This is a genomic window from Serratia sp. CY81684, assembly GCF_052166595.1.
Taxonomy (GTDB): Bacteria; Pseudomonadota; Gammaproteobacteria; order Enterobacterales; family Enterobacteriaceae; genus Serratia; species Serratia nematodiphila.
In genome coordinates this window covers 458893-513817 of sequence record NZ_JBJNOO010000005.1, presented here as the reverse complement: position 1 = coordinate 513817, position 54925 = coordinate 458893, and the positions used below count along the sequence as shown (strand labels likewise).

57 protein-coding genes and 2 tRNA genes (2 of these 59 running past the window's edge) are annotated in these 54925 nt (G+C 59.0%); 40 read left to right on the top strand and 19 right to left on the bottom strand.

All coding sequences use genetic code 11. The features are described 5' to 3' along the window. The 8 genes from hflC to ACJ8QF_RS20425 all read left to right on the top strand — a co-directional run. On the top strand, window positions 1-835 hold the 3' portion of the coding sequence (hflC, locus tag ACJ8QF_RS20460; protein ID WP_004933669.1) for a protease modulator HflC. 170 nt of this gene lie to the left of the window's left edge; the window shows 835 of its 1005 coding nt (coding positions 171-1005); its start codon lies beyond the left edge, outside the window; the stop codon is at window positions 833-835. 63 nt (window positions 836-898) lie between these two features. Continuing rightward, window positions 899-1099 carry a DUF2065 domain-containing protein gene (locus tag ACJ8QF_RS20455; protein ID WP_004933666.1) on the top strand — a complete coding sequence of 67 codons (201 nt, stop codon included), beginning with the start codon at window positions 899-901 and terminating at the stop codon, window positions 1097-1099. A gap of 98 nt (window positions 1100-1197) precedes the next feature. Further along, a complete protein-coding gene (locus tag ACJ8QF_RS20450; protein ID WP_004933663.1) occupies window positions 1198-2496 on the top strand; it encodes an adenylosuccinate synthase in 1299 nt (432 codons plus the stop codon). Between the two features lie 233 nt (window positions 2497-2729). Further along, complete coding sequence (gene nsrR, locus ACJ8QF_RS20445) at window positions 2730-3155, top strand: nitric oxide-sensing transcriptional repressor NsrR (RefSeq protein ID WP_004933660.1); 426 nt, start codon at window positions 2730-2732, stop codon at window positions 3153-3155. A 59-nt stretch (window positions 3156-3214) separates the two neighbouring features. Continuing rightward, window positions 3215-5689 (top strand): ribonuclease R, encoded by a 2475-nt coding sequence (gene rnr, locus ACJ8QF_RS20440; RefSeq protein WP_265261472.1) that lies wholly within the window; start codon window positions 3215-3217, stop codon window positions 5687-5689. A 61-nt stretch (window positions 5690-5750) separates the two neighbouring features. Then, window positions 5751-6482, top strand: coding sequence for a 23S rRNA (guanosine(2251)-2'-O)-methyltransferase RlmB (gene rlmB / locus ACJ8QF_RS20435; protein WP_004933653.1), 732 nt, complete (start codon window positions 5751-5753; stop codon window positions 6480-6482). 116 nt (window positions 6483-6598) lie between these two features. Further along, window positions 6599-8227, top strand: a complete 1629-nt coding sequence (locus ACJ8QF_RS20430; protein ID WP_021504938.1) for an isovaleryl-CoA dehydrogenase — start codon at window positions 6599-6601, stop codon at window positions 8225-8227. Window positions 8228-8293: 66 nt separating this feature from the next. Next, window positions 8294-8692: a DUF350 domain-containing protein gene (locus ACJ8QF_RS20425; RefSeq protein WP_016929354.1), complete on the top strand. Its 399-nt coding sequence runs from the start codon at window positions 8294-8296 to the stop codon at window positions 8690-8692. Here ACJ8QF_RS20425 and ACJ8QF_RS20420 read toward each other — a convergent pair. Beyond that, window positions 8689-8964, bottom strand: coding sequence for a DUF1471 domain-containing protein (locus ACJ8QF_RS20420; RefSeq protein WP_033633541.1), 276 nt, complete (start codon window positions 8962-8964; stop codon window positions 8689-8691). The two genes, ACJ8QF_RS20425 and ACJ8QF_RS20420, sit on opposite strands and share 4 nt — an antisense overlap. Before the next feature lie 122 nt (window positions 8965-9086). After that, a complete protein-coding gene (gene bsmA, locus ACJ8QF_RS20415; protein ID WP_004933642.1) occupies window positions 9087-9395 on the bottom strand; it encodes a biofilm peroxide resistance protein BsmA in 309 nt (102 codons plus the stop codon). A gap of 127 nt (window positions 9396-9522) precedes the next feature. Here bsmA and yjfP point away from each other — a divergent pair, with 127 nt between their 5' ends. Beyond that, window positions 9523-10275 carry an esterase gene (gene yjfP / locus ACJ8QF_RS20410; RefSeq protein WP_412089097.1) on the top strand — a complete coding sequence of 251 codons (753 nt, stop codon included), beginning with the start codon at window positions 9523-9525 and terminating at the stop codon, window positions 10273-10275. A 122-nt stretch (window positions 10276-10397) separates the two neighbouring features. Then, a complete protein-coding gene (locus ACJ8QF_RS20405) occupies window positions 10398-10757 on the top strand; it encodes a hypothetical protein (RefSeq protein WP_166730519.1) in 360 nt (119 codons plus the stop codon). Between the two features lie 99 nt (window positions 10758-10856). Here ACJ8QF_RS20405 and ACJ8QF_RS20400 read toward each other — a convergent pair whose 3' ends face one another. After that, window positions 10857-11123, bottom strand: a complete 267-nt coding sequence (locus tag ACJ8QF_RS20400; RefSeq protein ID WP_004933636.1) for a DUF1471 domain-containing protein — start codon at window positions 11121-11123, stop codon at window positions 10857-10859. Between the two features lie 453 nt (window positions 11124-11576). Between ACJ8QF_RS20400 and rpsF the strand changes: the two genes are divergently transcribed. From rpsF to ACJ8QF_RS20375, 5 genes are all read left to right on the top strand, one after another. Next, window positions 11577-11975: a 30S ribosomal protein S6 gene (rpsF, locus tag ACJ8QF_RS20395; RefSeq protein ID WP_004933634.1), complete on the top strand. Its 399-nt coding sequence runs from the start codon at window positions 11577-11579 to the stop codon at window positions 11973-11975. Between the two features lie 8 nt (window positions 11976-11983). Next, the gene (gene priB, locus ACJ8QF_RS20390; protein ID WP_004933632.1) at window positions 11984-12301 is read left to right on the top strand and encodes a primosomal replication protein N; all 318 of its coding nucleotides are present in this window, start codon (window positions 11984-11986) and stop codon (window positions 12299-12301) included. Window positions 12302-12305: 4 nt separating this feature from the next. Then, the gene (gene rpsR / locus ACJ8QF_RS20385) at window positions 12306-12533 is read left to right on the top strand and encodes a 30S ribosomal protein S18 (protein ID WP_000135199.1); all 228 of its coding nucleotides are present in this window, start codon (window positions 12306-12308) and stop codon (window positions 12531-12533) included. Between the two features lie 39 nt (window positions 12534-12572). Next, the gene (rplI, locus tag ACJ8QF_RS20380) at window positions 12573-13025 is read left to right on the top strand and encodes a 50S ribosomal protein L9 (protein ID WP_004933629.1); all 453 of its coding nucleotides are present in this window, start codon (window positions 12573-12575) and stop codon (window positions 13023-13025) included. A gap of 110 nt (window positions 13026-13135) precedes the next feature. Then, the gene (locus tag ACJ8QF_RS20375; protein ID WP_015376398.1) at window positions 13136-13489 is read left to right on the top strand and encodes a DUF488 domain-containing protein; all 354 of its coding nucleotides are present in this window, start codon (window positions 13136-13138) and stop codon (window positions 13487-13489) included. A 3-nt stretch (window positions 13490-13492) separates the two neighbouring features. Here the strand turns inward: ACJ8QF_RS20375 and ACJ8QF_RS20370 are convergent, their stop codons facing one another. Continuing rightward, window positions 13493-14167 (bottom strand): OapA family protein, encoded by a 675-nt coding sequence (locus ACJ8QF_RS20370; RefSeq protein WP_016929348.1) that lies wholly within the window; start codon window positions 14165-14167, stop codon window positions 13493-13495. Between the two features lie 267 nt (window positions 14168-14434). Here ACJ8QF_RS20370 and fklB point away from each other — a divergent pair, with 267 nt between their 5' ends. Further along, the gene (gene fklB, locus ACJ8QF_RS20365) at window positions 14435-15055 is read left to right on the top strand and encodes an FKBP-type peptidyl-prolyl cis-trans isomerase (protein ID WP_004933618.1); all 621 of its coding nucleotides are present in this window, start codon (window positions 14435-14437) and stop codon (window positions 15053-15055) included. Between the two features lie 98 nt (window positions 15056-15153). Here fklB and ACJ8QF_RS20360 read toward each other — a convergent pair whose 3' ends face one another. Then, window positions 15154-17106, bottom strand: coding sequence for a bifunctional 2',3'-cyclic-nucleotide 2'-phosphodiesterase/3'-nucleotidase (locus tag ACJ8QF_RS20360; RefSeq protein WP_442537802.1), 1953 nt, complete (start codon window positions 17104-17106; stop codon window positions 15154-15156). A gap of 255 nt (window positions 17107-17361) precedes the next feature. Here ACJ8QF_RS20360 and cysQ point away from each other — a divergent pair, with 255 nt between their 5' ends. Next, a complete protein-coding gene (gene cysQ, locus ACJ8QF_RS20355; RefSeq protein WP_004933611.1) occupies window positions 17362-18102 on the top strand; it encodes a 3'(2'),5'-bisphosphate nucleotidase CysQ in 741 nt (246 codons plus the stop codon). Between the two features lies 1 nt (window position 18103). Here cysQ and ACJ8QF_RS20350 read toward each other — a convergent pair whose 3' ends face one another. Further along, window positions 18104-18661, bottom strand: a complete 558-nt coding sequence (locus ACJ8QF_RS20350) for a YtfJ family protein (protein ID WP_025159587.1) — start codon at window positions 18659-18661, stop codon at window positions 18104-18106. Between the two features lie 330 nt (window positions 18662-18991). Between ACJ8QF_RS20350 and ACJ8QF_RS20345 the strand changes: the two genes are divergently transcribed. Beyond that, on the top strand, window positions 18992-19198 hold the full coding sequence (locus ACJ8QF_RS20345; RefSeq protein ID WP_004933604.1) for a DUF1107 domain-containing protein: 207 nt from the start codon (window positions 18992-18994) through the stop codon (window positions 19196-19198). A 69-nt stretch (window positions 19199-19267) separates the two neighbouring features. Here the strand turns inward: ACJ8QF_RS20345 and ACJ8QF_RS20340 are convergent, their stop codons facing one another. Further along, a complete protein-coding gene (locus tag ACJ8QF_RS20340; RefSeq protein ID WP_004933603.1) occupies window positions 19268-20599 on the bottom strand; it encodes a hemolysin family protein in 1332 nt (443 codons plus the stop codon). A 180-nt stretch (window positions 20600-20779) separates the two neighbouring features. Then, window positions 20780-21421 carry a peptide-methionine (S)-S-oxide reductase MsrA gene (gene msrA / locus ACJ8QF_RS20335; protein WP_165491264.1) on the bottom strand — a complete coding sequence of 214 codons (642 nt, stop codon included), beginning with the start codon at window positions 21419-21421 and terminating at the stop codon, window positions 20780-20782. A gap of 304 nt (window positions 21422-21725) precedes the next feature. Here msrA and tamA point away from each other — a divergent pair, with 304 nt between their 5' ends. From tamA to ACJ8QF_RS20320, 3 genes are read left to right on the top strand one after another with little or no spacing between them, the layout of a single operon-like run. Beyond that, on the top strand, window positions 21726-23444 hold the full coding sequence (gene tamA, locus ACJ8QF_RS20330) for an autotransporter assembly complex protein TamA (RefSeq protein ID WP_249339672.1): 1719 nt from the start codon (window positions 21726-21728) through the stop codon (window positions 23442-23444). Beyond that, the gene (tamB, locus tag ACJ8QF_RS20325; RefSeq protein ID WP_131164164.1) at window positions 23441-27259 is read left to right on the top strand and encodes an autotransporter assembly complex protein TamB; all 3819 of its coding nucleotides are present in this window, start codon (window positions 23441-23443) and stop codon (window positions 27257-27259) included. The genes tamA and tamB overlap by 4 nt, the downstream gene beginning before the upstream one ends. 2 nt (window positions 27260-27261) lie before the next feature. Next, complete coding sequence (locus tag ACJ8QF_RS20320) at window positions 27262-27609, top strand: gamma-glutamylcyclotransferase family protein (protein WP_004933596.1); 348 nt, start codon at window positions 27262-27264, stop codon at window positions 27607-27609. A 52-nt stretch (window positions 27610-27661) separates the two neighbouring features. Here ACJ8QF_RS20320 and ppa read toward each other — a convergent pair whose 3' ends face one another. Beyond that, complete coding sequence (ppa, locus tag ACJ8QF_RS20315) at window positions 27662-28192, bottom strand: inorganic diphosphatase (RefSeq protein WP_004933594.1); 531 nt, start codon at window positions 28190-28192, stop codon at window positions 27662-27664. 260 nt (window positions 28193-28452) lie between these two features. Here ppa and ACJ8QF_RS20310 point away from each other — a divergent pair, with 260 nt between their 5' ends. Continuing rightward, on the top strand, window positions 28453-30006 hold the full coding sequence (locus tag ACJ8QF_RS20310) for a methyl-accepting chemotaxis protein (protein WP_131164163.1): 1554 nt from the start codon (window positions 28453-28455) through the stop codon (window positions 30004-30006). A 45-nt stretch (window positions 30007-30051) separates the two neighbouring features. Here the strand turns inward: ACJ8QF_RS20310 and fbp are convergent, their stop codons facing one another. After that, window positions 30052-31056 (bottom strand): class 1 fructose-bisphosphatase, encoded by a 1005-nt coding sequence (gene fbp / locus ACJ8QF_RS20305; RefSeq protein WP_004933587.1) that lies wholly within the window; start codon window positions 31054-31056, stop codon window positions 30052-30054. Between the two features lie 169 nt (window positions 31057-31225). Here fbp and mpl point away from each other — a divergent pair, with 169 nt between their 5' ends. Beyond that, a complete protein-coding gene (mpl, locus tag ACJ8QF_RS20300) occupies window positions 31226-32605 on the top strand; it encodes a UDP-N-acetylmuramate:L-alanyl-gamma-D-glutamyl-meso-diaminopimelate ligase (protein ID WP_044029874.1) in 1380 nt (459 codons plus the stop codon). A gap of 196 nt (window positions 32606-32801) precedes the next feature. Here mpl and yhcN (ACJ8QF_RS20295) read toward each other — a convergent pair whose 3' ends face one another. The 3 genes from yhcN (ACJ8QF_RS20295) to argR all read right to left on the bottom strand — a co-directional run bounded on the left by yhcN (ACJ8QF_RS20295) (window position 32802) and on the right by argR (window position 34323). Continuing rightward, a complete protein-coding gene (yhcN, locus tag ACJ8QF_RS20295) occupies window positions 32802-33065 on the bottom strand; it encodes a peroxide/acid stress response protein YhcN (RefSeq protein ID WP_004933578.1) in 264 nt (87 codons plus the stop codon). A gap of 120 nt (window positions 33066-33185) precedes the next feature. Continuing rightward, window positions 33186-33449, bottom strand: a complete 264-nt coding sequence (gene yhcN / locus ACJ8QF_RS20290; RefSeq protein WP_004933574.1) for a peroxide/acid stress response protein YhcN — start codon at window positions 33447-33449, stop codon at window positions 33186-33188. A gap of 403 nt (window positions 33450-33852) precedes the next feature. Then, complete coding sequence (gene argR / locus ACJ8QF_RS20285) at window positions 33853-34323, bottom strand: transcriptional regulator ArgR (protein ID WP_004933572.1); 471 nt, start codon at window positions 34321-34323, stop codon at window positions 33853-33855. Window positions 34324-34787: 464 nt separating this feature from the next. Between argR and mdh the strand changes: the two genes are divergently transcribed. Beyond that, on the top strand, window positions 34788-35726 hold the full coding sequence (gene mdh, locus ACJ8QF_RS20280) for a malate dehydrogenase (RefSeq protein WP_004933569.1): 939 nt from the start codon (window positions 34788-34790) through the stop codon (window positions 35724-35726). 66 nt (window positions 35727-35792) lie between these two features. Here the strand turns inward: mdh and ACJ8QF_RS20275 are convergent, their stop codons facing one another. Beyond that, window positions 35793-36053: a helix-turn-helix domain-containing protein gene (locus ACJ8QF_RS20275; RefSeq protein WP_004933567.1), complete on the bottom strand. Its 261-nt coding sequence runs from the start codon at window positions 36051-36053 to the stop codon at window positions 35793-35795. 181 nt (window positions 36054-36234) lie between these two features. Here ACJ8QF_RS20275 and ACJ8QF_RS20270 point away from each other — a divergent pair, with 181 nt between their 5' ends. Next, window positions 36235-36591 (top strand): DNA-binding protein, encoded by a 357-nt coding sequence (locus ACJ8QF_RS20270; protein WP_015376406.1) that lies wholly within the window; start codon window positions 36235-36237, stop codon window positions 36589-36591. 50 nt (window positions 36592-36641) lie between these two features. Here the strand turns inward: ACJ8QF_RS20270 and ispB are convergent, their stop codons facing one another. Beyond that, window positions 36642-37613 carry an octaprenyl diphosphate synthase gene (gene ispB, locus ACJ8QF_RS20265; protein WP_016929331.1) on the bottom strand — a complete coding sequence of 324 codons (972 nt, stop codon included), beginning with the start codon at window positions 37611-37613 and terminating at the stop codon, window positions 36642-36644. A gap of 270 nt (window positions 37614-37883) precedes the next feature. Here ispB and rplU point away from each other — a divergent pair, with 270 nt between their 5' ends. The 4 genes from rplU to cgtA all read left to right on the top strand — a co-directional run bounded on the left by rplU (window position 37884) and on the right by cgtA (window position 40736). After that, window positions 37884-38195, top strand: a complete 312-nt coding sequence (gene rplU / locus ACJ8QF_RS20260; RefSeq protein WP_004933561.1) for a 50S ribosomal protein L21 — start codon at window positions 37884-37886, stop codon at window positions 38193-38195. Window positions 38196-38212: 17 nt separating this feature from the next. Continuing rightward, window positions 38213-38470 (top strand): 50S ribosomal protein L27, encoded by a 258-nt coding sequence (gene rpmA / locus ACJ8QF_RS20255; protein ID WP_004933559.1) that lies wholly within the window; start codon window positions 38213-38215, stop codon window positions 38468-38470. A 105-nt stretch (window positions 38471-38575) separates the two neighbouring features. Beyond that, a complete protein-coding gene (locus ACJ8QF_RS20250; RefSeq protein WP_021504260.1) occupies window positions 38576-39547 on the top strand; it encodes a DMT family transporter in 972 nt (323 codons plus the stop codon). Between the two features lie 16 nt (window positions 39548-39563). Further along, window positions 39564-40736: an Obg family GTPase CgtA gene (gene cgtA, locus ACJ8QF_RS20245; RefSeq protein ID WP_004933553.1), complete on the top strand. Its 1173-nt coding sequence runs from the start codon at window positions 39564-39566 to the stop codon at window positions 40734-40736. A 36-nt stretch (window positions 40737-40772) separates the two neighbouring features. On the opposite strand, the gene pmrB is transcribed toward cgtA, so the two are convergent. From pmrB to dacB, 3 genes are read right to left on the bottom strand one after another with little or no spacing between them, the layout of a single operon-like run. Further along, window positions 40773-41834: a two-component system sensor histidine kinase PmrB gene (gene pmrB, locus ACJ8QF_RS20240; protein WP_131164162.1), complete on the bottom strand. Its 1062-nt coding sequence runs from the start codon at window positions 41832-41834 to the stop codon at window positions 40773-40775. After that, window positions 41831-42493, bottom strand: a complete 663-nt coding sequence (gene pmrA, locus ACJ8QF_RS20235) for a two-component system response regulator PmrA (RefSeq protein WP_004933545.1) — start codon at window positions 42491-42493, stop codon at window positions 41831-41833. The genes pmrB and pmrA overlap by 4 nt, the downstream gene beginning before the upstream one ends. 8 nt (window positions 42494-42501) lie before the next feature. After that, window positions 42502-43935 (bottom strand): serine-type D-Ala-D-Ala carboxypeptidase, encoded by a 1434-nt coding sequence (gene dacB, locus ACJ8QF_RS20230; RefSeq protein WP_015376410.1) that lies wholly within the window; start codon window positions 43933-43935, stop codon window positions 42502-42504. 256 nt (window positions 43936-44191) lie between these two features. Between dacB and greA the strand changes: the two genes are divergently transcribed. Beyond that, window positions 44192-44668, top strand: coding sequence for a transcription elongation factor GreA (gene greA, locus ACJ8QF_RS20225; protein WP_004933539.1), 477 nt, complete (start codon window positions 44192-44194; stop codon window positions 44666-44668). A gap of 112 nt (window positions 44669-44780) precedes the next feature. Here the strand turns inward: greA and yhbY are convergent, their stop codons facing one another. After that, complete coding sequence (gene yhbY / locus ACJ8QF_RS20220; protein WP_004933536.1) at window positions 44781-45074, bottom strand: ribosome assembly RNA-binding protein YhbY; 294 nt, start codon at window positions 45072-45074, stop codon at window positions 44781-44783. Between the two features lie 143 nt (window positions 45075-45217). On the opposite strand from yhbY, the gene rlmE reads away from it, so the two are divergent. The 10 genes from rlmE to infB all read left to right on the top strand — a co-directional run. After that, window positions 45218-45847, top strand: a complete 630-nt coding sequence (gene rlmE, locus ACJ8QF_RS20215) for a 23S rRNA (uridine(2552)-2'-O)-methyltransferase RlmE (RefSeq protein WP_004933533.1) — start codon at window positions 45218-45220, stop codon at window positions 45845-45847. 56 nt (window positions 45848-45903) lie between these two features. Further along, a complete protein-coding gene (gene ftsH / locus ACJ8QF_RS20210) occupies window positions 45904-47835 on the top strand; it encodes an ATP-dependent zinc metalloprotease FtsH (RefSeq protein ID WP_004933529.1) in 1932 nt (643 codons plus the stop codon). A 91-nt stretch (window positions 47836-47926) separates the two neighbouring features. Continuing rightward, complete coding sequence (gene folP, locus ACJ8QF_RS20205; RefSeq protein WP_131164161.1) at window positions 47927-48763, top strand: dihydropteroate synthase; 837 nt, start codon at window positions 47927-47929, stop codon at window positions 48761-48763. 4 nt (window positions 48764-48767) lie between these two features. Then, window positions 48768-50105, top strand: a complete 1338-nt coding sequence (gene glmM / locus ACJ8QF_RS20200) for a phosphoglucosamine mutase (protein WP_004933522.1) — start codon at window positions 48768-48770, stop codon at window positions 50103-50105. Between the two features lie 220 nt (window positions 50106-50325). Further along, complete coding sequence (gene secG / locus ACJ8QF_RS20195; protein ID WP_004933519.1) at window positions 50326-50661, top strand: preprotein translocase subunit SecG; 336 nt, start codon at window positions 50326-50328, stop codon at window positions 50659-50661. 70 nt (window positions 50662-50731) lie between these two features. Next, window positions 50732-50818, top strand: a tRNA-Leu gene (locus tag ACJ8QF_RS20190). Between the two features lie 60 nt (window positions 50819-50878). Further along, a tRNA-Met gene (locus ACJ8QF_RS20185) sits at window positions 50879-50955 on the top strand. Window positions 50956-51172: 217 nt separating this feature from the next. Next, window positions 51173-51625, top strand: a complete 453-nt coding sequence (gene rimP / locus ACJ8QF_RS20180) for a ribosome maturation factor RimP (RefSeq protein WP_004933515.1) — start codon at window positions 51173-51175, stop codon at window positions 51623-51625. Window positions 51626-51646: 21 nt separating this feature from the next. Next, window positions 51647-53155, top strand: a complete 1509-nt coding sequence (gene nusA / locus ACJ8QF_RS20175; protein WP_004933514.1) for a transcription termination factor NusA — start codon at window positions 51647-51649, stop codon at window positions 53153-53155. 23 nt (window positions 53156-53178) lie between these two features. Next, window positions 53179-54925, top strand: the 5' portion of a protein-coding gene (gene infB, locus ACJ8QF_RS20170) for a translation initiation factor IF-2 (protein WP_004933511.1). The gene runs 941 nt beyond the window's last position; 1747 of the gene's 2688 nt are visible here — the first part of the coding sequence; the start codon lies at window positions 53179-53181; the stop codon falls past the right edge of the window.

Below are 54925 nucleotides of genomic sequence, written 5' to 3'. Positions count from 1 at the left end.
GTTCATTGAGACCGTGAAGAACCTGGATGCGCGTATCCAGACCATGGACAACCAGGCCGATCGCTTCGTGACCAGCGAGAAGAAAGACCTGATCGTCGACTCCTATCTGAAGTGGCGCATCAGCGATTTCAGCCGTTACTATCTGGCGACCGGCGGCGGCGACGTCTCCCAGGCCGAAGTGCTGCTGAAACGCAAGTTCAGCGACCGTCTGCGTTCCGAAATCGGCCGCCTGGACGTGAAAGACATCGTGACCGACTCGCGCGGCAAGCTGATGTCTGACGTGCGTGACGCGCTGAACACCGGCACAGTGGGCGACGGCGAAGAAGTGGCGACCACCGAAGCCGATGACGCTATCGCCTCTGCGGCGGCGCGCGTTGAGCGGGAAACCACCGGCAAACAGCCGCAGGTGAACCCGAACAGCATGGCGGCGCTGGGCATCGAAGTGATCGACGTGCGTATCAAGCAGATCAACCTGCCGGCCGAAGTGTCCGACGCCATCTACCAGCGTATGCGCGCCGAGCGTGAAGCGGTAGCCCGTCGTCTGCGCTCGCAGGGCCAGGAAGAAGCCGAGAAACTGCGCGCCAGCGCGGACTACGAAGTGACTCGTACCCTGGCGGAAGCCGAGCGTCAGGCGCGTATCACCCGTGGTGAAGGCGATGCCGAAGCAGCCAAGCTGTTCGCCAACGCGTTCAGCCAGGATCCGGACTTCTATGCCTTTATCCGCAGCCTGCGCGCCTATGAAGCCAGCTTCAAGGACAACCAGGACGTGCTGGTACTGAGCCCGGACAGCGATTTCTTCCGCTACATGAAGTCGCCTGATACCCTGCGCAAATAAGCGCGGGAGGCAATCTGATCGAGGGCCCGTTTATGCGGGCCCTTTCTCGTTTTTGGGGGATGCATGAACTCAACGATTTGGCTGGCGCTCGGGCTGGTTCTGGTGCTGGAAGGATTGGGGCCGATGCTGTTTCCGCAGGCCTGGCGCAAAATGATTGTGGCGATGTCGCAGTTGCCGGACGCGACGCTGCGGCGATTTGGCGGTGGAATAGTGGTTGCGGGCTGCGTGATCTACTACATGTTGAGCGGCCGCACGGGTCTTTAAAGTCTAGCCCAAAATTTATGCAATCGTATGCTAAAAGTGCTGAAAATCGAAAATTACGGTGGTAGAATCCATTTTTAAGCAATCGGTGATTTTGAAAAATGGGTAAGAACGTCGTCGTACTGGGCACCCAATGGGGTGACGAAGGTAAAGGCAAGGTTGTAGACCTGCTGACTGAACGGGCTCAATATGTTGTGCGCTACCAAGGTGGCCATAACGCTGGCCACACTCTGGTAATCAACGGTGAAAAAACCGTTCTTCATTTAATTCCTTCAGGTATTCTGCGTGAAAACGTCACCAGCATCATCGGCAACGGTGTTGTTCTGGCGCCGGACGCGTTGATGAAAGAAATGGGTGAACTCGAAGCGCGTGGCATCCCGGTACGCGAACGTCTGTTACTCTCTGAAGCTTGCCCGTTGATCCTGCCTTACCACGTTGCGTTGGATAACGCGCGTGAGAAAGCGCGCGGCGCGAAAGCGATCGGCACCACCGGTCGCGGCATCGGCCCGGCTTACGAAGATAAAGTGGCTCGTCGCGGCCTGCGCGTCGGCGATTTGTTCAACAAAGAAACCTTCGCCGTTAAGCTGAAAGAGATCGTCGATTACCACAACTTCCAGCTGGTCAACTACTACAAAGTTGACGCCGTCGATTATCAGGCGACGCTGGACTACGTGCTGTCTATCGCCGACATCCTGACCGCCATGGTGGTTGACGTTTCCGAACTGCTGGACGGCGCGCGCAAGCGTGGCGACCTGATCATGTTCGAAGGCGCTCAGGGCACCCTGCTGGATATCGACCACGGTACTTACCCGTACGTCACCTCTTCCAACACCACCGCCGGCGGCGTGGCTACCGGTTCCGGCATCGGCCCGCGTTATGTGGACTACGTGCTGGGCATCGTGAAAGCCTACTCCACTCGCGTGGGTGCAGGTCCGTTCCCAACCGAACTGTTCGATGAAACCGGCGAGTACCTGTGCAAGCAGGGTAACGAGTTCGGCGCCACCACCGGCCGTCGTCGTCGTACCGGCTGGCTGGACGCGGTAGCGGTGCGCCGCGCCGTGCAGATCAACTCCCTGTCCGGCTTCTGCCTGACCAAACTGGACGTCCTGGACGGCCTGAAAGAAGTGAAGATCTGCGTGGGCTACCGCATGCCGGACGGCCGCGAAGTGGACACCACTCCGCTGGCGGCTGAAGGCTGGGAAGGCATCGAGCCTATCTACGAAACCATGCCGGGCTGGAGCGAAACCACCTTTGGCGTGAAAGAGCACAGCAAGCTGCCTCAGGCTGCGCTGAACTACATCAAGCGCATCGAAGAAGTGACCGGCGTACCGGTAGACATCATCTCTACCGGCCCGGATCGCAGCGAAACCATGATCCTGCGCGACCCGTTCGACGCATAATCAGGCTTTGCGGCACTAAACAAACCGGGCGCGTCCCGGTTTGTTTTTATCCTGACTCCCTCCGATTGCGGTTTCACGTCAAAAAATCCTTTCATAAACCCGCCTTAGGGCGCGGGATTCGCTAAATAATTAGCGACGAACTCTCCGGCTGGTTTATTATCCAATGAGTAATCTTTTGAATAGCGCCGAAAAGCGGCGTATCAGACGGGTAAAGTGATACCCAGAGGTAAGATGTGCAGTTAACAAGTTTTACTGATTATGGCCTGCGGGCGTTGATCTACATGGCCTCGTTGCCGCAGGACAAGATGACCAGCATCTCGGAAGTGACCGAGGTTTATGGCGTGTCTCGCAACCATATGGTGAAGATCATCAATCAGTTGAGCCGGGTGGGGTTTGTCACGGCGGTGCGCGGTAAGCATGGCGGCATCCGTTTGGGCAAACCGGCCGAGAGCATTCGCCTCGGCGACGTGGTGCGGGCGCTGGAGCCGCTCGCGCTGGTTAACTGCAGCAGCGAGTTTTGCCACATCACCCCTGCCTGCCGATTGAAGCAGGTGCTCCACCAGGGCGTACAGAATTTCCTTGAAGAGCTGGATAAGCATACGTTGGCCGACATGGTCGAAGACAATCCGCCGCTCTACAAGCTATTGCTTGTCGAATAAAACGACGTTGAGAAGACAAGGCTCAACGTCATCCTGCTGATGACAACGGAGGAACCGCAATGTCACAAGATCCATTCCTGGAACGAGAAGCAGAAAAATACGAATCCCCTATCCCCAGCCGTGAATATATCCTGGCCCATTTGGCGAAAAGAGAAACGCCGGCCAGCCGCGAAGAACTGGGCAACGAATTGGGTCTCAGCGGTGAAGAACAGCTGGAAGCGCTGCGCCGCCGTCTGCGCGCCATGGAGCGCGATGGTCAGTTAGTGTTTACCCGTCGCCAGTGCTACGCGCTGCCGGAACGTTTGGATCTGCTGCGCGGCACGGTGATCGGCCACCGTGACGGCTATGGCTTCCTGCGCGTTGAAGGCAGCAAAGACGATCTCTATCTGTCCGCCGAACAGATGAAAATGGCGATCCACGGTGACGTGGTGCTGGCGCAGGCCTTGGGCGCGGATCGCAAAGGGCGCCGCGAAGCGCGCATCGTGCGCGTGCTGGTGCCGAAAACCAGCCAGATCGTCGGCCGCTTCTTCATGGACGCCGGTACCGGCTTCGTGGTGCCGGACGACAGCCGTCTGAGCTTCGATATTCTGATCCCGGCGGACAGCGTCAGCGGCGCGCGCATGGGCTTTATGGTGGTGGTGGAGCTGACTCAGCGTCCGACCCGCCGCACCAAAGCGGTCGGCAAGATCGTCGAGATCCTCGGCGACAAGATGGGCACCAGCATGGCGGTGGACATCGCGCTGCGCACCCATGAGATCCCGCATACCTGGCCGCCGCAGGTGGAAAAACAGGTGGCCGATCTCAGCGAACAGGTGCCGGAAGCGGCCAAGAAGGGCCGCATCGATCTGCGCAAGCTGCCGTTGGTCACCATCGACGGTGAAGACGCGCGCGACTTCGATGACGCCGTGTACTGCGAGAAAAAACGCGGCGGCGGTTGGCGCCTGTGGGTGGCGATCGCCGACGTCAGCTACTATGTGCGTCCGCGCACCGCGCTGGACGACGAAGCGCGCAGCCGCGGCAACTCGGTCTATTTCCCGTCGCAGGTGATCCCGATGCTGCCGGAAGTGCTGTCCAACGGGCTGTGCTCCCTGAACCCGCAGGTCGATCGCCTGTGCATGGTGTGCGAGATGACCATCTCCGCCCAGGGGCGCCTGTCCACGGCCAAGTTCTACGAGGCGGTAATGAGCTCTCACGCCCGCCTGACCTACAACAAGGTGTGGCACATTCTGCAGGGCGATCAGGAGCTGCGCGAGCATTACCATCCGCTGGTCAAGCACCTGGAAGAGCTACACGCCATGTACAAGGTGCTGGATAAGGCGCGCGCCGAGCGCGGCGGCATCGCGTTCGAAACCGAAGAAGCCAAATTCATCTTCAACGCCGAGCGTCGCATCGAGCGCGTAGAGCCGACGGTGCGCAACGACGCCCACAAGCTGATCGAAGAGTGCATGATCATGGCCAACGTGGCGGCCGCGCGCTTCGTCGAGAAACGCAACGAGCCGGCGCTGTACCGCGTGCACGATCGTCCAAGCGACGATCACATCTCCGCGTTGCGCAGCGTGCTGAGCGAACTGGGGCTGACGCTGGGCGGCGGCAATAAGCCGCAGCCGAAGGACTATGCGGTGCTGATGGATGAAGTGTCTGAGCGCCCTGACCACGAAATGCTGCAAACCATGTTGCTGCGCTCGATGAAACAGGCGATTTACGATCCGGAAAACCGCGGCCACTTCGGCCTGGCGCTGGCCTCTTACGGCCACTTCACCTCGCCGATCCGCCGTTATCCGGATCTGGCGCTGCACCGCGCGATCAAATATCAGCTGGCCAAAGAACACGGCGAGCCGAAAGAGCGCTGGACGCCGACCGGCGGCTGGCACAGCGAATTTGAAGAGATGCTGCAGCTGGGCGAACACTGCTCGATGACCGAGCGCCGCGCGGACGAAGCGACGCGCAACGTCGCCGACTGGCTGAAGTGCGACTTCATGCAGGATCACGTCGGTGAAGTGTTCAGCGGCATCATCTCCAGCGTGACCGGCTTCGGCTTCTTCGTGCGCCTGAACGATCTGTTTATCGACGGGCTGGTGCACGTATCAACGCTGGATAATGATTACTATCGCTACGATAATATCGGCCAGCGCCTGATCGGCGAGTCTTCCGGCACGGTCTATCGCCTGGGAGATACGGTGGAGATCCGCGTGGATGCAGTGCATATGGACGAGCGCAAGATCGACTTCGCGCTGGTGTCCAGCACCCGCAAAGCGCGCGGTGAAGGCAAAACCGAGCGCGATCGCGCCAAGAAGGGCGGCCAGCGCACGCTGCGCGACAGCGGTAGCGCGGGGCGCGGCAAGCGCCGCGGCGGCAAACCGCCGGCCAACTTCGAGCCGGACAGCGCCTTCCGCAAGCAGGATGACGCCAAGCCCGCGGACAACGTGAAGAAGGCGAAGAAGAAAGCCAAGAAAGCGTCCGACAAAACGCGGAAAATCGCGGCGGCGACCAAAGCCAAACGCGCAGCCAAGAAGAAAGGTGCCGAGCAGGCTTAACCTGCCGCACATCGTTACCATCGGCCGGTTATCGCCGGCCGCACGAATTTAAAAGAGCATCATGAGCGAAATTATTTACGGCATCCACGCCGTCAAAGCCCTGTTAGAGCGCGACCCGCAACGCTTCCTGGAAGTGTTTATCCTGAAAGGCCGCGAAGATCGCCGCCTGCAACCGCTGATCGCCGAGCTGGAAGCGACCGGCATCGTGATCCAGGTGGCGAACCGCCAATGGCTGGATGACAAGGTTGAAGGCGCGGTGCACCAGGGGATCATCGCCCGGGTGCGCGAAGGGCGCCAGTATCAGGAGAACGATCTGCCGGGCCTGCTGGAAAGCGTGGAGACGCCGTTCCTGCTGGTGCTGGACGGCGTGACCGACCCGCACAACCTCGGCGCCTGCCTGCGCAGCGCCGACGCGGCCGGCGTGCACGCGGTGATCGTGCCGCGTGACCGTTCCGCCCAGTTGAACGCCACCGCCAAGAAAGTGGCCTGCGGCGCCGCCGAAAACGTGCCGTTGATCCGCGTGACCAACCTGGCGCGCACGCTGCGTCTGCTGCAAGAGATGAATGTCTGGGTGGTGGGCACCGCCGGCGAAGCCGACCATACGCTGTATCAAAGCAAAATGACCGGCCCGATGGCGCTGGTGATGGGCGCGGAAGGCGAAGGCATGCGCCGCCTGACCCGCGAACACTGCGACGAGCTGATCAGCATCCCGATGGCCGGGACCGTCTCTTCGCTGAACGTGTCGGTCGCCACCGGCATCTGCCTGTTCGAAGCGGTGCGTCAGCGCGGCTGATTCTCCTGACGGGGGCCGCGAGCCCCCGTTAATTCCCCCTCTTGTGATCCCGCCTGCGGCAGAAATCCCTGCGCCGACCATACTTACTCCTGACGCTTTTTTCAGGGAGCACTCTCATGGTCTGGACTACGCACACCGTTTTTAACCAACCCAAGCCGCTGGGCAACAGCAACCTGTTTCTCTCCGATACGCCGCTGCGTGAAGCGTTGCAGCGCGAGCAAGGCGGTTGGGACGCCGAGGTATTGGCTTCGCTGGGCCAGCAGCTCGGCACGCAGGAGTCGCTGGAGCTGGGACGGCTGGCCAACGCCAACCCGCCGGAGCTGCTGCGCTACGACGCCACCGGCCAGCGACTGGACGACGTCCGCTTTCACCCGGCCTGGCATATCCTGATGCAGGGGCTGATCGCCAACCGGGTGCACAACCTGCCCTGGCAGGAGGATGCGCGCATCGGTTCCTTCGTGGCGCGCGCCGCGCGCTTTATGCTGCATGCGCAGGTCGAGGCCGGCACGCTGTGCCCGGTGACCATGACCTTCGGCGCCACACCGCTGCTGCAGCAGGCGTTACCGGCCGAGTTTCGCTCCTGGCTGACGCCGTTGCTGTCGGATCGTTATGACGCTCACCTGCTGCCGGGCGGGCAAAAGCGCGGCCTGCTGATCGGCATGGGCATGACGGAGAAGCAGGGCGGCTCCGATGTCTTGAGCAATACCACCACCGCCACGCCGCTCGGCGCGCGCGGGCCGGGCGAAGCCTACCGGCTGGTGGGGCACAAGTGGTTCTTCTCGGTGCCGCAGAGCGATGCGCACCTGGTGCTGGCGCAGGCCGAAGGCGGGCTGTCCTGCTTCTTCCTGCCGCGCATTTTGCCGGACGGCAGCCGCAACGCCATTCGCCTTGAGCGGTTGAAAGACAAGCTGGGCAACCGCTCCAACGCCAGCAGCGAGGTGGAGTTTCAGGACGCCACGGCCTGGCTGCTGGGCGATGAGGGCGACGGGGTGCGGCATATCCTGAAGATGGGCGGCCTGACCCGTTTCGACTGCTCGCTGGGCAGCCACGGCCTGATGCGCCGCGGGCTGTCGGTGGCGCTGTATCATGCGCTGCAGCGGCAGGCGTTCGGCAAGTTGTTGATAGAACAACCGCTAATGCGCCAGGTCTTGGCGCGCATGGCGCTGCGGCTGGAAGGGCATACCGCGTTGCTGTTCCGGCTGGCCCGCGCCTGGGAGAGCCGCAGCAATGAAGGCGAACTGATCTACAGCCGGCTGCTGACCCCGGCGGCCAAATACAGCATTTGCCGTCAGGGCATGCCGTTCATCGCCGAGGCGATGGAGGTGCTGGGCGGCATCGGTTACTGCGAGGAGAGCGAGCTGCCGCGCCTGTACCGTGAAATGCCGGTGAACAGCATCTGGGAGGGCTCCGGCAACATCATGTGTCTGGACGTGTTGCGCAGTCTGCATAAACTGCCGGGCGCGCTCGAGATGTTGCAGTTCGAGCTGCAGCCGGTGCGCGGCCAGAATCGGTTGTTCGATCACGCCTGGCGGCAGTGGCAGCAGCGCGCCCGGCAACCGCGTGAAGAGATGGGGCGGCTGCTGACCCAGCAGCTGTTCGACCTGTGCTGCGCCGCGCAGCTGCTGCAGCACGCCAGCCCGCAGATAGCCGACGCCTGGTGCCACCTGACGCTGGATCACCGCGGCGAGAGCCTGCTGTCGGCCGAGGTGTGCGAACTGCTGCTGAACCGCGCCATCGGCGGTTAGGGAAAAGGGTGGCGCGCGGCGGCGAAAACCTTTTTAATTCAGCCTCACTCTGACAGGAAAATGCACATGGATATTCTCAGCGCGTTGGCGGCGTTCGCCTCTTACTTCTTCAGCGGCTTCGCCATGATTTTGGTGTTTCTGTTCGTCTATACCCGCATCACCCCGCACGACGAATGGGCGTTGATCAAGGCCGATAATCAATCCGCCGCCTTTGCCTTTATCGGCGCTTGCCTGGGGTATGTGATCCCGCTGGCCAGCGCGGCGATTAACTCGATCAGCCTGCTGGATTACCTGCTGTGGGGTGTGGTGGCGCTGGTGGTGCAACTGCTGCTGTTCGCGGCCGTGAAGATCTACATGCCGCGCATCAGCGAAAAGATCGAAGCGAATCACCTGGCCGCCGGGATTTTCCTGGGGGGCGTCTCCGTTAGCGGCGGCGTGTTGAATGCGGCTTGCATGAGCTACTAAAGGTATAAGATGGCCGAGGCGCGCCAGCCAAGCGGGTGCGCCTGCTCTTCCATCCGCAGGATGCGGTAATAGCTGGCGCCGTGTTGGCCGGCAGTGCGGGCGATGGCCAGTTCCGCTTCCTGCGGCGAGCCGGGCAGATCGCTGAAGGTGATCTCGGCGATTTCACTGAGCGGCGTCACGCGATCGGCGGGCGCCAGCTCGGCGGACTGTGCGCCGGTGCTGAGCAACCCCATGGAAAGCAAGAGGGAGGTGAGTGCGGTGGAGCGTTTCATGGCGTTCCCCTTCGTCAGATCCTGAATCGCACCCGCAACATGCGGCATGCTGTCCCTCAGTGTGCAACACCCTGCTTCAGCCTGTGCAAAGCCAGTGTAAATCTGCTTAAAAAATCCCCGCCTTAGCGATACAGGATCGCCTGGGAATACCATTGGCCCGGCACGACGGTTTCGCTGTTCATGATGATCACATAATAACGGGCGCCGGCGGCGGTGGCCTTGCGCTGGATCTCCGCTTCCACGTCCATCGGGCTGCCGCGTACCACGGCGGTGACGGTGCCGATTTTCACCAGCTCGGCGGTCTGCGCGCGAACGATCTCCTGCGCCTGCGTGGTGGGCGGCGGCGGCGGTTTCGGCGTGGTGGTCATGATGCCGCAGGCGGAAAGCTGTGCGGCCAGCGTCAGGGCGATGAGTGTGCGGACAAACGTCATGGGAACCTCGAAAGAGCCGGTGCGATGGCTTCAGTGTAACGCAATATAAGCTGGAACAGATTGAGCTAACGCTGGCTGGCGCAAGTTTGTCATGATGAATGCCAACAGGTGAGTTGAGGATGAACGGATGATCGAAATTCATGACGAGCGGGCGGGCGATATTGCGGTGATCCATGCGGTGCCGGCGGGGCAGTATCATCGGCCGCTGCCGACGGTGTTCTTCTGCCATGGCTATACCTCGTCGAAAGAGGTGTACGCCTACTTCGCCTATGCGCTGGCGCGCGCCGGTTTTCGGGCGGTGCTGCCGGATGCCGATCGGCACGGCGAGCGGTTCGACGGCGATGAGACGCGGCGCCTGGCGGCGTTCTGGGAGATCCTGCGCAGCAATATCGACGAGCTGCCGCAGATCAAGGCACATTTTGAGCGGCTTGGCCTGATTGCCGACGGACGCATCGGCGTTGCCGGCGCCTCAATGGGCGGCATGACCGCGCTTGGCGCCTTCGCGCGCTTCCCGTGGATCCGGGCGGCCGCCAGCCTGATGGGCTCCGGCTATTACCGTTCACTGGCGCAAACGCTGTATCCGCCGTTGAGCGAAGAGGGCGAGGCGCTCTCGCCGGCGGCGTTTGCCGCGCGCACCGCCGTGCTGGCGGAATATGAGCTGGAAGGGCGTTTGGAGACGATAGCCGGGCGGCCGTTGTTGCTGTGGCACGGCGAGACGGACGACGTGGTGCCGGCGGCGGACAGCCTGCGTTTGGCGGCCGAACTGCGGCGGCAAGGCGCGGATGGCCGTTTGACGTCGCTCGTCGAGCCGGGGGTGAAGCACCGCATCACGCCGTTGGCGCTGTCCGCCACGGCCGACTTTTTCCGCCGCGAGCTGTGATGCGCCGCCGGGCACGATGCATGGAATTGCAGCGCTCTGTGCCTGCTGTTTCGGCCATCGTTTGGCCGAATGAAGGGGAGAATGTCAGCGTGAATTCTTTCTGGGGCAGCAAGGAGCAGGGCATGATAAAGGGTATCAGCAAGACGGCCGACGCCGATCGCAGTTTGATGGGAACGATGAAAGCGCGCGCCGAGCTTAACTCAGCGGCCTTCAGCGAGATGCTGGAGGCAGCCGACGGCAAGGTGCATCCGCTGTCGCGCATTACCGCGCATACGGTGCAAAACATGACGGCACTGTTCTCTTTCGCGCCGAAAGCGGCGGCCACTCACACTACGGCTCCGGGAGCACTCTCGTTCGAACAGCGGGCGACCCTGGCGGAAAGTGCCGATCTGCTGCAAATGCGCACCCACTATCTGCGGATGGCGTTGCAGTTGCACAATCCGGGCAAGGCGCTCAACGCGCCGGCGTTGCTCAAGCTCTGATTGGCGGGGGAAGCGGAGCGCCCAACGGGCGGCGCTCCGGTGCGGACTGAACGGGCTTTCTGATGAAGCCCTGGGATTTCCCTGGCGTGGCGCGTCTCTTTAGCGGTACAGCTCGGCGCTGACGTGCATCGTGCTGTTGTCGCCCGGTTCGTGCAGGGCGATGATGCGATAAGAGCTTGCGCCGCGTTGGTCGGCGATTTTACTGACCTGGCTGCTGGCGTCGTCCGGCGAAACCACATTCTGGTTCAGGGTGACGAAGCCGACGCTTTGGCGTTGATCGGCCTGGTGCGAGGTGATCTCCGTCGCGGCCATCACATTGGCGGAGAACAGGGCGGCCAGCGCCGTCGCGAGAATAATGCGTTTCATAGTGCCTCTCTTACTTTTTGCCGTTACGGCCTGACAGCGAGTGTCGCTGCGGCAAAAAGTCATTTATCTGCATTGAATAACCTGGGATCTTTTTCGTCGCGCTGTCTGCGGCGGATATGGTTAATTTTAGTCCGTTGCCGGCGATTAAAAAGCGGGGTGTTTTGAAGGCGTCTTTCAAAAAAAATGAAATAGATTTGTGACTCAACGCTGATTTCATTGAAAGATTTTTGAAACTGATGGATCGGTGTACATAGGTTCACTCACGAGCAAATCGTGCTATTTCCCATAGCGCCTCGCATTAACGCGAATAAAACCCACGCAGTCCTTGAGTTTCCCGCCCTGCGTCAGTATGATTACGCGTCATTTTTCAGCCGCACACTAAACACGTTCCTTGCTTCCATGGGCCGCGGTTGACCCTGACAGGAGGCTGAATAATCCGTAAGGAGCAATTCGATGCGTCATTACGAAATCGTTTTTATGGTCCATCCTGACCAAAGCGAACAGGTTCCGGGCATGATCGAGCGTTACAGTGCTACCATCACTAACGCGCAAGGTCAGATTCACCGTCTGGAAGACTGGGGCCGCCGTCAGCTGGCTTATCCGATCAACAAACTGCACAAAGCTCACTACGTTCTGCTGAACGTTGAAGCGCCGCAGGAAGCGATCGATGAGCTGGAAACTAACTTCCGCTTCAACGACGCCGTTATCCGCAGCATGGTTATGCGCGTTAAGCACGCGGTAACCGAAGCATCTCCGATGGTTAAAGCGAAAGACGAACGTCGTGGCGATCGCCGCGAAGATTTCGCTAACGAAACCGCAGATGATGCAGATGCTGGGGATTCTGAAGAGTAATTGCCGCCGTGACGGCTAATCGTCTGGTTTTGTCGGGCACTGTGTGCAAGGCGCCGGTTCGAAAAGTGAGTCCTTCCGGGATACCGCACTGCCAATTTGTGCTAGAGCACCGTTCGCAGCAGACGGAAGCCGGATTCAGCAGACAAGCATGGTGCCGAATGCCCGTGGTTGTCAGCGGACAACAGTCACAAGCACTAACTCAAAGATTAACGGTCGGCAGTCAGATTACCGTGCAAGGCTTTGTAAGCTGCCATCAAGGGCGCAACGGGCTGAGCAAATTGGTTCTGCATGCCGAGCAGATTGAATTGATAGATTCTGGAGACTAGCCAAATGGCACGTTATTTCCGTCGTCGCAAGTTCTGCCGTTTCACCGCGGAAGGCGTTCAAGAGATTGACTATAAAGACATCGCTACGCTGAAAAACTACATCACCGAAAGTGGTAAAATTGTACCGAGCCGTATCACCGGTACTCGTGCAAAATATCAGCGCCAGCTGGCCCGTGCTATCAAGCGCGCGCGCTACCTGTCTTTGTTGCCGTACACTGATCGTCATCAGTAATCGGCCACTGTCCATTAACGACTTTGAGAGGATAAGGTAATGCAAGTTATTCTGCTTGATAAAGTAGCAAACCTGGGCAGCCTGGGTGATCAAGTTAACGTTAAAGCGGGCTACGCTCGTAACTTCCTGGTACCACAGGGCAAAGCTGTTCCTGCTACCAAGAAAAACGTTGAGTTCTTCGAAGCACGCCGTGCTGAACTGGAAGCCAAACTGGCTGACGTTCTGGCTGCTGCTGAAGCTCGCGCAACCAAGATCAACGAACTGGGTTCAGTCACCATCGCTTCCAAATCTGGCGACGAAGGTAAACTGTTCGGCTCTATCGGCACCCGCGACATCGCTGACGCAGTGACTGCGGCAGGCGTTGAAGTTGCCAAGAGCGAAGTTCGTCTGCCGAACGGCGTTCTGCGTACCACTGGCGAGCACGAAGTGCACTTCCAGGTACACAGCGACGTGTTCGCACAGCTGAATGTAGTTGTGGTTGCAGAAGCGTAATTTACGCTGCTGTTAACCGGTTAAAACGCCAGCCTCGCGCTGGCGTTTTGCTTTTCTGCGCCCGGCAAAACGCGCTACGCTTGAAGACGGGATGAAAAGGAGAGCGTGCGATGGCAACGATTACGCTACAGCGGGTTTACGATTTCAGCGCGCCGGCGCCGGAACACTGTTATCTGATAGACCGGCTATGGCCGCGCGGCATCAGCAAAGAGCGGTTGACGGGCGTGCAGTGGTTGAAACAGGTGGCGCCGGATGACGAGCTGCGCAAGTGGTTCCATCAGCATACCGACCAGTGGGAAGCCTTTGAGACGCGCTATCGCCAACAGCTGGCGGCCAACGACGCCTGGCAGCCGCTGGTGGCGCTGTTACGGCAGGGGCAAACGCTGACGCTGCTGTATGGCAGCAAAGATACCGAGCACAATCAGGGCGTGGTGCTGCGCGAGTTTCTGCTGGCGCAGCTGTAGAGATTAGCGTTCCCGGCGGTAGCTGCCGTCGGCCTGGCGGCGGAACAGCGCCTGGCTGTTGTCTGCCGTGGTGACCGACAGCGCGCTAATCACACCGTTGGCGTCGCGTTCGATGCGCACTTCCTGGCCGGCTTTCATGTTGCTCAGCGGCTTGTCGCCGCCTTCCACCTGTGCCATGGCGAACACTTCATTCACCGGCAGATTGTTGTCGCGAAACAGTTGGGCCAGGGTCTGGCCGGGCTGGATCTGATAACGCTGCCAGTTGCCCGCCGGCGTCGGTTCGTTGGCAGGCGTGGCGGCGCTACCGCCGTTTTGCAGCTCGGCCTGCAGCGGCACGCTGGTTTCCTGCTGAGAGACCGGGAACGGCTGTCTTTCGGGCGAGTAGGGCCACAGCAACGCCAGCAGCAGAATGATGCCGAAGATCAGCACCCAGCGGCGATGAAAGTAGGGCAGCGGTTCCATCCAATGGAAACCGTCCGGCAGATGCCAGACTTTAATCAGCAGCGCTTTGACCCGCTGCATTTTGTCGTTGGCCGACGGCGGCTCCGATGGCGGTTCCGCGCCTTCAGCCGTGGGTGCGGCGCCCGGTTTCAGGCGCTGGCTGATGTTCAGCCAGGTGCGCAGCAGCGGCTGGTAGATGCGGGTGGTTTTCCTTCTCCTGGGCGCGATTCTGCCCATGGTGACCTCTCTTCGACGGCGTAATAATCAGTGCGGCGCGGCAAACGCGTCGCCTGCCCGATATCCTGCTTTCAGTATAGTCCGCTAACTGATTGAAGTGAAAGGCGGCTGAGCGGCAGAGCCGGGGTTTGCGGCTGCGGGCGTTAACAGAAGGTTATTGTTTCTTTTTCTACGACAAAAGTCATCATTCTCCACACAAGATTTTACCCGGCATTGACGCGCTGTTATGCTGCGCTTTCGACTTTTTACAGACTTAAGGAAAACCCCATGACAACCCCTTCTTTTGACAGCGTTGAAGCGCAAGCAAGTTACGGGATTGGTTTACAGGTCGGCCAGCAGCTGCAAGAGTCCGGGCTGGAAGGTTTGCAACCGGAAGCTTTGCTGGCGGGTTTGCGTGACGCGCTGGAAGGGAATGCCCCGGCGGTTCCGGTAGACGTGGTGCACCGCGCGCTGCGTGAAATCCACGAGCGTGCGGACGCGGTGCGCCGCGAGCGCCAGCAGGCGATGGCGGTTGAAGGCCAGAAATTCCTGGACGACAACGCCAAGCGCGACGACGTGACGCTGACCGAGTCTGGCCTGCAGTTCTCCGTACTGGAGCAGGGCAACGGCCCAATTCCGTCCCGTCAGGATCGCGTGCGTGTGCACTACACCGGCCGTCTGATCAACGGCGACGTGTTCGACAGCTCGGTTGAGCGCGGCCAGCCGGCAGAATTCCCGGTCAGCGGCGTGATCCCAGGCTGGATCGAAGCGCTAACCCTGATGCCGGTCGGCTCCAAATGGCAGCTGTATATCCCGCACAACCTGGCCTACGGTGAGCGTGGCGCAGGCGCGTCCATCCCGCCGTTCAGCGCGCTGGTGTTCGACGTCGAGCTGCTGGAAATCCTGTAATCCCACCGAGGATTGTTCTGGGCGCCTTCGTGGCGCCCTTATTTTATGCGCCGCGCAGACGGGCGATGAATGGCCGGGCGCGCCGGCCATAAACCGTGTTACTTACCGCTTAAATCGATGCGATAAACCGCGAAGCCGATGCTGTCGCTGCCTGCGGCGCTCATCGGATATTGGGCGTGCTCTTTGATAAACCTTGTCGCTTTGTCCGAAGGCGAGGTCTCGAAGCGGATATCCAGCGGCTGCTGGCTGCTGAAGTTCGCCAAACGCCAGTTGTTGTCCGCCTGCGGGCGTACCGCGCCATGCCGCTGGGTTTCGGCGCTGATGTAGGCCGCCAGCACCGAGCGGTTTTCATCCGGCGAAGCGAAGGCGATATGTTTGTCGCCGGTGCCGGCAAACTTACCGCCGTAGGCGCGGTAGTTGTTGGTGGCAACCAGGAAGGTGGCGTTCGGATCGATCGGCTTGCCGTTGAAGGTCAGCTGCTTGATGCGCTCCGCCTTAGCGTTGATCAGTTGGCATTCGCCGTCGTAGCGCGCCGGCTGGCTGACGTCGATCTGGTAGTTGACGCCGTCGATCAAGTCGAAGTTGTAGGTGCGGAAGCCGTCCCAGTTGATCAAGCCCTGCGGCTTGGCGCTGTTGACGTCGATCTGGTTGAACTGGCCGGCGGAGCACTCCAGCCACTCTTTCACCTCTTTGCCGCTGGCCTTCACCACCACCAGCGTATTGGGGTAGAGATAGAGATCGGCGGCGTTGCGGAAGGTGAGCTGGCCTTTTTCCACTTCGACGAAGCTGGCGGGGTCGTTCTTGCGGCCGCCGACCTTGAACGGCGCCGCCGCCGACAGCACCGGCAGATCGGCCAGGTCCGGGTCGCCCTGGATGTAATGTTCGACGTAGGCCTTCTGCGCATTGTTGACGATCTGCACCGTCGGATCGTCCTGCACCAGCGCCAGGTAGCTGTACATGTTGCCGTCGGATTTACCGATCGGCTGGCTGACGAACTCGCGCGTGCCTTTGTGATCGTCCGCCAACACCTTCACCAGCGCGGCATCTTCCGCCGCCAGCGATTTCTTGTTCTCTTTGTCGTAGATCGGCCGCGCTTCCGCTTTGGCGGCGGTCACTTTCCAACTGCCGCCATCGTTGTTGAGCTGCAGATCGACCACGCCGAGGTGGTCGCCCCATTGGCCCGGCATCACCGCCGGTACGCCGTTCAGCAGGCCTTTGTCGATATCCGCGCCTTTGATGTTGGCGAAGTCCTTGCTCGGGAACACCGCGTGGGCGTGGCCGAACATGATGGCGTCGATGCCGGGCACCTGGCTGAGGTAATAGACCGAATTTTCCGCCATCGTCTTGTAAGGCTCGCTGGACAGCCCGGAATGCGGGATCGCCACCACCAGATCGGCGCCCTCTTTACGCATCTGCGGCACGTAGCGCTTGGCGGTGGCGGTGATGTCGTCCACCGTCACCTTGCCCTGCAGGTTGGCCTTGTCCCACACCAGGATCTGTGGCGGCACGAAGCCGATGTAGCCGATGCGCAGCGTATGCGCCTTGCCGTCGCGATCTTTCACCGGCGTATCGACGATGATGTACGGCGTGAACAGCGGTTTTTGCGTTTTGGCGTCGATGACGTTGGCGTTGATATACGGGAATTTGGCGCCCGCGATAGCGTTCTTCAGGTAGTCCAGCCCATAGTTGAACTCGTGGTTGCCGATGTTGCCGACGACGTAGTCCAGCGTGTTCATCGCCTTATAGACCGGGTGCACGTCGCCCGGTTTCAGCCCCTTGGCCGCCATGTAGTCGCCGAGCGGGCTACCCTGAATGATGTCGCCGTTGTCCACCAACACCGCGTTGGCGGCCTGCTGGCGCGCCTGTTGGATCAGGCTGGCGGTGCGCACCAGACCGAACTTGTCGGTCGGCGTGTCCTTGTAGTAATCGAAGTCCATCATGTTGCTGTGCAGATCGGTGGTTTCCAGCACGCGCAGATCGACGGTGGCCGCTTGCGCGGAGGCGCACACCAGCAGCGCAAGCGCGGACAGCGTCAGTGGATGCTTCATCATTTGGGATTCTCTCCATTCCATTATTCGAGTGTTATCGCAGAGGGAAATGTAATTAACACTGCTTGCCACAGTAAACTGTGAAGTGTGGCAGAAAACGGCGGCGGGTAACGCGGGGAAGCTCACAGTTGTGCCCAACAAGAAATGAGGAATTCCCGAGGCTTAGGCGGTTGAGATGGATATTCGGCGTAAAAAAAACTAGTCTGCTAGCAGAGACAGAGGGAAATTTCCCACGGAGATGCGGAGTTGAGGTGCATGATGTTAGAGCGAATTTGCCAACTGTCCCGCGAGGCGGGGGCGGCGATCATGGCGGTGTACGACGGCGAACAACCGCTTGATGTCGCACAGAAAAAAGATGACTCACCGGTGACGGCGGCCGATCTGGCGGCGCATCACATCATCAAGCGCGGCCTGGCGGCCCTGACGCCGGAGGTGCCGCTGCTGTCGGAAGAGGATCCGCCGGCGTGGGAAGAGCGCCGCAGCTGGACGCGCTACTGGCTGGTCGATCCGTTGGACGGCACCAAAGAGTTTTTACATCGCAATGGTGAGTTCACGGTCAATATCGCCCTGATTGAAGACGGGCAGGCGGTGATGGGTGTGGTGTATGCCCCGGCGATCGACGTGTTGTATCTGGCGGAGCGCGGCAAGGCCTGGAAAGAAGAGAAGGGCGTGCGGCAGGCGATCGGCGTCAGCAACGCGCATCCGCCGCTGGTGGTGGTGAGCCGCTCGCATATCGATGACGAACTGAAAGATTATTTGCAGCAGTTGGGCGAGCACCAGACCGTGTCCGTCGGTTCCTCGCTGAAGTTCTGTCTGGTGGCGGAAGGCAAGGCGCAGCTCTATCCGCGCTTCGGGCCGACCAACATTTGGGATACCGCCGCAGGGCATGCGGTGGCGGTGGCCGCCGGGGCGCAAATTCACGATTGGCAGGGTAAGCCATTGCTCTATACCCCGCGTGAATCTTTCCTCAACCCCGGCTTCCGGGTGTCGCTGTTCTGAGTTAGTTCGCCAACAGCTGGTGCAGCTTGGACATCACCTGCTGCACCTCTTCCGGCGTCAGCGCGCCGTCTTTGGCGAACTGGATGCGCCCTTGCTTATCCAGCACCACGATGGCGGAGCCTTTTGGCTGCAGATCCCAGGCTTTGCGCACGTTGCCGTCGCTGTCGACGATAAACTGCGACCATGGGAACTCCTTCTTGCTGTCTTCAATGCTGCTGCGCACGAACATCGCGGTGCCCATCAGGGCATCGTCGGTGTTGACGATTGTCGTCGTTTGGTAACGATCGTGTGGTAGCTTCGCCTTCTTAATCGCTTCAATCAGTGGGTCGTTCATGTCTTTGGCGGAGCTGCGGCCGGCAATATGTTGTATCACTCGCACTTTTCCACTGAGCTGCGCGCTGTTCCAGTTCTGGTAGCTAAAATTACCGTCAGCGTAATTGAGCTCTCCTTTGTCGCTGACGCCGACCGGCGCCACGCGCTGCTGGAGCTGGAAGTTGTGCGCGGAAGCGAAAAGCGGGGCGAGCAGCAGGGATACCATCAGCATGCGACTTGTTTTCATGCTTTCTCCTTGTAATGGGGGGAATTTGTGCGACAGCACTTCGACAGCCTAAAGCATAGGATGTGATAAGAGGTCTGTCCTGTTAACCGGATCGCAGATTTTCCCTTGGTTCGCTAATCATCAGATTTTGAAGGGATATCCTGAAAACGTTATAAATTATCATATACAATTCTGTCAAAAAGTGTAAATCCAGCGTAGATATCCGGGCAGAAGTGAACGTTCTGGTCTTTACTGGGTCTACTACATGCAATCAAGTTGCGTTCTGAATTTCGAGGCTGCCACCTTTGGCGGCTCGCTGAGCGCATGGATCAACGGGAGGAGCGTAAAAGAATGAGAATCTTCCAGCGTTATAACCCTTTGAAAGTGGCAAAGTACGTTAAGACCCTGTTTCGCGGAAGGCTGTATATCAAGGACGTGGGCGCATTTGAATTCGACGAGGGGAAAATCCTGCCGCCGAAGATTCGCGACAAGCGCCATTTCAGCGTGATGTCTGAAGTGAACCGTCAGGTGCTGCTGTTGCAGACCGAGATGGGGTGAGCACCTCGCTGACAGCGGTAAAAAAAATGCGGCCCCGATGGGGCCGCTGATGTTTTTGTCTTACCGCCGTCAGGCCGCAGGCGTGTCGTCCGGCGCTTTCGGCAGCACCGCCGCCGGCTTGTCGCTCAGCCGGGTGACCAGCAGCTGGTCTATCTTGTAGCTGTCGATATCCACCACTTCGAACTTGTAGCCGGCGTATTTGACGAAGTCGGTGCGTTTCGGGATCTTGCGCAGCATATACATCATAAAGCCGCCGATGGTCTCGTAGTTGCCCGCCTGCGGGAACTCGTCGATGTCCAGCACGCGCATCACGTCGTCGATCGGCGTGCCGCCTTCAATCAGCCATGAACTTTCGTCGCGCGCCACGATCTGCTCTTCCTGGCCCTGGCCGACCAGATCGCCCATCAGCGTGGTCATCACGTCGTTAAGGGTGATGATGCCCACCACCAACGCATATTCATTGAGGATCACCGCGAAGTCTTCGCCGGCGGTTTTGAAGCTTTCCAGCGCTTCGGACAGCGTCAGCGTATCCGGCACGATCAGCGCCGAGCGGATCTGCACGCCGCTGCTCAGCACCAGGCTTTGGTTGCCCAGCACGCGGTTCAGCAGGTCTTTGGAATCGACGTAGCCGACCACCTGATCGATATGGCCGTCGCACACCAGGAACTTGGAGTGCGGGTGAGTCGAGACTTTCTCCTTGATGCTCTCTTCGCTTTCGCGCAGATCGAAGTACACCACGCTTTCGCGCGAGGTCATCGAAGACGGCACGGTGCGCGATTCCAGTTCGAACACGTTTTCAATCAGCTCGTGCTCCTGTTTGCGCAGTACGCCCGCCAGGGCGCCGGCTTCCACCACCGCATAGATGTCATCGGAGGTGATGTCGTCTTTACGCACCATCGGCAGCTTGAACATACGGAAGATCAGGTTGGCCATGCCGTTGAAGAACCACACCAGCGGGCGGAAGATCATGATGGAGAAACGCATCGGGTTGATGATCCGGACGGCGACCGTCTCTGGTGCAATCATACCGATGCGCTTCGGGGTCAAATCGGCGAACAGAATAAACAGGCTGGTCACCAGCACGAAAGAGCAGATGAAGCTGACCTGTTCCGCCAATTCGGGCGACAGGAAACGATCGAACAACACCTTGAAAGTGGGCGAGAAAGCCGCGTCGCCGACGATACCGCCGAGGATGGCCACGGCGTTCAGGCCGATCTGCACCACGGTGAAAAAGATGCCAGGGGTTTCTTGCAGCTTGAGCACTCTGGCGGCGTTGACGTTACCTTCGTCAGCCATCAGCTTCAGTTTGATCTTGCGCGAGGCGGCCAGAGAGATTTCCGACAGTGAGAAGAACGCACTCACCGCGATCAGAAAAAGAATCAGTAAAATACTGTTTAACATAATCTATCCATACGTGCCGACGGGATGCCGGCGCTCTTGAGGAAGGGTAGTACATAGTAAAAAAAGCAGCGATAACAACCAGAAGGGAAGCTATCGGGCCGCAGAAGCGGCCCGCATAGTATAGCAGTTGCCCCACAGGGGCCGCCAGCGGTTAAAAAAGTGCCGCCGGCCGGCATCAAATCAGCCCTGCGGCGGCAGGCAAACGCCGATGCCGCCCAGCCCGCAGTAGCCTTCCGGGTTTTTGAACAGGTACTGCTGGTGATCGTCTTCCGCATAGTAGAACGGCTGCGCCGGTGCGATCTCGGTGGTGATGGCGCGCTTATCGCCCGCCGCGTCCATCGCCTGCTGGAAGCGTTGCAGGCTGCTTTCCGCCTCGGTCTGCTGCTCTGGGCTCAGCGTATAGATCGCCGAGCGGTACTGCGTGCCGACGTCGCCGCCCTGGCGCATGCCCTGCGCCGGATCGTGATTTTCCCAGAACAGCTGCAGCAGCTGTTTGTAGCTGACGACCTGCGGATCGAACACCACGCGCACCACTTCGGCGTGGCCGGTCTGGCCGCTGCACACTTCGCGGTAGGTCGGGTTCGGCGTATAGCCGCCGCTGTAGCCGGCGGCAGTGCTGTAGACGCCCGGCTGCTGCCAGAACAGGCGCTCAACGCCCCAGAAACAGCCCATGGCGAAGATCGCCACCTCCATGCCGGCCGGCACCTGGGTCATCGAGTGTTCGGTGACCACGTTGAGCGTTGCGACAGGCATTGGCGTGGTGCGGCCAGGCAGCGCGCTTGCCTTATCGACGGTTTGTGATTTATCAAAAAATGGCACCACGGTTGACTCCTGTTGTCACAGTAAGAATTGACCCTACATGGCGGCGGTTCGGTTGTATCTCACCGCGTCTTTGCCCACAATAAGCGGCAAGTTGGATTTTGTATAAGCTTAACGCAGTATTTTGAGCGCCAAAAGTGAAGAATTCGCCTGTTGCGCGGCGGTGGCAAAGCGCGGCGGGCGGCGTCCGGAAGAAGGTTGAAGAGGGCTGCCGTCATGATAGCGCGGAGTCTGCCCTGGCCCCGGAGCGAACACCATAACAGGACAGTAAAATCAATAAGGAGAACACGTGCCAAAGTACCCGGTCATGTGCTTGATATCTGTGTTGCTTGCGGCACCTGCAGCCTATGCGGCGAACGTGCGGCTGCAGGTGGAGGGGTTAAGCGGAGAGTTGGAAAAAAACGTCCGGGTGCGGCTGTCGTCGATCACGCCTGAAGAGGTCGGCACCGACGGCCGCTTCCGCGCACGGGTGGACGAGGCGGTGCGCCAGGGGCTGCGCGCGCTCGGCTATTACCAGCCGACCATCGAGTTTACGCTGGACGATCGGCCGGGGATGTCGCGCCCGGTGCTGCATGCCAAGGTCAATCCGGGCGAGCCGGTGCGCATCGCCGGCGCCAACATCGTGCTGGAAGGTGGCGCAAAGACCGATGAGGACTACCTGACGCTGGTAAAGAAGGGGCGGCCGACCATCGGCGAGATCCTCAACCACGGCAAGTATGACAGTTTCAAAGGCTCGCTGACCGGCCTGGCGCTGCGCAAAGGCTACTTCGACGCCGACATGACCAAAAGCCAGCTCGGCGTGGCCGAAGATCTGCACAAGGCGTTTTGGGATATCGATTTCAACAGCGGCGAACGTTACCGCTTCGGCAAGGTGAAATTCACCGGTTCGCAAATTCGCGAAGACTATCTGCAAAATCTGGTGCCCTTTCATCAGGGGGATTACTACAGTTCGGAGGATTTGGCCGAGCTGAACCGCCGTTTGTCCGCCACCAACTGGTTCAACTCGGTGGTGGTGTCCCCTGATTTCAACGATGCCAAAGAGAACAAGATTTTGCCGTTGGACGCGCTGGTGACGCCGCGCACGCGCAACACCGTCGAAACCGGTATCGGTTATTCCACCGACGTCGGCCCGCGGGTGAAAGGCACCTGGAAAAAGCCCTGGCTCAACGATCGCGGGCATAGCCTGGAAACCAGCGCCAGCGTGTCGGCGCCGGAGCAGCAGCTGGATCTGACTTACAAGATCCCGCTGCTCAAGAACCCGCTGGAGCAGTATTACCTGCTGCAGGGCGGGCTCAAGAACGTCGATCTTAACGACACCAAATCCGTGACCTCCAAAGTGGTGGCCTCGCGCAACTGGGATCTCTCCAGCGGCTGGCAGCGGGCGATCAACCTGACCTGGCGCTGGGATAACTTTACCCAGGGCAACGTCAGCAACACCACCATGCTGCTGTACCCCGGCGTCAGCTTCAACCGCACCCGTTCGCGCGGCGGGCTGATGCCGACCTGGGGCGACAGCCAACGCTATTCCATCGACGTGTCCGACACTTCCTGGGGTTCCGGCGTGGACTTCGCGCTGATGCAGGCGCAGAACGTCTGGATCCGCACCCTGGCCGACAAGCATCGCTTTGTAGCGCGCGGGCAGGTGGGCTGGATCGAAACCAACGACTTCGACAAGGTGCCGCCGGATCTGCGCTTCTTCGCCGGCGGTGACCGCAGCATTCGTGGCTACAAGTACAAAGACATTTCGCCGCGCGGCGACGACGGCAAGCTGACCGGCGCCTCCAAGATGCTGACCGGCTCGCTGGAGTACCAATACAACGTGACCGGCAAATGGTGGGGGGCGATGTTCGTCGATTCCGGTGAAGCGGTGAACGATATCAAGCAGAGCAACTTCAAGACCGGCGCCGGCGTAGGCGTGCGCTGGCAGTCGCCGGTGGGGCCGGTGAAGCTGGATATCGCCGCGCCCGTAGGGGACAAGGACACCCACGGGATGCAGTTCTACATCGGTTTGGGGCCTGAACTATGAGCCTGGTTAAAAAGATTTGCCTCGGATTTCTGGTCATTCTGCTGTTGCTGATCGGCGGCCTGGCCTTCCTGGTGGGGACCACCACCGGTTTGCATATGGTCATCAACGGCGCGGCGCGCTGGGTGCCGGGGTTGGAGATCGCCGGCGTCAGCGGCGGCTGGCGCGATCTGACGCTGAAGGGCGTGAAGTATCAGATGCCGGGCGTGACGGTCAACGCCGGGCAGTTCCATCTCTCCCTCGATCTCTCCTGCTTTAAACGCAGCTCGCTGTGCGTTAACGCCTTGACCGCTCAGGACGTGGACGTGGCGGTGAACACCAAAGAGATGGCGCCCTCCGCGCCGGTGGAGGAGAGCAGTGAACCGACCACCAATCTCAGCACCCCTTATCCGATCACCCTGCGCCTGCTGGCGCTGAATAACGTCAAGGTCACCGTCGACGACACCGCCATTTCTCTGGCCGAGTTCCGCACCGGCGCGCAGTGGCAAGAGCGCGCGCTGACGCTGATGCCAACCAAGATCGGCTCGTTGCTGATTGCCTTGCCGAAAACGCCGCAAAATCCGTTGCCGGAAGCGGTGCAACCGGCGGTCGAGGTGGCGAAAAAGGTCGGTGAGCAGGTTACCGACGCGGCGAAACCGGCGCCGCAGCCGGAGGAGAAGCCGCTCGGCGAAACGCTGAAGGAACTGTTCGCCAAACCGCTGTTGCCGGATCTGCCGGACATCCGTCTGCCGCTGGATATCACCGTGAAAGAGATCAGCGGCGAACAGCTGCGCTTGACCGGCGATACCGACGTGCTGATCACGAGTCTGTTGCTGCAGGCCAGCACGCAGGATCAGCATATCCAGTTGGACAACTTCGACGTGAAGTCGCCGCAGGGCACGCTGTCGGTGCAGGGGCAAGCGACCCTGACCGGCGACTGGCCGGTGGCGCTGACCGCCAACAGCGCGTTGAATATCGAGCCGCTGAAGGGCGAGAAGGTGAAGCTGAACATCGGCGGTGGGCTGCGCGATGAGCTGAAGGTGGCGCTGAACCTGTCCGGCCCGGTCGGCGCCCAGCTCGATGTGCAAACCCGGCTGGCCGAAGCCGGCCTGCCGCTGGCGCTGACGCTGCAGAGCAAACAGCTGAAATGGCCGCTGAGCGGCGAGGCGCAGTACCAGGTTAACGATTTCCGCCTGCGCTTTAACGGCAAGGCGACCGACTATGCGCTGTCGACGCGCGCCAATCTGAAAGGCCAGGATCTGCCGCCGGCGGTGCTGACGCTGGACGGCAAAGGCAACGTCGAGCAGTTCAAGCTGGAGCGCCTGCGCCTGGCGGCGCTGCAGGGCAATACCGATCTCACCGCGCTGGTGGACTGGAGCAAGGCCATCAGCTGGAACTCGCAATTGACGCTGAGCGGCATCAATACCGCCAAGCAGTGGCCGGAATGGCCGGCGAAACTCGACGGCAAGATCACCACGCGCGGCAGCCTGCACGGCGGCAGCTGGCAGCTGCAGGTGCCGGTGCTGCAGCTGGACGGCAACGTGAAGCAGAACAAGGTCACGGCGCGCGGCACGCTGAGCGGCAACGCCGCCGGGCAGTGGAAAATCCCCGGCATCGATCTGACGCTGGGGCGCAACCAGCTGAACGTCAAAGGACAGCTGGACGAGAAGAGCTGGAACCTGGACGCCAACATCGACGCGCCGCGTCTGGACGGCGCGCTGCCGGGCCTGGGCGGCACCGCCAAAGGGCTGCTGAAGCTGCGCGGCAATCTGCAGGCGCCTCAGCTGCTGGCGGATTTGACCGCCTCCGGTTTGCAGTGGCAGGCGCTGCGCATCAACCGGGTGAAGATCGACGGCGACGTGCGCTCCACGGATCAGATCCAGGGGCAGCTGGCGGTACGCGTCGAGCAGCTGAAGCAGGACGCGCTGGAAGTCAGCCTGCTGACCCTCGACGCCAAAGGCAGCGAGAAGCAGCATCAGCTGCAGTTGAAGATCGATGGTAAGCCGGTCTCCGGCCAGCTGGCGCTGCAGGGCAGCTTCGATCGTCAGCAGCAGCGCTGGCGCGGCAATCTGAATAACACCCGCTTCGATACGCCGGTCGGGGAGTGGCGCCTGACGCGCGCCATCGCGCTGGACTACCTGAACACCGCGCAGAAAATCAGCATCGGGCCGCACTGTTGGCAGAACCCGAACGCCGAGCTGTGCGTGCCGAAGACCATCGAAGCCGGCCAGAGCGGCCAGGCCAGCGTGGTGCTCAACCGGTTCGATCTGGCGATGATCAAGCCGTTCCTCGGCCCGGAAACCGCCCTGAGCGGCGTGTTCACCGGCCGGGCCGACGTCAGCTGGAAACCGGGCGGCGCGCTGCCGGAGGCGAAGGTCACGTTGGCCGGCAACGGCGTCAAGGTGGTGCAGCAGGTGCAGGGCAACGCGCTGCCGATCGCCTTCGATACGCTGACCCTCAACGCCGGTCTGAACAACGGCCGCGCGCAGGCCGACTGGCGGATCAAACTGACCAACAACGGCCAGTTCGACGGCAATATCCAGGTGGCGGATCCGCAGGTGCGGCGCACCATCAGCGGCAACGTCAATATCACCAACATCTCGCTGGCGCTGATCAACCCGGCGCTGATGAAGGGCGAAAGCGCGGCGGGCATGCTGAACGCCAACCTGCGTCTGGGCGGCAGCGCGCAGAAGCCGCTGGTGTTCGGCCGTCTGGCGTTGGATCGGGCGAAGGTGCAGGGCCACTGGATGCCGTTCGATATGACCGATGCGCGGCTGGCGGTGAATTTCAACGGCATGACCTCGACGCTGGAAGGGCTGCTCAGCACCACGCGCGGCCAGCTGAATCTGGCGGGCGACGCCGACTGGCGTGACATCAATGCCTGGCGTGCGCGCATCGCCGCCAAGGGCGACAAGCTGCGGGTGACGGTGCCGCCGATGATCCGCATCGACGTATCGCCGGATCTGGTGTTCGAAGCCACGCCGCAGCTGTTCTCGCTCAACGGCAAGGTCGATATTCCCTGGGCGCGCATCACGGTGCAGGAGCTGCCGGAAAGCGCGGTGGGCGTCTCTTCCGACGAGGTGATGCTGGACGATCAGCTGAAGCCGATTCAACCGAAGACGGCGTCGATCCCCATTAACAGCAACCTGATGATTCACGTCGGCAACGACGTACGGCTGGACGCTTTCGGCCTCAAAGCCCGCCTGAAGGGCGACCTGAAGGTGGTGCAGGACAAGAAAGGGCTGGGCCTCAACGGCCAGATTGACATCCCTTCCGGTCGATTCCATGCTTATGGTCAGGATTTGATCGTGCGTAAAGGGCAGCTGATGTTCTCCGGCCCGCCGGATCAGCCGCTGCTCAACATCGAGGCGATCCGCAACCCGGAATCCACCGAGGACGACGTGACCGCCGGCGTGCGCGTGACCGGCCTGGCGGATGCGCCGAAGCTGGAAGTGTTCTCCGATCCGGCCAAATCGCAGCAGGAAGCCTTGTCTTATCTGCTGCGCGGCCAGGGCTTAAGCAGTTCCGGCGCCGACGGCAACGCCATGACGTCGATGTTAATCGGCATGGGGGTTGCACAAAGTGGTCAACTTGTGGGTAAAATCGGCGAGGCATTCGGCGTGAGTAATTTGGCCCTGGACACTCAGGGGGTTGGCGACAATTCCCAGGTTGTCGTGAGCGGCTATGTCCTCCCAGGCTTACAAGTAAAATATGGGGTGGGCATTTTCGACTCGCTGGCCACGCTGACGTTGCGTTATCGCCTGATGCCTAAGTTGTATCTTGAAGCGGTGTCTGGTCTCGACCAGGCATTAGATTTGCTCTATCAGTTTGAGTTTTAGCGATGCGAATAATTGTCTACGGCAGTTTACGACGCAAACAGGGAAACAGCCATTGGATGACCAACGCCCAATGGCTCGGCGAGCACGAGCTCGAAGGCTATCAGATTTATAATCTGGGCCATTACCCGGCGGCGATCCCTGGAGAGGGCACGATACATTGCGAAGTGTATCGTATTAACTCATCGATTCTGGCAGAGCTGGACGAACTGAAAAGCAACACCAAGGACTATAAGCGCGAGCTGATTCAGACGCCTTATGGGAGTGCGTGGATCTACCTGTATAAACACAGCGTGGACGGTTACCCGCGAATTACCAGCGGTGACTGGCTGAAACGCCTCGAAGATCAGTAATAAAAAAACACCGCTCAATGAGCGGTGTTTTTTCATCGGACGGCGGCGAAAATTACTTCTTGGCGGCGCGTTCGAAGGAGGCGATGATTTCCGCTTTAGCTGCGGCAGCGTCTGCCCAGCCTTCCACTTTCACCCATTTGCCTTTTTCCAGATCTTTGTAGTGCTCGAAGAAGTGAGCGATCTGGGCTTTCAGCAGTTCCGGCAGGTCGTTCACGTCTTTCACGTGATCGTACTCTTTGGTCAGCTTGCTGTGCGGTACCGCAACCAGCTTGGCGTCTTCACCGGCTTCGTCGGTCATCTTCAGCACGCCAACCGGACGGCAGCGGATCACGGAGCCCGGCTGCAGCGGATATGGGGTTGGGACCAGCACGTCAACCGGATCACCATCCAGAGACAGAGTGTGGTTGATGTAGCCGTAGTTGCATGGGTAGAACATCGCGGTGGACATGAAACGGTCAACGAACAGCGCGCCGGTTTCTTTGTCGATTTCGTATTTGATTGGATCGGCGTTGGCCGGGATTTCGATTACTACGTAGATGTCTTCCGGCAGGTCTTTGCCAGCTGGGACCAGATTCAAGCTCATGTCGGTTTCCTTTAATCATCAAACCAGAAATGGAGTGGCGGCTATTATAGCGGACTCTTTTGCGATTTCCTGCCCTTTTCATCGTCGAAAACCCAGTGTCTCTGCGCGCGGAGAATTTCCAGATTAATCCCGCCGCGGCATGAAGTTTTGCCTCCGCCTGCCGATAACTTCAACAAACAATAATGAGCCAGCAAAGCTGGCTCCGCGTTTTGCCACCCCTACTACGTCTGATCTCACTATTCTGAAGCCGGGAAGAACTCATGCTAAAAAAGATTACGGTGAAGGCTGGGCTGATCGCCCTGCTGAGCCTGATGACCATGCTGCTGATCATGGTCAGCGTTATTGGCGTCAACGCGATTAACGAAGGATCGCGCTCGATCCATACCTTAAACCAGATCCTCGGCGAAGAGCTGGGCTCGCTGGCCAACAGCTCCAACCTGACGCTGCGCGCCCGAACCGCCGCTTCGCTGGCGGTGCGCCAACGGGAGATCGGCCAGACTGATGTCTCCGACGCCACCGTGGGCCGCATCTACGGTTACCTCGAACAGTCGAACAAGGAAATGGCGCGCTTTGTCGGCGTCGGCACCGTGACCGAGCGCGGCCGCGAACTCTCCAGCCGCCTGCAAAACAGCTATCGCGCCTATCTGGAGCAGGGCGTGAAGCCGATGGCCGCCGCCATCAAGGCCGGCAAGATCGATGAGTATTACCATATCCAGGAGACGCGCATTTCCGCCTTGAGCATCGCGTTTGAAAAGGATCTCACCGATTTCCGCAGCTTCGCCATGAAGCTCGGCGCCCAGCAGGTGCATGACGCGGAAAGCAACGCCAGCACCAAGATCTCGCTGATCGTGGTGGCGGGCCTGCTCAGCGTGCTGCTGGCGGTGCTGGCCTGGTTTGCGTTGCGGGTGATCATTTTGCGTCCGCTGGATGAGTCCATCGCGCAGCTGGAATACATCGCCGGCGGCGATCTGACCCATGAGATCCGCGGCGAGGGCGATACCGAGATGGGCCGCCTGGTGCGGGCGATGCAGCGCATGCAGCAGGCGCTGGCCAATTCGGTCAGCAAAGTGCGTGACGCCAGCAGCCAGATCGACACCGGTTCACGCGAACTGGCGGCCGGTAACCTGCATCTGGCGCAGCGCACCGAAGAATCGGCCGCTTCGCTGGAAGAGACTGCCGCCAGCATGGAACAGCTGACCTCGACGGTGAAAATGAACGCCGAGAACTGCGAGCAGGCCAATCAGCTGGCGCTGAGCGTGTCCGATATCGCCAACCAGGGCAGCGACGTGGTCAGTCAGGTCATGAGCAAGATGCAGGCGATCACCGACAGCTCGCGCCGTATTGCCGACATCATCAGCGTGATGGACGGCATCGCCTTCCAGACCAATATCCTGGCGTTGAATGCAGCGGTAGAAGCGGCGCGCGCCGGCGAACAGGGCCGCGGTTTCGCGGTGGTGGCCGGCGAAGTGCGCAATCTGGCGCAGCGTAGCGCCCAGTCGGCGAAAGAGATCAAAGGGTTGATCGAAGCGTCGCAGAACCGGGTGCAGGAAGGCGAGCAGATGGTGGAGTCGGCGGCGCAGACCATGAGCGGTATCACCGGTGAAGTGGGCCGGGTGACGGCGTTGATGCGTGAGATCTCGGCGGCGACGCGCGAACAAAGCAGCGGTATCGAACAGGTAAACCTGGCGGTGGCGCAGATGGATCAGGTGGCGCAGCAGAATGCGGCGCTGGTGGAAGAGTCGGCGGCGGCGACGCGCTCGCTGGAAGATCAGGCTCAGCTGCTGGCGCAGAGCATGGCGGCGTTCAAGCTGTAAGGCGATAAGGGTTCGGCGCGGCGCCGAACCCTTGCCAGTAACGCGTTACTCGTCCGGGTTTTCGGCGATGAAGCGTTCTGCGTCTTCTACCATCGACTTGGTGCCGACGAAGAATGGCGCGCGCTGGTGCAGTTTCACCGGCGTGATGTCCAGAATGCGATTTTTGCCGTCGCTGGCCTTACCGCCGGCCTGTTCGGCCAGGAACGCCATCGGGTTGCATTCGTACAGCAGGCGCAGCTTGCCTTGCGGGTGGCTGGCGGTGCTTGGGTAAATGTAGATGCCGCCTTTCAGCAGGTTGCGGTGGAAGTCCGCCACCAGAGAACCGATGTAGCGCGAGGTATAAGGGCGCTGCGTCGCTTCGTCCTGCTCCTGGCAGTACTTGATGTATTTCTTCACGCCGAGAGGGAACTTGATGTAGTTGCCTTCGTTGATGGAATACATGTTGCCGCTCGCCGGGAAGCGCACTTTCTCGTGAGAGAGACAGAACACGCCCAGAGACGGATCGTACGTGAAGGCGTGGACGCCGTAACCGGTGGTGTACACCAGCATGGTGGACGAGCCGTAAACCACGTAACCCGCTGCGACCTGGGCGCTGCCCGGCTGCAGGAAGTCTTCTTCGGTCACCGGCGTGCCGACCGGCGTGATGCGACGATAGATAGAGAAAATCGTACCGACCGAGACGTTGACATCGATGTTGGACGAGCCGTCCAACGGATCCATCAATACGACATACTTGGCATTTTCAGCTCGCTCGCCGTCGAATATCACGATTTCATCTTCTTCTTCGGAAGCGATACCCGCAACTTCACCACGCGCTTTCAACGCCGCTTTCAGTTTTTCGTTCGCGTACAGGTCCAGTTTCATCTGAACTTCGCCCTGTACGTTGGACACCCCGCTGGTTCCCAGAATATCAACCAGGCCGGCCTTGTTGATGTCGCGGTGGATGATTTTGGCGCCCAGTTTAATTGCAGAAAGTAACGCGGTCAGCTCGCCGGTGGCGTGAGAGAAGTCGTGCTGTTTCTCGACGATAAATTCGCCTAACGTTTTCATGACACAATCCCTGAATCTACGGATGGATAGCGGCCTGTTAACAAACCGCCAACGTTTTCGCGTGCAGTGTAGCCCAAAGATGCGCGCCATTCATAGGCAAATCCATTTCTTCTGGACGATTCTGAGCGTTAGAATATGCCGACATTCGATGCACTCACATGAGAAACCTATGCGCATTCACATTCTTGGGATCTGTGGCACCTTTATGGGCGGGCTGGCGATGCTGGCGCGCTCACTGGGGCATGACGTCACCGGTTCGGACGCCAACGTCTATCCGCCGATGAGCACGCTGCTGGAGAACCAGGGGATCGATCTGATTCAGGGTTATGATCCCGCCCAGCTGGATCCGGCGCCGGATCTGGTGATCATCGGCAACGCCATGACGCGCGGCAACCCGTGCGTGGAGGCGGTGCTGGAGCGCGGTATCCCTTACGTTTCCGGCCCGCAGTGGCTGCACGACGCCGTGTTGCGCGATCGCTGGGTACTGGCGGTCGCCGGCACCCACGGCAAAACCACCACCGCCGGCATGGCGACCTGGATCCTCGAGGCCTGCGGCTACCAGCCCGGCTTTGTCATCGGCGGCGTGCCGGGCAACTTCGACGTATCGGCCCGCCTCGGCGGCAGCCCGTTCTTCGTGATCGAGGCCGACGAGTATGACTGCGCGTTCTTCGACAAGCGCTCCAAGTTCGTGCACTACAGCCCGCGCACGCTGATCATGAACAACCTGGAGTTCGACCACGCCGATATTTTCGACGATCTGAAAGCCATCCAGAAACAGTTCCACCACCTGGTGCGTCTGGTGCCGGGCAAAGGCAAAATCATCCTGCCGGACAACGACAGCCACCTGAAGCAGGTGATGGCGATGGGCTGCTGGAGCGAACAGGAGCTGGTGGGTGAAGAGGGCGCCTGGCGCGCGCAGAAGCTGACGCCGGACGCCAGCCATTACGCGGTGTTCCTCGACGGTGAGCAGGTCGGCGAAGTGAAGTGGGCGCTGGTGGGCGAGCACAACATGCATAACGGCCTGATGGCCATCGCGGCGACCCGTCACGTCGGCGTGCAGCCGGCGGACGCCTGCCGCGCGTTGGGCGATTTCATCAATGCCCGCCGCCGCTTGGAGCTGCGCGGCGAAGCCAACGGCGTCACGGTTTACGACGATTTCGCGCACCACCCGACGGCGATCCTGGCCACCCTGGCCGCGCTGCGCGGCAAGGTAGGCGGCACGGCGCGCATTCTGGCGGTGCTGGAACCGCGCTCCAACACCATGAAAATGGGCATCAGCAAAAACGATCTGGCGCCTTCGCTCGGCCGCGCCGACGAGGTGTTCCTGTTCCAGCCGCACCACATTCCGTGGCAGGTGGCGGAAGTGGCGGATGCCTGCGTGCAACCGGCGCATTGGAGCGCGGATCTCGACACGCTGGTGGAGATGGTGGTGAAAACCGCACAGCCGGGCGACCACATTCTGGTGATGAGCAACGGCGGTTTTGGCGGCATTCACGATCGCCTGCTGGACGCGCTGGCGAAAAAGCAGGAACCGAAGGTGACCTACTGATCGCTTAGCCGCATCAGCCAACAAAGGGCCGCATTCGCGGCCTTTTTTACGCCCATAAAAAAGCCCTCGCGAGCGAGGGCAACGGGGTTCGTCGGATAGGACGACGAGAGGGTCTCTGGGAAATCGGCGTTTGCGTCAGAACTCGGCAGTGGCAGTGACGAGGGTAATCAGCTCTGCAAAGCCGTTCCCAGAGTTGTTATTTGTAAATCTCGGCGGTGGCGTGGTAGTTGCCTTCGTTACGGGCTTCGATCACGCGGTAGGCGGTCGCGCCTTTCGCGTCGGCTTTCTCCGACAACGCCTGGCGAATGTCGGTCGGCGCGCCGTCGATGCCGCTGACGGTAATGGTGCCGATAGATTGCAGATTGGCGGTCTGATCGTTAGTCACCAACTGGGCGGCAGACGCGCCGAAGGAGATGACGGACAGCAAACCGAGTGCAGCAACAGTAGTTTTCATGTTCATGATAGCGATCCTTGGTCATAACAGCCTGGAAGGGCTTGGCAGCGATTTTTATTCTTGAAGGCCGTTATGACAGCGTTTGATTCCAGAGATGTATTGCCCGTTGCCGGGTAATGCCGTTACTTATTTGTAGATTTCAGCGGTCGCGTGGAAGTTGCCGTCGTTGCGCGCTTCGATCACGCGGTAAGCGGTCGCCCCTTTGGCGTCAGCTTTGTCGGACAGTGCCTGGCGAATGTCGGAAGGCGCAGCGGCGACGCCGCTCACGGTGATCACACCGGCGGGCTGCAGTTTTGCGGCCTGGGTTGCATCAACAGATTGTGCTGCGAATGCACCAAAGGAAAGCATGGACAGAACGCTCAGGGTTGCAACGGTAGCTTTAATTTTCATCATCTCACCTCATCGTATTCTTTTATCAGTTCCAACGAACTGTGATTCAGTTCACGAAAATGAGTATACAGCTAGTAACGCGAAAAATTAATAGTTCGCTAACAGTTGCTAGTGAAACTTTAACCTCATGATCCTTATTTTTTATAACCGTAAGGAATAAAAAACGCTCATAAAACGATCTTTTGATGTTAAATTTATGTAATTTCAATAAGGTAAGTGATTTTGACCAAAAGTGCGGAAGATCACAGTGGGTACTGCTGGTTACGTGGAGATGTCATGGAAATGTGTTGTTGCGGGATAAAAAAGCAGTGTTAAACGCGGTTGAAGGCTGGGAAGGTAACGCGAGGGTTAAAGAAGCGCTAACAAAATGCGGTTTACAGCCGCACTTTGTTAGCGCCAGGTTTCACAGCTCTTGTTCGAACACGCCCAAGATCGCTTCATGCAGCTTCTGAGCGGTAAAGCCGTTGGACGGAGTGACGAAAATCGTGTCGTCGCCGGCAATTGTGCCGAGGATACCCTGGGATTTACCCAGTGAATCGAGCAGGCGGGCGATCAGCTGTGCGGCGCCCGGGCTGGTGTGGATCACCACGACGGCATCGTTATGGTCGACGTCGAGCACCAGATTCTTCAATGGGCTGGTGGTGGTCGGCACGCCGAGTTCGGCAGGAAGGCAATACACCATTTCCATTTTGGCATTGCGCGTACGTACCGCGCCGAACTTGGTCAGCATGCGCGATACTTTGGATTGGTTAATGTTTTCGAAGCCTTCTTCTTGCAGCGCCAAAACGATCTCGCCTTGAGAACTGAATTTTTCTTCTTTCAATAACGCTTTGAACGTCTTGATCAGATCTTCCTGTTTTGCGGGATTACGCATTTTGCACCGTGGAATGTTGATAGTGGAAGTCATGATTATGCATATAGATGAATTTTTATGCAACAAAGGCCGCCCCAAAGAAAATAAAAATGACCGGACGGCGAGGAAAGGGCGGCATTTTAACAAAATCCGGCCGCGATGAATATGCCCTTTTGACGACGGAAAATCGGCCTGCGCTGGTAAATAAAATGTTATTAAAATGATGTTGTTCTGATGTTGCGTAAGGGTGTAATGTAACGGCCGGTTAACTTGCTCGTGAATAACCTCGCACTATTTTTGATTAGTGTGCGCTATGCCCTTCATGCGTAAGCGATTTAATCTAAAATGGGCGCGACAGCGGCCATTTTATTACACCTGCAGGCAAGAATTGGCTAATTTATTGTTTTGAAAGGTGTAATAACTTAAGGTCCGTAACCAACACATTCACGGCGCTTTATATATTTAAGATAATAAAGGAGTATAGGATGAAAGTTGCAGTTCTCGGTGCTGCTGGCGGTATCGGCCAGGCCCTCGCCCTTCTACTCAAAACCCAGCTTCCTTCAGGTTCTGAACTCTCTCTCTACGACATTGCCCCCGTTACCCCAGGCGTTGCCGTCGACTTAAGCCACATCCCAACCGCAGTTAAAATCAAAGGCTTCAGCGGCGAAGACGCGACTCCGGCTCTGCACGGTGCGGACGTGGTGCTGATTTCCGCCGGCGTGGCCCGTAAGCCAGGCATGGATCGCTCTGACCTGTTCAACGTTAACGCCGGCATCGTGCGTAACCTGATTGAGCAAGTGGCGAAAACCTGCCCGAAAGCCTGCATCGGCATCATCACCAACCCGGTTAACACCACGGTCGCCATCGCGGCGGAAGTGCTGAAAAAAGCCGGCGTTTACGACAAGAACAAACTGTTCGGCGTGACTTCGCTGGATATCATCCGTTCCAATACCTTCGTGGCCGAGCTGAAAGGCAAGCAGCCTGAAGAACTGAACGTGCCGGTGATCGGCGGCCACTCTGGCGTGACCATTCTGCCTCTGCTGTCGCAGATCCCTGGCGTGAGCTTCACCGACCAGGAAGTGGCGGATCTGACCAAACGTATTCAGAACGCCGGCACTGAAGTGGTGGAAGCCAAAGCCGGCGGCGGGTCTGCAACGCTGTCCATGGGCCAGGCGGCCGCCCGTTTCGGTCTGTCTCTGGTGCGTGCGCTGCAGGGCGAGAAAGGCGTTGTGGAATGCGCTTACGTTGAAGGCGACGGCAAATACGCTCGCTTCTTCGCGCAGCCGCTGGTGCTGGGCAAGAACGGCGTTGAAGAACGCAAAGATATCGGCACCCTGAGCGCCTTCGAGCAGAAAGCACTGAACGAGATGCTGGACGTGCTGCATAAAGATATCGAACTGGGCGAGAAGTTCATCAATAACTGATCGACACCGATAGTCAGCCGATAAACGCCGCCGGACGCTGTTCCGGCGGTTTTTTTTGCTCCGCGTTCACGATTTGATGCGTGCTTTGCGATCCAGCAGGCAATCGCTGTGCGGATCGTAATAGCGGCTTGGCCAGATCTCCGAAGGGTGGATGCCTATCGCTTCGGCGATCAGCCATTCCCCCTTTGGCCACGGGCGCGACAGCGCATTGGCCAGCGTCGATGAGCTTAATCCGGCCTTGCGCGACACTGCCGCCAGCGTGGTGCCCTGCTTGCGTAGCGCCGCGATGATATCTGCCGGATGCCAATCTGGGTTCCTTGAATTCATGTTTACATTCCTTTTCTGATTAGCCAAAGTTGCGTTAGTGGTATAACTAACGGGTCATGGTTAAGCGTTTGAACAACGTGAAACGCTTATTCGGAAACAAGAATACCATTAAATTTCCTAAAAAATACCCAGGTAATTTCCAAAAAACGACATTGCCCACTATTGCCCAGAGATGATGGCTATGAAAAACGAGTGGTTTGCCGCCAAGGAACTGACAGGCATCGCAGGATTACCTTCCTCACCACAGGGAATCAATCTGATGGCCCGACGCGAAGGCTGGATCAGCCGCAGGCGTAAAGGCGTGCAGGGAAAAGCGTTGGAGTACCATATCGACAGCCTGCCTCCAGGCGTGCGTAACCTGCTGGCGCTGAAAGAAGACGGGGCGACATATGACGTAGAACGCCAGGATCCGTTGGCGGTCTGGATCGAGTATTACTACCATTTGACGGAGAGCGAGCGCGAGAAAATGGTGGCTTTCCTGATGCGGGAAGGGATTGGCGGCCTGCTGGCGCGTATCGACGAAGAGAGCAATACCTAGGCAGGCCCGCGTGGGCGGGCCTGATGAATGTATTGCGAAATTAAAATTTCTTAAAAATCGCGTTGTACCGCCAAATGGGCCAGGCCCTCCAGCGCTGTACGGTGCTCTGATGCCGGCAAGACCTGCAGCGCGGCGATCGCCTTGTCGGCTTCTTCCTCGGCGCGTTTGCGGGTGTATTCCAGCGAACCGCATTGCTGCATCGCCTGCAGCACCGGCTCCAGCAGGTGGCGGCCGTTGCCTTGCTCAATCGCGCCGCGGATCATGTCACGCTGGGCGTCGTCGCCGTTGTGCATCGCGTGCAGCAGCGGCAGGGTCGGTTTCCCTTCGTTCAGATCGTCGCCGGTGTTTTTGCCCAGCGTGCTGCCGTCGGCGCTGTAGTCGAGCAGATCGTCGATCAGCTGGAAAGCGGTGCCGAGGTAGCGGCCATAATCTTGCAGCGCCTGTTCTTGCTCAGCGCTGGCACCGGACAGGATCGCCGACGATTGCGCCGCCGCTTCAAACAGACGGGCGGTTTTGCTGTAGATCACCCGCATATAACTTTCTTCGCTGATGTCGGGATCGTGCACGTTCATCAACTGCAGCACTTCACCTTCGGCGATGACGTTGACCGCCTCCGACATCAGCGCCAGCACGCGCAGGGATTCCAGGCTGGTCATCATCTGGAAGGCGCGGGTATAGATAAAGTCGCCGACCAGCACGCTGGCGGCGTTGCCGAACGCCGCGTTGGCGGTGGCTTTGCCGCGGCGCATGTCCGATTCGTCGACGACGTCGTCATGCAACAACGTGGCGGTATGAATGAATTCGATCAGGGCGGCTACGGTGACGTGCTTGTTGCCTTCGTAGCCCAACGCCCGCGCCGCCAGGACGGCGATCATCGGCCGGATGCGCTTACCGCCACCGCTGATAATGTAATAGCCAAGCTGATTGATGAGCGTGACATCGGAATTCAGCTGTTCGAGAATTGTTGCGTTCACGGCCGCCATATCTTGCGCGGTTAACTCGGTAATTTGCTCTAGGTTCATTGTGTTTTTTTCAGCTGTGTTTCTCTTCACCGCGTTGAGATCGCTGCTCACATCGGTACATGGCGGTAACTGTCCCTATGATTGTACTTGAAAAACGGTTCAGATAAACGCCACGAAAGAAACTGCGCTTTTTTTCTTCTTTTTTCTCCTTCTGGTCTTATTCTGCTCTTGTCATGCGCCGCTTTTTTGCGTAGAATTCGCGCCCTATTGTGAATATTTATAGCGCGCTCTGAACTAACACAGTCGGGCACGCGGAAAGCGGAGTTTTATATGTACGCGGTTTTCCAAAGTGGTGGTAAACAACACCGAGTAAGCGAAGGTCAGACCGTTCGCTTGGAAAAGCTGGACATCGCAACTGGTGAAGCGGTTGAGTTTGACCAGATTCTGATGATCGCTAATGGCGAAGATATCAAAATCGGCGTTCCTTTCGTCGATGGCGGCAAGATCAAAGCTGAAGTCGTTGCTCACGGTCGTGGCGAGAAAATTAAAATCGTTAAGTTTCGTCGTCGTAAACACCACCGTAAGCAGCAGGGCCACCGTCAGTGGTTCACTGACGTTAAAATCACCGGCATCAGCGCTTAAGTTAGGAGAGCGGATTAATGGCACACAAAAAGGCTGGCGGCTCGACTCGTAACGGTCGCGATTCAGAAGCTAAACGTCTGGGCGTAAAACGCTTTGGCGGCGAAGCAGTACTGGCAGGCAGCATCATCGTTCGTCAGCGCGGCACCAAATTCCACGCTGGTACCAACGTGGGTTGCGGCAAAGACCACACTCTGTTTGCTTTGAAAGACGGTAAAGTCAAATTCGAAGTTAAAGGCCCGAGCAATCGTAAATTCATCAGCATCGAAGCTGAATAATTTTTCGAGCCTTACGAAATAGATGTAAGCCCCGCAATTCGTTGCGGGGCTTTTTACATTTATGGGTTGCCTGAGGGCAGGCCCGTCAGCGTTGGCGAAGGTGATATGGATACGAAGCAGCAGGTCGGCGTTGGCATTTCTCTGGCGTTAACCACGGCGGTTTGCTGGGGCGCGTTGCCGATCGCGATGAAAGAAGTGTTGGTGGTGATGGAGCCGTTTACCGTTGTCTGGTATCGCTTTACCATGGCCGCCATCGGTTTGGGCGTGATCCTTGCGGTGCGCGGCAAGCTGCCGCCGCTGACGATGTTCCGTCAGCCGCGTTGGCTGCTGCTGTTGGCGATCGCGACGGCGGGGCTGCTGGGCAACTTTGTGTTCTTCAGCTCCTCGCTGCAATACCTGAGCCCGACGGCTTCGCAGGTGATTGGCCAGCTGTCGCCAGTCGGTATGATGTTCGCCAGCGTGCTGATTTTAAAAGAACGCATGCGCATCACCCAGGTCATTGGCGCCCTGATGCTGATTTGCGGGCTGATGCTGTTTTTCAACGTCAGTCTGATAGAGATCTTCACCCGGCTGACGGACTACACGCTGGGCGTCATGCTGGGCGTGTGTGCGGCGATGGTCTGGGTGAGCTATGGCGTGGCGCAGAAGGTGTTGCTGCGCCGGCTGGCTTCGCCGCAGATCCTGGTTATGTTGTACACTTTATGTGCGATTGCGTTGTTCCCTCTGGCCAAACCCGAGGTGATTTTCCAGCTTAGCGGCTGGCAATTGGCGTGCCTGCTGTTTTGCGGCGCCAACACGCTGATCGGCTATGGCGCGCTGGCAGAAGCGATGGCGCGCTGGCAGGCGGCGCAGGTGAGCGCGTTGGTTACGCTGACCCCGCTGTTTACCCTGCTGTTTTCAGATTTATTGGCGCTGGCTTGGCCCCAGGCATTCGCCATGCCGACGCTGAACATCGTCGGCTATGTCGGTGCGTTTGTGGTTGTGGCGGGCGCCATGTTTTCCGCAATTGGTCACCGGTGGTGGCCGCGACGGGCAGACCCCCCCCTGGTTGCTCCTTTGAAGCAGCCCGGTGAATGATTTACGGAGACGGTAAATGAAGTTTGTAGATGAAGCAGCGATTCTGGTCGTTGCAGGCGACGGCGGCAACGGGTGCGTCAGCTTCCGCCGCGAAAAATATATCCCGAACGGTGGGCCTGACGGCGGTGACGGCGGCGACGGCGGCGACGTCTACCTGCTGGCGGACGAGAACCTTAACACCCTGATCGACTACCGCTTTGAGAAGTCTTTCCGCGCCGAACGCGGCCAGAATGGCCAGAGCCGCGACTGTACCGGCAAACGCGGTAAAGACGTCATCATCAAGGTGCCGGTCGGCACGCGCGTGAAGGATCAGGGCACCGGCGAGATCCTCGGCGACATGACCCGCCACGAGCAGAAGCTGATGGTCGCCAAAGGCGGCTGGCACGGTCTGGGCAACACCCGTTTCAAATCTTCGGTCAACCGCGCGCCGCGTCAGAAGACGCTGGGTACCGCCGGCGAAGCGCGTGACCTGTTGCTGGAGCTGTTGCTGCTGGCCGATGTGGGCATGCTGGGGTTGCCGAACGCCGGCAAATCGACCTTCATCCGCGCGGTGTCCGCCGCCAAGCCGAAGGTGGCCGATTATCCGTTTACCACGCTGGTGCCGAGCCTGGGCGTGGTGCGCATGGATCACGAGCAGAGCTTTGTGGTCGCCGATATTCCGGGGCTGATCGAGGGCGCCTCCGAAGGCGCCGGCCTGGGTATTCGTTTCCTGAAACACCTGGAGCGTTGCCGCGTGCTGCTGCACCTGGTGGACATCGCGCCGATCGACGAATCCGATCCGGTGGAAAACGCCAAAGTCATCATTAACGAGTTGAACCAATACAGCGAAAATCTGGCGCAGAAGCCGCGCTGGCTGGTGTTCAACAAAATTGATGTGATTGGTGAGGAAGAAGCCGCCGAACGCGCCAAGGCGATTGTGGAAGGCATGGGCTGGGAAGGGAAGTACTACATGATCTCCGCCGCCAACCGCGAAGGCGTCAACGCGCTGTGCTGGGACGTGATGAACTTCATCAACACCCAGCCGAAAGCGATGGCGATCGAAGAAAGCGCACCGGAAAAAGTCGAATTCATGTGGGATGACTACCACCGCGAGCAAATCGCGGAAGTGGAAGCCGAAGCGGAAGATGACTGGGATGACGACTGGGACGAAGACGACGACGAAGGCGTCGAAATCATTTACCAGAAGTAATTCGGTGATAAAGGGCTCAGCAACGCTGGGCCCTTATTATTTGAGCGCCTTTTCCGGCAGCCAGCACTGGGCATTCAGGCCGCGCGCATCGCGGCGGTTTTCCAGCGTCAAACGCCCCTGGTGCAGTTGCGCGATGCGGATCACGATATTCAGGCCCAGTCCGCTGCCGCCGTAGCGTTGATCCATGCGGCGAAACGCCTGCGTCAGTTCCCCGACCATCTCTTCCTTGATCCCCGGGCCATCGTCGATGACCTGCAGCAGATAGCCGTTGTCTTGCGGCGTTAACCGCACCTGTATTGCGCCGCCTTCCGGGCCGTAACGGTGGGCGTTTTCGACCAGGTTGCGCAGCAGCAGCCGCAGCAGCACCGGATCGCCGTTCACTGTGGCAGCAGCCGGCAATTGCCAGCCCAGCGTCTGCCTGCGTTGGGCGGCCATTTCGTCGAGCTCTTCGCGCAGCGGCTGGATCACATCGGCCACCCAATCGAAATGCTGATAATGGCCGCTGGCGAAGTCTTGCCCGGCGCGCGACAGCATCAGCAACTGCTCGACGGTATGCATCAGCTGATCGATGCGGGCGATCAGCGCCTGGCTGCCCTTGACGCCCTGTTTTTCCATCAATTCCAAATGCAGGCGGATGCCGGCCAGCGGCGTGCGCAGTTCGTGGGCGGCGTCGGCGGTGAACAGGCGTTCCTGTTGAATGGTGTTGTCCAACCGTGAGAACAGCTGATTGAGCGCATTGGTGACGGCCACCATTTCCTGGCTATCGCTGGTGATCGGCAGAGGCGTCAGGTTATCGGCAGAGCGCTTTTCCAGCCGCTGCTGCAGTTGGTTGAGTGGGCGGATGATCCAGCTGATAGCCCAGAATGACGCCAACAGGGTGACGATCATCATGATCAGCGAAGGCGCCAACAGCGATGCGATGGCCTCGGCGATCTCGGTATCGACGCGTTCGGTACGCACTTTGGCGGACAGGGTTTCGTCCACCAGGAAGCTGATCTGCTCCTGGCTTTCGTGCCACAGCCAGAAGGCGCTGATGAGTTGCGTGACCAGCAGGATCAGCGCCAGCATCAGCAGCAGGCGGCGGCGCATGCTGATCATGACGAGGGTTCCAGGCGGTAGCCGATGCCGCGCACGGTGCGAATGCGATCCTTGCCCAGTTTGCGGCGCAGGTTGTGAATATGCACTTCCAGGGTGTTGGAACCTAAATCATCTTGCCAGGTGTAGAGATCCTGCTGCAGGAGTTCGCGGTTGACCGTCTGCCCGGCACGCATGATCAGGCGCGCCAGAATGGCGAACTCTTTCGGCGTGACCTCCACCGGCTGCTGTTGCAGATAGACCTGCTGGCTGGAGAGATTCAACTGCAGGTCATCCACCTGCATCAGATTGTCGCTGTGGCCCTGGTAGCGCCGCAGGAGAGCGCGCACGCGCGCCTGCAGCTCAACCAGCGCGAAGGGTTTGACCAGGTAGTCGTCGGCGCCGGCGTCCAGCCCATCGACGCGGTCTTCCAGGGCGTCGCGGGCGGTCAGGATCAGCACCGGCAGATCGATCTGCTGGCGGCGCCACTGCCGCAGCAGCGCTGCGCCGTCCATGTCCGGCAGGCCGAGATCCAGGATCACCATGCTGTATTGGCTGGTGATGAGCAGGCTGCTGGCCTCCGCCGCTGTGGCGGCGCAGTCGCACACGTAGCCTTCACCGGTCAGCGCCAGCGCCAGCCCTTGTTGCAGCAGTTCATCATCTTCAACGACCAGCAGCTTCATGGCGATCCTCAGTTGTTTTGGTAAATATCCCGATACAGGCGGCTTTCGAAACGCACCAGCGGCGCGCGGCGCTGTTTCTGATCTTCCGGTGGCACGGCGTAGCCGGAGAGATACTGCACGAAGGCCATGCGCTGGCCGCTGGCGGTAGTGATGAAACCCGCCAGGTTGTAGACGCCCTGCAGCGCGCCGGTCTTGGCCGACACCTTGCCGTCTACGCCGGCCTCATGCAGGCCGCCGCGGTAGCGCAGGGTGCCGTCATAGCCGGACAGCGGCAGCATCGAGATAAAGTTCAGCTCGTTGTCGTGCTGCGCGATGTACTGCAGCGCCTGCATCATGGTCGCCGGGGCCAGCAGGTTGTGGCGCGACAGGCCGGAACCGTCGGCGATGATGGTGTTGCCCAGATCGATGCCGGCCTTCTGGCGCAGCACCTGCCGTACCGCATCGGAACCGGCTCGCCAGGTGCCCGGCACGCCGAAGCGTTCGTGGCCGATGGTGCGGAAGACGGTATCGGCGATCATGTTGTCCGATTTCTTCAGCATGATTTTCAACAGATCGTGCAGCGGCGCCGACTGGGTTTGCGCGATCACCGTGCCGGTGATGCCGGGGCGCGTCTGGCGTTTCAAATGCCCGTCGATCTGGATGTCGGCCTGCTTCAGCTCGTCTTTCAGGATGGCGCCCGCATAGCTGGCACCGTCCTGGATGGCGAAGGCCAGCGGCAACGGCTCGCTGCGCTGCGTCAGGCAGCCGGTCAGGGTAAAGCGGTTCAGCTCGCCCGGCACCACGTCCAGCTCGCAGTACTGCGCATCTGCCGAGCCGCGCGCCAGGGTGCGCACCTGGCTAAACATATTAACCGGATAATAGGAGGCGACGCGGATAAACGCCATGTCGCCCGGATTCGGCGCGCTGTACAGCGAGACCGAGAAACAGTTGCGATCGACAATGGCGGCGGCCGGCGGCGCGCTGAAGCACTGCGTCAGATCGTTCCACGGCCAGCCGGGCGCTTTGTCATGGCTGGCGAAGACCGAGGTATCGACCAGCACGTCGCCGCTGATTTGGCGCACGCCCTGCTTTTTCAGGACGGCCACCATATTGCGCAGGCTCTGGCGTTTGAAGGTCGGATCGCCGCTGAAGCGGGCGATCAGGTTGCCGCGCAGCACGCCGTCGCGGATATCGCCCTGGCTCTCCAGCGTGGTGGTGAAACGGTAATCGGGCCCGAGTTGCAGCAATGCCGCCAGCGCCGTCAGCACTTTTTGGGTACTGGCCGGCAGCGCCATCTGCTGAGAGTGGTAATCGATCGTCGGCGCACCGGCGCCGATCTTCTGAACGACCAGGGCAAGGTTGGCCCCATCAGGCAGATATTGTGTGTACTCTTCAACCGGGGCCGCATTCGCATTCAGAACAAATGCGCAAGCCAATGCACTGACAATTCGTGAAAAACGCATAATCTCGGGATAACAGCTGGATAACGTGCCGTCATACTACGGTGCAATCAGGGAAAAAGTAAACGATGACCCTCAAGGAACTCTAGGCTAAAATGCGTATCAAAATGCAAAACCGATCTTGGCTTGGGCTACGTTCCGAGTCAGGTTTCTTTTGTTTGTCGCCTGGAGGCGGGGGGCGGTATGCCAACCGTGTTTTCATACGAATACGTCAGGATGACGGTTATTTGAACAGGAAAGATTTAGAGGTATTTATACGATGAACCAAATTCCGATGACCTTGTTTGGCGCTGAAAAACTGCGCGAAGAGCTCGAATATCTGAAAAGCGTGCGCCGCCCGAAAATCATTGCGGATATCGCTGAAGCGCGTGAACACGGCGACTTGAAAGAAAATGCCGAGTACCATGCCGCCCGCGAACAGCAGGGTTTCTGCGAAGGCCGCATTCAGGAAATCGAAGCCAAACTGTCCAATGCGCAGGTGATCGATATCACCAAGATGCCGAACACCGGTCGGGTGATCTTCGGCGCCACCGTATCGGTGATGAATCTGGACAGTGAAGAAGAAGTGACTTACCGCATCGTTGGCGACGATGAGGCCGATTTCAAGAAAAATCTGATTTCGGTAAACTCGCCGATGGCGCGTGGCCTGATTGGCAAAGAGCAAGACGATGTGGTGGTGATCAAAACCCCAGGCGGCGACGTGGAATACGAGATCCTGAAGGTCGAGTATCTCTGATCGAGTCCGTTGGTCATTAATGCGCCAACGTTTTGTAAAGATAGGAAAAAGGCCGCAAGCGGCCTTTTATCTTGGTCAGGCGCATGGCACCTTTTCGTTAACCTGATGGTTATTAACGCGGTAGACTGATCTTGCGCTCTTTCGACGGGCGGTAAAGAATAAGCGTACTGCCGATAACTTGCACATTGCAGGCGCCCGTTTCACGCACGATAGCGTCGGCGATCAGGGTCTTGGTTTCGCGATCTTCAGCGGCGATTTTTACCTTGATCAGCTCATGATGCTCCAGAGCCTGTTCAATTTCAGCCAGCACCCCTTCGGTAAGACCGTTATTGCCCAGCATCACCACCGGTTTTAACGGATGCGCCAGGCCTTTCAGGTGCTGTTTTTGTTTATTATTCAGATTCATTGTCTTTTTTGCTTAAGTTGGGATTGAAAACGGTACATTCTACCGCCATCTCATGTATATCACCAAATCGGTCTTCACCGGTGTGAGTCTACGTGAGCAGCGACCCTGACATAAGACTCTTTTTATGATAGTTGGAAAACGAGATGGCTAATAAAAAGCGTTCGGCTAGCTCCAGTCGCTGGTTACAAGAACACTTTAGCGATAAATATGTACAGCAGGCGCAGAAAAAGGGACTGCGTTCCCGTGCCTGGTTTAAACTTGATGAAATACAGCAGAGCGACAAACTGTTCAAACCGGGCATGACCGTGGTTGACCTGGGCGCCGCACCGGGCGGCTGGTCGCAGTATGTGGTCACCCAAATCGGCGGTACCGGGCGCATCATCGCCTGTGATATTTTGCCAATGGATCCTATCGTTGGCGTCGATTTCCTTCAGGGCGATTTTCGTGATGAACTGGTGCTGAAGGCACTGTTGGAACGAGTAGGCGAGAGTAAGGTTCAGGTGGTCATGTCCGATATGGCCCCGAATATGAGTGGCACCCCGGCGGTCGATATTCCAAGGTCGATGTATCTGGTGGAGTTGGCGCTGGATATGTGTCGTGATGTCCTCGCACCAGGCGGAAGTTTCCTGGTGAAGGTGTTCCAGGGAGATGGCTTTGACGAGTACCTACGGGAAATTCGCTCCCTGTTTACGAAGGTTAAGATTCGTAAGCCAGACGCTTCCCGCGCCCGTTCGCGCGAAGTGTACATTGTAGCGACAGGGCGCAAACTGTAGTACCCTAACGCTGTTTGTTAACACAGTTGTAAGATGAGGTTAATCCCTTGAGTGACATGGCGAAAAACCTAATTCTCTGGTTAGTCATCGCGGTAGTGTTGATGTCTGTATTCCAGAGCTTTGGGCCCAGCGAGTCGAATGGCCGTAGGGTGGATTACTCTACCTTCATGTCCGAACTGACCCAGGACCAGGTTCGCGAAGCGCGAATCAACGGACGTGAAATTAACGTTACCAAGAAAGACAGTAACAAATACACGACCTACATCCCTGTCAACGATCCTAAGTTGCTGGATACGTTGTTAACGAAGAATGTGAAAGTTGTCGGCGAGCCGCCTGAAGAGCCGAGCCTGCTGGCTTCTATCTTTATCTCCTGGTTCCCGATGCTGTTGCTGATCGGGGTCTGGATCTTCTTTATGCGGCAAATGCAGGGCGGCGGCGGCAAGGGCGCGATGTCCTTCGGCAAGAGCAAGGCCCGCATGCTGACGGAAGACCAGATCAAGACCACTTTCGCCGATGTCGCCGGGTGTGACGAAGCGAAAGAAGAGGTGAGCGAACTGGTGGAATACCTGCGCGAACCGAGCCGTTTCCAGAAGCTGGGCGGCAAGATCCCGAAAGGCGTGCTGATGGTTGGCCCGCCGGGGACCGGTAAAACGCTGTTGGCGAAAGCGATCGCCGGCGAAGCGAAGGTGCCGTTCTTCACCATTTCCGGTTCCGACTTCGTCGAAATGTTCGTCGGCGTGGGCGCATCCCGCGTGCGTGACATGTTCGAACAAGCGAAGAAAGCCGCGCCGTGCATCATCTTCATCGATGAAATCGACGCCGTCGGCCGCCAGCGTGGCGCCGGCCTGGGTGGCGGTCACGATGAGCGCGAGCAGACCCTGAACCAGATGCTGGTTGAGATGGACGGTTTCGAAGGCAACGAGGGCATCATCGTCATCGCGGCCACCAACCGTCCGGACGTGCTTGACCCCGCGCTGCTGCGCCCGGGCCGTTTCGACCGTCAGGTCGTGGTCGGGCTGCCGGATGTGCGTGGCCGTGAGCAGATCCTGAAGGTGCACATGCGCCGCGTGCCGTTGGCTGCCGACATCGACGCCTCCGTCATTGCGCGCGGTACGCCGGGCTTCTCCGGTGCCGATCTGGCCAACCTGGTCAACGAAGCGGCGCTGTTCGCCGCCCGCGGCAACAAGCGCGTGGTGTCTATGGTGGAGTTCGAGAAAGCCAAAGACAAGATCATGATGGGTGCGGAACGCCGCTCCATGGTAATGACCGAAGCGCAGAAAGAGTCGACCGCGTATCACGAAGCGGGCCACGCCATCATTGGCCGCCTGGTTCCTGAACATGATCCGGTACATAAAGTGACGATCATTCCTCGTGGCCGTGCGCTCGGCGTGACCTTCTTCCTGCCGGAAGGGGATGCGATCAGCGCCAGCCGTCAGAAGCTGGAGAGCCAAATCTCCACCCTGTACGGCGGCCGTCTGGCGGAAGAGATCATCTACGGGCCGGAGAAAGTCTCTACCGGTGCGTCGAACGACATCAAAGTGGCGACCTCCATCGCCCGCAACATGGTGACCCAATGGGGCTTCTCCGAGAAGCTGGGGCCGCTGCTGTATGCGGAAGAAGAGGGTGAAGTGTTCCTGGGCCGCTCCGTGGCCAAGGCGAAGCACATGTCGGATGAAACCGCGCGTATCATCGACCAGGAAGTGAAGTCGCTGATCGAACGTAACTACACGCGTGCTCGCTCGTTGCTGATGGAAAACATGGACATCCTGCACTCGATGAAGGATGCGCTGATGAAGTATGAAACCATCGATGCGCCGCAGATCGACGATCTGATGAACCGCAAAGACGTGCGTCCGCCGGCGGGCTGGGACGATGCGAACAAAGGCAACAGCTCCGACAACGGCGGCACCCCGAAAGCCCCGACGCCGGTAGATGAGCCGCGCACCCCAACGCCGGGCAACACCATGTCCGAACAGCTCGACAAGTAACAACGGCTGTGTAATAACATCAAACCCCGGTACGCCGGGGTTTTTTTTTGCCCGGCGGGCAGTGAACCAGGCAACAGTAAGGTGGACCAACATGCAGTTAACCGTGCGCGACATGACGCTCAATCTCTCCCATCCACAGGTGATGGGCATCCTCAACGTGACACCGGATTCGTTTTCCGACGGCGGCCGCCACAACACCCTGAACCAGGCGCTGGTGCATGCGCATGCGCTGATTTCGGCCGGCGCCACGATGATTGATATCGGCGGCGAATCGACAAGGCCGGGGGCGGCGGAGGTGAGCGAAGAGGAAGAATTGGAACGGGTCGTGCCGGTGGTGGAAGCGCTGGCGCAGCGCTTCGAGGTCTTTATCTCGGTCGATACCTCGAAGGCGGGCGTGATCCGCGAATCGGCGCAGGCCGGCGCCCATCTGATCAACGACATCCGTTCGCTGCAGGAGCCGGATGCCCTGGCGGCGGCGGCGGAAAGCGGCCTGCCGGTCTGTCTGATGCATATGCAGGGGCAGCCGCGCACCATGCAGCAGGCTCCGCACTACGACGATCTGATCGCCGATGTTCAGACGTTTTTCGAACACCATATCCAGCGCTGTAACGAGGCAGGGATAACAAATCAGAAATTGCTGCTCGACCCCGGCTTCGGTTTCGGTAAAAATTTGTCGCACAACTATCAGCTTCTGGCTCGGTTGTCGGAGTTTCATCGTTTTGGTTTGCCGCTGTTGGTCGGCATGTCGCGCAAATCGATGATTGGACAACTGCTGAACGTGCCGCCGGATCAACGGGTTATCGGCAGCGTGGCCTGCGCGGTGATCGCGGCGATGCAGGGTGCGCAGATTGTCAGAGTGCATGACGTTAAAGAAACCGTCGAGGCGATGCGTGTCGTCGAGGCAACACTTTCAGCTAAGGGACAGTAGAGACATGAGCGAGCGCAAATATTTTGGCACCGACGGCATCCGTGGCAAGGTCGGGGACAGCCCCATCACGCCGGACTTCGTGCTGAAGCTGGGCTGGGCGGCCGGTAAAGTGCTGGCGCGTCACGGTTCGCGCAAGATCATCATCGGTAAGGATACGCGCATCTCCGGCTATATGCTGGAGTCCGCGCTGGAAGCCGGCCTGGCGGCCGCCGGATTGTCCGCTTCCTTCACCGGGCCGATGCCCACGCCGGCGGTAGCCTATCTGACGCGCACCTTCCGCGCCGAAGCGGGCATTGTCATTTCCGCTTCGCATAACCCGTTCTATGACAACGGCATCAAGTTTTTCTCGATCGACGGCGCCAAGCTGCCGGACAATGTCGAAGAAGCGATCGAGGCCGAGATGGAAAAGCCGCTGACCTGCGTGGAGTCCTCGGAACTGGGTAAAGCCAGCCGCATCATCGACGCCGCCGGCCGCTATATCGAATTCTGCAAAGGCACCTTCCCGAGCGAGCTGAGCCTGAAAGGGCTGAAAATCGTGGTCGACTGCGCCAACGGCGCGACTTACCACATCGCGCCGAGCGTGCTGCGCGAGCTGGGCGCTACGGTGATCGCCATCGGCGTTGAGCCGGACGGCATGAACATCAACGAGAAATGCGGCGCTACCGATGTGCGTCAGTTGCAGGAGCGCGTGCTGCAGGAAAAAGCGCACGTTGGCCTGGCATTCGACGGCGACGGCGACCGCGTGATGATGGTGGATCACCTGGGCAATAAGGTGGACGGCGATCAGATCCTGTACATCATCGCCCGCGAAGGCCTGCGTCAGGGGCAGCTGCGCGGCGGCGCGGTCGGCACCCTGATGAGCAATATGGGGCTGGAGCTGGCGCTGAAGCAGCTGGGCATTCCGTTCGCTCGCGCCAAAGTGGGCGACCGTTACGTGCTGGAGAAGCTGCAGGAGCTGGGCTGGCGCATCGGTGCGGAAAACTCCGGCCATGTGATCTTGCTGGACAAAACCACCACCGGCGACGGCATCGTGGCCGGGTTGCAGGTGCTGACCGCCATGGTGCGCAACCACATGAGCCTGCATGACCTGTGCAGCGGCATGAAGCTGTTGCCGCAGATCCTGGTCAACGTGCGTTTCGCCGGCGATCACAATCCGCTGGAGTCCGAAGCGGTGCGCAAGGTCACCGAACAGGTGGAAGCCGAGCTGGCCGGTCGCGGCCGGGTGCTGCTGCGCAAATCGGGCACTGAACCGCTGATCCGCGTGATGGTGGAAGGCGAGGACGAGCAGCAGGTGACCGCGCTGGCACATCGCATCGCCGATGCGGTGAAATCCGCAGGTTAAAACAGACAGTTAGCCGCCGGGCTTGGCATCGCTGAGCCCGAACAGACGATTGTTGGCGTTTTTTTCCGCAAACGCGCCGGCGGCTGCAAATTGCCCTTGCGCGGGTTGGCGGCTTTGGTTAGTATTCACACCCGCTTCAGTAGGCAGTTTATAAACACGCCTGCTTGATGAGTGTGAAGCATTTGGCATGCGGTGAGGCCGCAAGGATACGGGTACTACTATGTACGAAGCTCTTCTGGTAATTTTCCTGCTGATTTCAATCGGGCTGGTTGCTCTGATTATGTTGCAGCAAGGTAAAGGCGCTGATATGGGAGCCTCTTTCGGAGCAGGTGCATCAGGCACGTTGTTCGGTTCGAGTGGTTCCGGTAACTTTATGACCCGCATGACTGCTGTATTGGCGACGCTGTTCTTCGTCATCAGCCTGATTCTGGGCAACCTCAGCAGCAACCAAAGCAAGAAAGGCAGCGAGTGGGAAAACCTCGGTCAGCCGGTGAAAACTGAGCAGACAACCGCGCCGGCAGCACCTGCCAAGCCGAGCAGCGACATCCCGCAGTAAGCCGCAACAAAGTTTGTAAACGGTGGTTGTGAACTCGAAAGAACAACGGCCGTTAGCAGTAAGAATCAGTACCGAGGTGGTGGAATTGGTAGACACGCTACCTTGAGGTGGTAGTGCCCTAACGGGCTTGTGGGTTCGAGTCCCATCCTCGGTACCAAATCCCAGAGATAACTTGCAATTTTGCGATTATCGGCGTAGTATTTGCCACGTTTTCGGACGCGGGGTGGAGCAGCCTGGTAGCTCGTCGGGCTCATAACCCGAAGGTCGTCGGTTCAAATCCGGCCCCCGCAACCACTTTCCTTTAAGTGTTTATTTTCAAATACACTTTTCGATTGAAATCCGCTTTTCTCGATCAACATTTGAAAATGACACTTGCTCGAAAGTTGTACCGAGGCCGCCTAGCGGCAAACAGGGTCCAGTTGCATAAAGCCCCGATTTTTCGGGGTTTTTTGTTATTTGGCAACAGAATCACTGGGCTATTTAGCCCTTTTTTTATGTCTTGGGGGTGGGCTTGTCCACATTAGAGCAACAGTTAACAGAGATGCTTTCGGCACCCGTAGAAGCGTTGGGCTTTGAGCTTGTAGGCATCGAATTCATTCGTGCGCGCCAATCGACGCTCCGCATCTATATTGATAGTGACAACGGCATCAATGTTGATGATTGCGCTGATGTCAGCCACCAGGTCAGCGCTGTATTGGACGTCGAAGATCCAATCACGGTCGCTTACAACTTGGAAGTCTCCTCTCCTGGCCTTGATCGCCCGATGTTCACCGCAGAACACTATACGCGTTACCTCGGTGAAGAAGTCAGCCTGGTCCTGCGCATGGCGGTACAGAACCGTCGCAAGTGGCAGGGTATTATCAAGTCTGTCGAAGGCGAGATGATCACGGTTACTGTGGAAGGGAAAGATGAAGTGTTCGCGCTGAGCAACATCCAGAAAGCGAACCTGGTACCCCACTTTTAAAGTTTGGAAGAGGCAACTAGGATGAACAAAGAGATTCTGGCTGTTGTTGAAGCAGTTTCCAATGAAAAATCCCTTCCGCGCGAGAAGATTTTCGAAGCGCTGGAAACTGCATTAGCCACCGCAACCAAGAAAAAATACGAGCAGGAAATCGACGTGCGCGTCAGCATTGACCGCAGGACCGGCGATTTCGATACCTTCCGCCGTTGGGTCGCCGTAGACGAAGTGACTCAGCCAACGCGTGAAATCACGCTGGAAGCCGCTCAGTTTGAAGATCCGAGCATCGAGCTCGGCGGCTACGTCGAAGATCAGATCGAATCCGTGACCTTCGACCGTATCACCACCCAAACCGCCAAGCAGGTTATCGTGCAGAAAGTGCGCGAGGCCGAGCGCGCGATGGTGGTCGACGCTTTCCGTGAACACGAAGGCGAGATCGTCACCGGCGTGGTGAAGAAAGTGAACCGTGACAGCATCGCGCTGGATCTGGGCAACAACGCCGAAGCGGTGATTGGCCGTGAAGACATGTTGCCGCGCGAAAACTTCCGTCCGGGCGACCGCATTCGCGGCGTACTGTACGCCGTGCGTCCTGAAGCCCGCGGCGCGCAGCTGTTCGTCAGCCGTTCCAGCCCGGAAATGCTGAAAGAACTGTTCCGCATCGAAGTGCCGGAAATCGGCGAAGAAGTGATTGAAATTAAAGCGGCAGCCCGCGATCCTGGCTCCCGTGCGAAAATTGCAGTGAAAACCAACGACAAGCGCATCGACCCGGTCGGCGCCTGCGTAGGTATGCGCGGTGCGCGCGTTCAGGCCGTGTCGAGCGAGCTCGGCGGCGAACGCATCGACATCATCCTGTGGGATGATAATCCAGCGCAATTCGTCATCAACGCCATGGCGCCGGCCGACGTCGCGTCGATCGTGGTAGATGAAGATAACTGCACCATGGATATCGCCGTTGAAGCCAGCAACCTGGCACAGGCGATCGGCCGTAACGGCCAAAACGTGCGTTTGGCTTCCCAGCTGCTGAAACAACACCGCGGCGACGATCGTTGGGAACTGAACGTGATGACGGCGGACGACCTGCAGGCCAAGCACCAGGCCGAGGCTCATGCCGCTATTGATACCTTCACCAAGTATCTTGATATCGACGAAGATTTCGCCACCGTACTGGTTGAAGAAGGCTTCTCCACGCTGGAAGAGCTGGCCTACGTGCCGATCAAAGAGCTGTTGGAAATCGACGGTCTGGATGAAGATACGGTTGAAGCATTGCGCGAACGCGCCAAAGCTGCATTGACCACGCTGGCCCTGGCACAAGAAGAAAGCCTGGGCGACAACAAACCGGCCGACGATTTGCTCAACCTGCCGGGTCTTGAGCGCAGCATGGCCTTTAAACTGGCCGCGCGTGGGGTTTGTACGCTGGAAGATCTTGCCGAGCAGGGTGTTGACGATCTGGCTGATATTGAAGGGCTTAGCGACGAGCAAGCCGGCGAGCTGATCATGGCTGCGCGCAATATCTGTTGGTTTGGCGACAACGCGTAATAACTGTAGCAGGAAGGAACAGCATGACGACAGATGTAACCGTAAAATCGCTGGCAGCAGAGATTCAGACTCCGGTTGATCGCCTGGTACAGCAGTTTGCTGATGCAGGGATCAACAAGTCCGAGTCGGACTCTGTTACCCAGCAAGAAAAAGAAACATTGCTGGCGCACCTGAACCGTGAACACGGCAGCGCGCCGGGTAAACTCACTTTGCAGCGCAAAACGCGCAGCACCTTGAATATCCCGAGCACCGGCGGTAAAAGTAAATCGGTGCAAATTGAGGTCCGCAAGAAACGCACTTATGTAAATCGCGATACGCAGGAAGCCCAGTTGGCTGAAGCGGCAGAGCAGGCACAGCGTGAAGCGGAAGAGCAGGCACGGCGCGAAGCGGAAGAGCTCGCAAAACGCGAAGCGGAAGCGAAGCGCGCAGCCGAAGAGCAAGCCAAACGTGAGGCCGCGGAGATTGCTAAGCGTAATTCAGCGGAAAAAGAAAAAGTGACCAATCAACATACCGACGAAATGACCAAGCCAGCTCAGGCGGAAAAAGCACGCCGTGAAGCCGAAGCCGCTGAACTGAAACGCAAAGCGGAAGAGGAAGTGCGCCGCAAGGTTGAAGAGGAAGCCAAGCGCGTGGCGGAAGAAGCCCGTCGCATGGCCGAAGAGAACGGCGAGAAGTGGGCCCAGGCAGACGCGGCAAGCGCCGCGGTTGAAAGCGCCGACTATCACGTGACCACCTCTCAGCACGCCCGTGCCGCGGAAGATGAAAACGACGCCAAAGTTGAAGGCGATCGTCGCAGCCGCACCCGCGGCGGCAAAGCCACCAAGCAGAAGAAAGGCAACAAGCTGTCCGAATCCAAAGCGGATCGCGAAGAAGCGCGCGCCGTTACCCGTGGTGGTAAAGGCAAACGCAAGCCTAGCGCTCTGCAGCAGGGCTTCAACAAGCCGGCGCAGGTGGTTAACCGCGACGTGGTGATCGGCGAAACCATCACCGTGGCCGAGCTGGCCAACAAGATGGCGGTAAAAGGTTCTCAGGTCATCAAAGTGATGATGAAGCTGGGCGCCATGGCCACCATCAACCAGGTTATCGACCAGGAAACCGCGCAGCTGGTTGCCGAAGAGATGGGCCACAAAGTTATCCTGCGTCGTGAAAACGAGCTGGAAGAAGCGCTGATGAGCGACCGTGATACGGGCGCTGCGGCCGAGCCGCGCGCGCCGGTCGTGACCATCATGGGCCACGTTGACCACGGTAAAACCTCTCTGCTGGATTACATCCGCTCCACCAAAGTGGCGGCGGGCGAAGCCGGCGGCATTACCCAGCACATCGGTGCCTACCACGTAGAAACCGAGAACGGCATGATCACCTTCCTGGATACCCCGGGCCACGCTGCGTTTACCTCGATGCGTGCTCGCGGTGCTCAGGCGACTGACATCGTGGTTCTGGTGGTGGCGGCCGACGACGGCGTGATGCCACAAACCATCGAAGCTATCCAGCACGCGAAAGCGGCGCAGGTGCCGTTGGTGGTTGCGGTGAACAAAATCGACAAGCCGGAAGCCGATCCGGACCGCGTTAAGCAGGAACTGTCCCAGTACGGCGTTATGCCGGAAGAGTGGGGCGGCGAAGCGCAGTTCGTCCACGTGTCCGCGAAAGCCGGTACCGGTATCGACGAGCTGCTGCAGGCTATCCTGCTGCAGGCCGAAGTTCTGGAACTGAAAGCGGTACGCAGCGGCATGGCGAGTGGCGTGGTGATCGAGTCCTTCCTGGATAAAGGCC

What these genes read in the sequence shown, in the direction of transcription:
- ACJ8QF_RS20455 (WP_004933666.1), top strand. Translation starts at nt 899, where the DNA reads ATGAACTCAACGATTTGGCTGGCGCTCGGGCTGGTTCTGGTGCTGGAA.
- ACJ8QF_RS20450 (WP_004933663.1), top strand. Translation starts at nt 1,198, where the DNA reads ATGGGTAAGAACGTCGTCGTACTGGGCACCCAATGGGGTGACGAAGGT.
- rnr (WP_265261472.1), top strand. Translation starts at nt 3,215, where the DNA reads ATGTCACAAGATCCATTCCTGGAACGAGAAGCAGAAAAATACGAATCC.
- rlmB (WP_004933653.1), top strand. Translation starts at nt 5,751, where the DNA reads ATGAGCGAAATTATTTACGGCATCCACGCCGTCAAAGCCCTGTTAGAG.
- ACJ8QF_RS20430 (WP_021504938.1), top strand. Translation starts at nt 6,599, where the DNA reads ATGGTCTGGACTACGCACACCGTTTTTAACCAACCCAAGCCGCTGGGC.
- ACJ8QF_RS20425 (WP_016929354.1), top strand. Translation starts at nt 8,294, where the DNA reads ATGGATATTCTCAGCGCGTTGGCGGCGTTCGCCTCTTACTTCTTCAGC.
- ACJ8QF_RS20420 (WP_033633541.1), bottom strand. Translation starts at nt 8,964, where the DNA reads ATGAAACGCTCCACCGCACTCACCTCCCTCTTGCTTTCCATGGGGTTG.
- bsmA (WP_004933642.1), bottom strand. Translation starts at nt 9,395, where the DNA reads ATGACGTTTGTCCGCACACTCATCGCCCTGACGCTGGCCGCACAGCTT.
- yjfP (WP_412089097.1), top strand. Translation starts at nt 9,523, where the DNA reads ATGATCGAAATTCATGACGAGCGGGCGGGCGATATTGCGGTGATCCAT.
- ACJ8QF_RS20405 (WP_166730519.1), top strand. Translation starts at nt 10,398, where the DNA reads ATGATAAAGGGTATCAGCAAGACGGCCGACGCCGATCGCAGTTTGATG.
- ACJ8QF_RS20400 (WP_004933636.1), bottom strand. Translation starts at nt 11,123, where the DNA reads ATGAAACGCATTATTCTCGCGACGGCGCTGGCCGCCCTGTTCTCCGCC.
- rpsF (WP_004933634.1), top strand. Translation starts at nt 11,577, where the DNA reads ATGCGTCATTACGAAATCGTTTTTATGGTCCATCCTGACCAAAGCGAA.
- rpsR (WP_000135199.1), top strand. Translation starts at nt 12,306, where the DNA reads ATGGCACGTTATTTCCGTCGTCGCAAGTTCTGCCGTTTCACCGCGGAA.
- rplI (WP_004933629.1), top strand. Translation starts at nt 12,573, where the DNA reads ATGCAAGTTATTCTGCTTGATAAAGTAGCAAACCTGGGCAGCCTGGGT.
- ACJ8QF_RS20375 (WP_015376398.1), top strand. Translation starts at nt 13,136, where the DNA reads ATGGCAACGATTACGCTACAGCGGGTTTACGATTTCAGCGCGCCGGCG.
- ACJ8QF_RS20370 (WP_016929348.1), bottom strand. Translation starts at nt 14,167, where the DNA reads ATGGGCAGAATCGCGCCCAGGAGAAGGAAAACCACCCGCATCTACCAG.
- fklB (WP_004933618.1), top strand. Translation starts at nt 14,435, where the DNA reads ATGACAACCCCTTCTTTTGACAGCGTTGAAGCGCAAGCAAGTTACGGG.
- ACJ8QF_RS20360 (WP_442537802.1), bottom strand. Translation starts at nt 17,106, where the DNA reads ATGATGAAGCATCCACTGACGCTGTCCGCGCTTGCGCTGCTGGTGTGC.
- cysQ (WP_004933611.1), top strand. Translation starts at nt 17,362, where the DNA reads ATGTTAGAGCGAATTTGCCAACTGTCCCGCGAGGCGGGGGCGGCGATC.
- ACJ8QF_RS20350 (WP_025159587.1), bottom strand. Translation starts at nt 18,661, where the DNA reads ATGAAAACAAGTCGCATGCTGATGGTATCCCTGCTGCTCGCCCCGCTT.
- ACJ8QF_RS20345 (WP_004933604.1), top strand. Translation starts at nt 18,992, where the DNA reads ATGAGAATCTTCCAGCGTTATAACCCTTTGAAAGTGGCAAAGTACGTT.
- ACJ8QF_RS20340 (WP_004933603.1), bottom strand. Translation starts at nt 20,599, where the DNA reads ATGTTAAACAGTATTTTACTGATTCTTTTTCTGATCGCGGTGAGTGCG.
- tamA (WP_249339672.1), top strand. Translation starts at nt 21,726, where the DNA reads ATGTGCTTGATATCTGTGTTGCTTGCGGCACCTGCAGCCTATGCGGCG.
- tamB (WP_131164164.1), top strand. Translation starts at nt 23,441, where the DNA reads ATGAGCCTGGTTAAAAAGATTTGCCTCGGATTTCTGGTCATTCTGCTG.
- ACJ8QF_RS20320 (WP_004933596.1), top strand. Translation starts at nt 27,262, where the DNA reads ATGCGAATAATTGTCTACGGCAGTTTACGACGCAAACAGGGAAACAGC.
- ppa (WP_004933594.1), bottom strand. Translation starts at nt 28,192, where the DNA reads ATGAGCTTGAATCTGGTCCCAGCTGGCAAAGACCTGCCGGAAGACATC.
- ACJ8QF_RS20310 (WP_131164163.1), top strand. Translation starts at nt 28,453, where the DNA reads ATGCTAAAAAAGATTACGGTGAAGGCTGGGCTGATCGCCCTGCTGAGC.
- fbp (WP_004933587.1), bottom strand. Translation starts at nt 31,056, where the DNA reads ATGAAAACGTTAGGCGAATTTATCGTCGAGAAACAGCACGACTTCTCT.
- mpl (WP_044029874.1), top strand. Translation starts at nt 31,226, where the DNA reads ATGCGCATTCACATTCTTGGGATCTGTGGCACCTTTATGGGCGGGCTG.
- yhcN (WP_004933578.1), bottom strand. Translation starts at nt 33,065, where the DNA reads ATGAACATGAAAACTACTGTTGCTGCACTCGGTTTGCTGTCCGTCATC.
- yhcN (WP_004933574.1), bottom strand. Translation starts at nt 33,449, where the DNA reads ATGAAAATTAAAGCTACCGTTGCAACCCTGAGCGTTCTGTCCATGCTT.
- argR (WP_004933572.1), bottom strand. Translation starts at nt 34,323, where the DNA reads ATGCGTAATCCCGCAAAACAGGAAGATCTGATCAAGACGTTCAAAGCG.
- mdh (WP_004933569.1), top strand. Translation starts at nt 34,788, where the DNA reads ATGAAAGTTGCAGTTCTCGGTGCTGCTGGCGGTATCGGCCAGGCCCTC.
- ACJ8QF_RS20275 (WP_004933567.1), bottom strand. Translation starts at nt 36,053, where the DNA reads ATGAATTCAAGGAACCCAGATTGGCATCCGGCAGATATCATCGCGGCG.
- ACJ8QF_RS20270 (WP_015376406.1), top strand. Translation starts at nt 36,235, where the DNA reads ATGAAAAACGAGTGGTTTGCCGCCAAGGAACTGACAGGCATCGCAGGA.
- ispB (WP_016929331.1), bottom strand. Translation starts at nt 37,613, where the DNA reads ATGAACCTAGAGCAAATTACCGAGTTAACCGCGCAAGATATGGCGGCC.
- rplU (WP_004933561.1), top strand. Translation starts at nt 37,884, where the DNA reads ATGTACGCGGTTTTCCAAAGTGGTGGTAAACAACACCGAGTAAGCGAA.
- rpmA (WP_004933559.1), top strand. Translation starts at nt 38,213, where the DNA reads ATGGCACACAAAAAGGCTGGCGGCTCGACTCGTAACGGTCGCGATTCA.
- ACJ8QF_RS20250 (WP_021504260.1), top strand. Translation starts at nt 38,576, where the DNA reads ATGGATACGAAGCAGCAGGTCGGCGTTGGCATTTCTCTGGCGTTAACC.
- cgtA (WP_004933553.1), top strand. Translation starts at nt 39,564, where the DNA reads ATGAAGTTTGTAGATGAAGCAGCGATTCTGGTCGTTGCAGGCGACGGC.
- pmrB (WP_131164162.1), bottom strand. Translation starts at nt 41,834, where the DNA reads ATGATCAGCATGCGCCGCCGCCTGCTGCTGATGCTGGCGCTGATCCTG.
- pmrA (WP_004933545.1), bottom strand. Translation starts at nt 42,493, where the DNA reads ATGAAGCTGCTGGTCGTTGAAGATGATGAACTGCTGCAACAAGGGCTG.
- dacB (WP_015376410.1), bottom strand. Translation starts at nt 43,935, where the DNA reads ATGCGTTTTTCACGAATTGTCAGTGCATTGGCTTGCGCATTTGTTCTG.
- greA (WP_004933539.1), top strand. Translation starts at nt 44,192, where the DNA reads ATGAACCAAATTCCGATGACCTTGTTTGGCGCTGAAAAACTGCGCGAA.
- yhbY (WP_004933536.1), bottom strand. Translation starts at nt 45,074, where the DNA reads ATGAATCTGAATAATAAACAAAAACAGCACCTGAAAGGCCTGGCGCAT.
- rlmE (WP_004933533.1), top strand. Translation starts at nt 45,218, where the DNA reads ATGGCTAATAAAAAGCGTTCGGCTAGCTCCAGTCGCTGGTTACAAGAA.
- ftsH (WP_004933529.1), top strand. Translation starts at nt 45,904, where the DNA reads ATGGCGAAAAACCTAATTCTCTGGTTAGTCATCGCGGTAGTGTTGATG.
- folP (WP_131164161.1), top strand. Translation starts at nt 47,927, where the DNA reads ATGCAGTTAACCGTGCGCGACATGACGCTCAATCTCTCCCATCCACAG.
- glmM (WP_004933522.1), top strand. Translation starts at nt 48,768, where the DNA reads ATGAGCGAGCGCAAATATTTTGGCACCGACGGCATCCGTGGCAAGGTC.
- secG (WP_004933519.1), top strand. Translation starts at nt 50,326, where the DNA reads ATGTACGAAGCTCTTCTGGTAATTTTCCTGCTGATTTCAATCGGGCTG.
- nusA (WP_004933514.1), top strand. Translation starts at nt 51,647, where the DNA reads ATGAACAAAGAGATTCTGGCTGTTGTTGAAGCAGTTTCCAATGAAAAA.